The sequence below is a fragment of the Streptomyces sp. NPDC030021 genome (assembly GCF_055574035.1).
Map to the genome: position 1 here is coordinate 158,512 of NZ_JBVIAH010000017.1, position 56,086 is coordinate 214,597.

Here is a 56,086-nt window from a genome sequence, read left to right on the forward strand (position 1 = left end):
TGTCTTTCCTCCCCCCTCCCCCCTCCCCCCCCTCCCCCCCCCCCCCCCCCCCCCCCCCCCCCCCCCCCCCCCCCCCCCCCCCCCCCCCGCTTTCCCGGTCAGGGCCGGTGCCCGCGTGATGTTTCAGACCTGCGCGGAGGGCCTGGTCACACCGAAGACGGCTCCCCAGGGGTCGCGCAGCACCGTTCGCGTCCCCGTCGGCCGCCCCACCAGCTGCGCCCCCGCGGCGAGCGCGTCGGCTTCCGCGGTGACGAGGTCGTGCACACCGACGTACGGCACCCAACCCGCCTGCGCCGTAGGGTCTTCGACGAGCCTGGCCCAGGCGGTGCCGTTCAGATCGAGGGTGAGCTGGCCCTCATCGTCCGCCGCACCTGCCTGGTGTCGGCCGGTACGGAATCCGAACAGGCCACCGTAGAAGCGCTCGGCGGCATCGGCCCGGGGTACCACGAGATCGTGGCCGCACACGGCCCCGGCCTCATCTGCCAGGACGACGCCCTGGGCATGATGTCCTTCCCAGAAGCCGACCGGCGCTCCTTGCGGGTCGACAGCCAGGAACAGCCGTCCGTCCTCGCCGGCCGGAACGGGTCCCATTACGACGGTTCCGCCCCGGTCCTCGACGTCGGCCCGGGTTCGGTCGGCGTCCTTGGTGGCCAGGTAGACGTTCCAGGCGGCCCCGGTCCAGCGGCCGGGGGGAGCCGTCCCCAGGCCGCCGATCAGTTCCCCGTTGAGGCTGGCCAGCCGGTAGTTTCCGCCTTCGTCGACGAACTCCCAGCCGAAGAGGTCGCCGTAGAAGCGTTGGGCGCCGGTCAGATCAGGAGTGATGCAGTCAACCCAGCAGGGGACGCCCGGCTGATAACTGGTACGTCTGGGCACAGCTCTCGCCTTTCCGAGGTCATTCGGTGATCGATGAGTCCGGCGGCCTCGTCGGCGCCGCCGGACTCGGGGAGCTCCAAGCGGAACGAAGGGGCGTCCGCCATCTCCCCGGCGGCCTCGGGCGGCCAGGTCTGCGTCGGAAAGTCCCACGGCTCCAGCCGGGCGCCTTCGTTGCCGCTCCGGCACAGCCGGAAGAGCTCCGGCGGCCCGAGCCTCGCCTGGATGGGCACGATGTCGCCCAGGGCCTCCGGGCGCACCATCAAGACGTCGCCCGTCAGGGGTGAGGTACGTGATGTCCAGGTACCCGGCGCGAGCCCGGCGGCCCGTAGGCCGACGGCCGTGGCACCGCGGAATTCCAACGGAACGTGATAGGGCATGACGTTTCCGTCAGTCCGGTCGGTGATGAGTAGTTGGCCGGAAACGATCCGCCACGAGCGCTGAGCCAGCGCGAGGGCGACACCCTCCCGGTCGGAGTGCGGGCTGCCGATCAATGCGACGGTCATCGACTCTTTGGCCAGCACCACCGCCTGGACCACCGAAAATCGTTCGCGGAGTACGGAGAAAGGCGGCACGGGAGGCGGAACATTGCTCCAGCCACGGAATGCCCGGCGCAACAAGGGAGGTCCATCGTCACGCCGGACCACCAACTCCGCCCAAGCGTCGCCGGATACGGAATGGCCTGGGTGCGGATACCCGAACTCGACCTGGAGCCGGCCTGCGGCTCGGGAGTCGGGCACGACGTGCGGACCGAAGAGGAATTCCAGATCGGATACGTCGCCGGTGGTGGTGGAGACGGAAATCTCGGCACCGAAGAACTCAAGACAGAGGGAATCCATGTCGGCGTTGACGGTTCCTTCCGGTTCAGCGACGAACGGTGGCGGCGGCCATGGCGTCCGGCACCGCGACGAAGGCACACGGCGATCTCACAGCTCCGACGCCCATGCCCAGCCGCCCAGCTGCCGAGCGGCCTCCATCGCCCGACGGCAGATCTCCGAGACGGCCGACGCGGCTGCGCACGGACTCTCCGTCGCGTGGAAAAACACCAGCTCAACGCGACCGGGAGTGCTCCGGACGGTGATGTGCTCGGGACGGTCGGCCGGAGCGGAAGTCCCCTTGAGCCACGCCGTGAGCAACTCCGGGTCGAGTTCGAGTCGGGCATCCCCGTCGATGGCGACCATGGTCACTTCGGTCATTTGCACGTCGGCGGCCTCAGTCCCAGTTGAGGTTCGCGTTGTAGACCGGAGCGAAATCCCAGTTGAGATTCGACGGGTGGACCCGCGCCGCCACTGCCGTTTCCCCGGCGGTCACCGCGGACGCGGTAGCGGCCGGGGAAACGGCGGTGACGGCGGCGGCGAGACAAAGGCAAGCTGCCGCGGCACGCCAAAAGGAAATGGAAGAAGACATGGTGGTACCCCGTTGGTTGTAGCGAAGTGTCTGCACGCCAGGCGCTGGAATCAGGGCCTGTGGTCTGCGCGGTCGGCGGGCATTGCCCCTCCGATGATCACAAGTCTGCGTGAGTTGCTTTGCGACGGGAAGGGGGTAAGCCTGGCAGCAAACGCCGGGTGGCACCTCAGTGCCAAATAGGAATCCTTGAATCTTGAATCAGCGAGTTATTCCGCCCTCACAACCCCTACGGCCCCCTGATTAATCTGTCCGTTTCGTGCCAGATTGCCACGATCAAGCACTTCCTTTGCCCGTAAAAGCACAACTTCTTGGCCTACGGTTTACTTGATCATGGTTGGTGCATTGCGCAGGGTCGGAATGATGACGCGGGCGGTGACTTCAGGCCAATGCAAGGGGGGGGTAGGGCGAGCCATGCTCGAGGTGTTGGGGCTTGACATGCGTACGGAGGCGATTTACCGCCTCATGCTGACCAATCACCGCTGGGGTGTAGCCGAGCTCGCCGAGCAAGTGGGGCTGTCGGAAGCCGAGTTGCGTAAAGCTCTCGACCACTTGGCCGAGCTGAAGCTCTTGACCCACTCGGCCGTCCCCGGCGAAATGGTGCCACTGGACCCGAAGGTCGGCCTGCAGACACTCCTCCAGCGGCAGCGCTTCGAACTGCAGCGGCAGCAGGAGGAGTTCGAGCGGTGCCAGGCCGCCATCACCTGCGTCCTCGACGAGTACGCCGATCTGTACGCCGGCCGCCAACAGCACGCCGAGCACCTCCTCGGCGTCGAGGCCGTTCAGGAACGCATCAAGGACCTCGCCCGCGAGGCCACTTCCGAGTGCCTGACCTTCAACCCCGGTGGCGCACAGTCCGCGTTGAGCCTGGAAGCCAGCAAGCCGCTGGATCGCGATGTCATGTCGCGCGGCGTCATGATGCGGACCGTCTATCTCGACAGCGTGCGCAACGACTCCGTGACGGCGGAGTACGCACGGTGGCTGACCGAATGCGGCGGCCAGGTGCGAACCGTCCCGGCCCTGCCGCTACGGATGCTGCTGATCGACCGGCGCGTGGCCCTGGTCCCGGTGGACCCCGGGAACTCCCGCAAGGGTGCGGTCCAGCTCAGCGGAATCGGCGCCGTCGCCGGACTGGTCGCGCTCTTCGAACAGGTGTGGGCCGGCGCCGCCCCGCTGGGAGCCAGCCCCGAACGCGACGAGCAGGGCCTGAGCCGGCAGGAACAGGAACTGCTGCGCCTCCTGGCCGAGGGACTCACCGACGCCGCCGCGAGCGTGAAGCTCGGCCTCTCCCTGCGCACGGTCCGCCGCATGATGGCCGACCTGATGGAACGCCTCGACGCCCGCAGCCGCTTCGCCGCCGGCCTCCGCTCAGCCGAACGCGGCTGGCTCTGACGCCGACCCAGGCGTCACGATCAGCCGCCCCGGGGCGCCCCGCAACGACTCAAGACCGCCCAGGACCTCGTCGCGGCGCAACAGCCATGACGAGACCGCCATCCGCGTGTGCCTCAGCCCGGCGTCCTGGAGCGGCACCCCAAGCATCGAGTGCCGCGGCGTCCAGGCCCCGGCCGGCGGCGCGACCACGCTCATGCCGACCGCCGACATCCGCGCCCGAACAGGATGGCCTCACGACGGCATCACATGAGGGCGCGAAGATCATCGCGTTCCGCCCCCCATCTCGTCGGGGCATAAGAAAAACCCTAGGTCACGGCGAGTGAGTCCTAGGGTTCTTCTAGAGCCGCCTTCGGGATTCGAACCCGAGACCTACGCATTACGAGTGCGTTGCTCTGGCCAACTGAGCTAAGGCGGCACCGCTGGTCAGACAAGTATTCCCTCGAAGAGGGGCGCTCATCAGCAGCGGCGCCAAGTCTACAGGGTGTGGACGGGTGCCCCGAACCAGGTTTCGCGGGGACGGGACACGGGCCAGTTTTCGGGGCTGTCGCGGCTTACCGGGGCGGCGGTCTCAGCACTTCTTGCCGTCCTGCGGGGCCTTGCCCTCCAGCAGGTAGCGGTTGATCGCGGCGTCGATGCAGCCGCTGCCGCGCCCGTACGCCGTGTGGCCGTCGCCGTCGTAGGTGAGGAGCGTGCCCGATTCGAGCTGGCCGGCCAGCGCCTGGGCCCACTTGTACGGGGTCGCCGGGTCGCGCGTGGTGCCCACCACCACGATCGGCGCGGCGCCCTTCGCGGTCAGCTCCCTCGCCTTGCCCGTGGCCTTCACGGGCCAGTACGTGCAGTTCAGCGCGGCCCAGGCCAGGCCCGCGCCGAAGACCGGGGAGGCCTTCTCGAAGGACGGCAGGGCGGTGTCCACGGCCTCGGGGCCGCTGAAGGCCGGGGGCTGGTCGAGGCAGTTGACGGCGGCGTTCGCGAACATCAGGTTGGCGTACTTGCCGTCCGCCTCACGCTCGTAATAGCTGTCGGCCAGGCTCAGCAGGCCCGATCCGTCGCCGTTCATCGCCGAGCCGAGCGCCTCGCGCAGCTGCGGCCAGGCGCTCTCGTCGTACAGCGCCGCGATCACCCCGGTCGTCGCCAGGGCCTCGCCCAGCGGGCGGTCCGGGTCGCCGCTCGACACGGGCTGGGCGTCGACCTTGCGGAAGAACTCCTTCAGGCGCGCCCCCACCGCGTCCGGGCCGCCCTTGCCGAGCGGGCAGTCGGGCTGCTTCGCGCAGTCCTTGGCGAAGGCGGTGAAGGCCGTGTCGAAGCCCTCCGTCTGGTCCCGGTTCAGTTCGAGCGCGGGCCGGGTGGGGTCCATCGCCCCGTCCAGGACCAGCCGGCCGACCCGGTCCGGGAAGAGGTCCGCGTACGTGGCGCCCAGGAAGGTGCCGTACGAGGCCCCGACGTAGTTGAGCTTCTCGTCCCCGAGCAGCGCGCGCAGCAGGTCCATGTCCCGGGCGGCGTCGACGGTGGAGACGTGCGGCAGGACCCGCCCGGAATTCGTCCGGCAGCCGGCCGCGAACTCCTTGAACGCCGCCACCAGCTCGGCCCGCTCGGCCGGGTCGTCCGGCGTCTGGTCCACCTGTGTGTACTTGTCCATGGCCGGGCCGTTCAGGCACTCGACGGGGCTGCTTCGTTCCACCCCGCGCGGGTCGAAGGACACCATGTCGTACCGGGCCCGGACGGCCGCGGGATAGCCGATGCCGGCGTACGCCTGGAGGTAGCCGATGCCGGAGCCTCCCGGGCCGCCCGGGTTGACCATCAGCGAGCCGAGGCGCTTGCCGGGACCGGTCGCCGTACGGCGCGACACCGCGATGTCGACGTCCTGGCCGGAGCCGGGGTTCGCGTAGTCCAGCGGGGCCTTCATGGTGGAGCACTGGAATCCGGGGACACCGCAGTCGCGCCAGGTCAGCTTCTGCTCGTAGTACGGGCGCAGCGCGGCCGCGTCGGGGGACGGCTGCGCCGCCGCCGTACCGGACCCCGGTGGGGAGAACGCGGCAGCCCCCGGTTCCCCCAGCCCGCCCGAGGTGCACCCGGAGAGCAGCAGCCCGGCGGCTGCGATCACGGTTCCGGTGGTACGCAGTAGGCGACTGGTGTCCATCCCCGGAGCGTACGTCCTGCGGGCGGACGTGAGCAGGCGCGCCGGGACCGGACGGCCGCACGCCTTCCGTGGCACACGCCGGACCCGGCACGGACCGGCCGCCGCCCGGCCCCGGCGACCGGTTCGCCCGTACGGGTGAGTCGGTCAACCGGGTATGGACCACCGCCGGCGGCCCGGACGCGGTCAGCCCGCGCGCAGGGCCATCGTCATCGCCTCGACCGCCAGGAGCGGGGCGACATTGCGGTCGAAGGAGTCCCGGCAGGCGATGATCGCCTCGATCCGGCGCAGGGTCCGCTCGGGGCCCGAGGCGCGGGCGATCCGCTCCAGGTCGGGCCGTATCTCCTCATTGGCGATGGCCACGGACGAGCCGAGCTGCAGGGCCAGGACGTCCCGGTAGAAGCTGGTGAGGTCGGTCAGCGCCAGTTCGAGGGTGTCGCGCTGGGTGCGGGTGCGACGGCGCTTCTGCCGGTCCTCCAGCTCCTTCATCACGCCCGCCGTGCCGCGCGGCATCCGGCTGCCGGCGCCCGTTCCGGCGCCGAGCGCCGTCCTCAGCTCCTCGGTCTCCTTGGTGTCGACCTCCTCCGCGACCTGCTTGGCGTCCTCGGCGGCGGCGTCCACCAGCTCCTGGGCGGCCTTGAGGCAGGCACCGACGTCGTCCACCCGGAGCGGGAGCTTCAGCACCGCGGCCCGGCGCTCCCGGGCCCCCTCGTCGGTGGCCAGCCGACGGGCGCGGTCGACGTGCCCCTGGGTGACCCGGGCGGCGGCCAGGGCCGCCGACGGCTCGATGCCGTCCCGCCGCACCAGCATGTCGGCGACGGCCGCGACCGAGGGGGTGCTGAGGTTGAGGTGGCGGCAGCGGGAGCGGATGGTGGGCAGCACGTCCTCCACGGAGGGCGAGCACAGCAGCCAGACCGTGCGGGGCGCGGGCTCCTCCACGGCCTTGAGGACCGCGTTGGCGGACTTCTCGTTGAGCCGCTCGGCGTCCTCGACCAGGATGACCTGCCAGCGGCCCGTGGCCGGGGACGTGTAGGACTTGCGGACGGTGTCCCGCATGTCGTCGACGAGGATCTGGCTGCCGACCGCGACGACGGTGGAGACGTCCGCGTGGGTGCCGACCATCGTGGTGTGGCAGCCGTCGCAGAACCCGCAGCCGGGCTCACCGCCGAGGGCGCGGTCGGGGCTGGTGCACTGCAGGGCGGCGGCGAAGGCCCGCGCGGCGGTGGTCCGCCCGGATCCGGGCGGACCGGTGAACAGCCACGCGTGGGTCATCCTGGACCCCTCGGGCGGCGCGGTCCCGGCCGTGATGGCCGTGACCAGTGCGTCGGCATCACGGGCGGCGGCGGCCAGCTGTGTCTGGACCCGCTCCTGTCCCACCAGGTCGTCCCATACGGGCATCCCGCCCACCACCTTTCACTCTCCGTGCACCCATTGTGGCGGGCGCCACCGACAATCCCGTCCCGGTCCCGTCCCCGCCGAGGTCAGCGGCGGCGCGGCCGCCGTTCGCCCTCGTCGCCGTCCTCGCCGTCCTCGTCGTCCCGGTGGCGGCCCAGCAGTTCGTCCGCCAGCGTCGGCAGGTCGTCCAGCGGGGTCTCCTCGGCCCAGTCCGGGCGCGGCCGGCGCGGCCGGCCCTCGCCGTCGACGACGGGGATCTCCCGCGTCCGGTCGTTGCCGGAGTCCCGGAAGATGCCCGACGGCACCCGGTCGGCCGGGTTCTCCTCGGGACGCTGGGCCGTCGGCCGCGTGGCGGACCGGGCCCGCCCGCCACCGCTGTCCTGCGCGGGCTGCGGCGCCTGCGGGGCGGCCGGACGTACGGGCGGCAGCACCGCCGTCTCGTCGGTCGCGCGGACCGGCGGCAGCACCGCCGTCTCCGCGGCGGAGGCCGGGTCGATCTTCGGCACCGGGACGGTCTGGGTGACGTCGTCCGGCTGGACGACCCGCTTGACCGGCTTGGCCTCCGGAGCGACCGGGACCACCGGGGTCTCCACCGTCACCGCGTCGTCCGGGTGCGGCTCCGGCTCCGGCTTCTTGGTCATACCGACCTTGGGCGCAGGGGCAGGCGCGGGCGCAGGGGCAGGGGCAGGGGCAGGGGCAGCCGCAGGCGCGGGAGCCGGCGGCGCGACCGCAGCAGCCTCCGCGGCCGCCACAGCCGCGGCAGCCGCAGCCTTCGCCGCCGCCTCGGCCGCCACCAGCCGGCGTGCCTCCTCGGCCTTCAGCAGGGCCTCCTCGGCCCGCCGCTGCTTCTCCAGCCGCCGCTCCTCGGCCTCGGCCCGCAGCCGGGCCTCCTCCTCGGCCTGCCGGCGCAGCCGCTCGGCCTCCGCCGCGCGTGCCTTCTCCTCGGCCTCCAGGCGCAGCCGCTCGGCCTCGGCCCGGGCCCGGGCCTCCTCCTCGGCGCGCAGCCGCTCCTCCTCCGCCCTGCGGGCGGCCTCCGCCTCGGCCCTGATCCGCGCTTCCTCGGCCTCGCGGGCCAGCCGCGCCTCCTCCTCGGCCCGGAGGCGCGCTTCCTCCGCCTTGCGGGCCGCCTCTTCCTCGGCCTTGCGCCGGGCCTCCTCCTCGGCGAGGCGCCGTGCCTCGGCCTGGGCGGCCACCTCGGCCTCCGAGAGCGGAAGCATCCGGTCCAGGCGGTGCCGTACGACGGTGGTCACCGACCCCGGGTCCTGGCCCGCGTCGACCACCAGGTAGCGGCCCGGGTCGGACGCGGCGAGGGTCAGGAACCCGGAACGCACCCGCTGGTGGAACTCCGCCGGCTCCGACTCCAGCCGGTCCGGTGCCTCCGTGAACCGCTCGCGCGCCGCCTCCGGCGATACGTCGAGCAGCACGGTCAGGTTCGGGACGAGCCCGTCGGTGGCCCAGCGCGAGATCCGGGCGATCTCCGTCGGGGAGAGGTCACGGCCGGCGCCCTGGTAGGCCACCGAGGAGTCGATGTAGCGGTCCGAGATGACGACCGCGCCGCGCTCCAGGGCCGGGCGCACCACCGTGTCCACGTGTTCCGCCCGGTCGGCGGCGTACAGCAGTGCCTCGGCGCGGTTCGACAGACCGGCCGAGGAGATGTCGAGCAGGATCGAGCGGAGCCGCTTGCCGACGGGGGTCGCCCCGGGCTCCCGGGTCACCACGACCTCGTGGCCCTTGCCCCGTATCCAGTCGGCCAGCGCCTGGACCTGGGTGGACTTGCCGGCTCCGTCGCCGCCCTCCAGGGCGATGAAGAACCCGGTGGCGGACGCCGCCTGTACGGGCTCCCCGCCGCGCAGCGCCTCGCGCAGGTCCCGCCGCAGGGGTACGCCCCGGCGGTCGTCGGCCTTGGTGAGCACGAGCACGGCGACGGGCAGCAGCAGGGCGCCGACCAGCATCAGGGTGAAGGCTGCGCCGCCGTGTGCGAAGACGACCCCGGCACCGGTCAGCCGGTGCGGCCCGATGGCCGCGGCCAGGAGGGGCGCGGCGACGGCGCCGAGCGCCACGGCCACCCGTACGACCGCCTGGAGGTGCTCGGTGATCCGGGCCCGCCGGAACTCCTCGGTCTCCTGGTCCAGCAGGGTGTGGCCGGTGTTGGCCGCGACGCCCGCGGCGGTGCCGGCGAGCAGCGAGAGGAACAGCACGGTCGCCATGTCCGGGACGAGCCCGGTCAGGAGCAGCGCGAGCCCGGTGACCGCTATGGCGAGGGCCATCAGCCGGCGGCGGGACAGCGCGGGCAGCACCTTGCCGGCCTGGGTGGCGCGGATGCCCGCGGCGGTGCCGCCGACCAGCGCGAGGACGAACAGCGCGAAGGCGGCCGGGCCGCCGCCCAGGTCGAAGGCGTGCAGTACGGACACCGACACGGCGCAGGACACCGCTCCGGCGACCGCGGCGCAGCTCAGGACGAGAAGGGGGATGGCGCCCGTACGGCCCTTGTCGGGCCGGTCGCCCGCCTTGGGGGTGCGCAGGCCCTCCAGCGGCGAACGCGGACGCGGGGTCGCCCCGCCGGGCAGCACCAGCGGCAGCAGCAGCGAGACCGAGGCGGCGAAGAGGCCGGAGGCCACGTACGAGCCGAGGGCGGCCTGGTTCGCGGCGAACCAGTCGATGCCGAGGCCGAGTGCCTTGCCGACCAGGGTCGCGGCGAGCAGCGCGGCCGCAGCGATCGGAAGCGCCGCGAAGGACGTACGCAGGGTCAGCCGGCGCAGCGCGTCCAGGTGGTCCGGGAGCGGCCGTACGGTCGCCCCCTCCGGCGGCGGCGCGGGCAGCAGGGCGGGAGCCGCGCTCTCCTTGGCCAGGGTCCACAGCCGCTCGGCGGCGCCGGAGAGGAAGACGGTGGCCAGCAGCGCGGTCAGCGCGTGGGCCGGGATCCAGTCGAGCCACAGCGGGGCGACGACGAAGAGCCCGAGGCGGACCCCGTCGGCCCCGGTCATGGTCCAGCGGCGGTCCAGCTTGCCGTCGGCGCCCAGCAGCCCGGCCAGCGGGCCGAGGAGGACCGCGCCGAAGAGCAGGGTGGCGAGGATCCGGACCCCGAAGACGGCGGCGACGGCGAGGGCCGCGCCGCGGTACCCGCCGCCGAAGCCCCCTTCCGAGGCCGCTGCCTGGAGGGCCAGCAGCACCAGCACCAGCAGGGCCAGGGCATCACCGATGCCGCTCACCAACTGGGCGCTCCACAGCCGGCGCAGCCTGGGAGTGCGCAGCAGTGCGCGCACCGCACGCTCGCGGGAATCCGCGGCTAGGGCTTCGTCGTAGGTGGGGTTCGCCGGGGCGGTCACGACCGCCGGCTGCTCGGCTCGCGTCATCCGCCCAGCCTATCCGCTGCGCTATGCGGGTGCGGAAGCCTGTGGACAAGGCCGGGTGTGACCCCGGACCCACCTTCCGGGAAGCAGCCCGGCGCCGTTGCCGGGCTCTGCCCCGGACCCCGCGCCTCAAACGCCGGCGAGGCTGAATGCGGCGGGGCGGACGCACAAGAGCCCCACGCTTCGCGTGGGGCTCTTGTCGCGACTACTCGTCCGTGGGGGCCGCGGCGGCCTTCTTGGCCACCGTCTTCTTCGCCACGGTCTTCTTCGCGGCCGTGGTGGTCTTCTTGGCCGCCGTCGTCTTCTTCGCGGCAGCGGCCTTCGTCGCCGTCGCCTTCTTCGCCGGGGCCTTCTTGGCGGGGGCCTTCTTCGCCACCTTCTTGGCCGGGCCCTTCGCCCGCTTCTCCGCGAGCAGCTCGTAGCCCCGCTCCGGCGTGATCGTCTCGACGTCGTCGTCCCGCCGCAGCGTCGCGTTCGTCTCGCCGTCCGTCACGTACGGCCCGAAGCGGCCGTCCTTGACCACGACCGGCTTCTCGCTGACCGGGTCGGTGCCCAGCTCCTTCAGCGGCGGCTTGGCCGCGGCCCGGCCCCGCTGCTTCGGCTGCGCGTAGATCGCCAGGGCCTCGTCCAGCGTGATCGAGAAGAGCTGGTCCTCGGTCTCCAGCGACCGCGAGTCCGTGCCCTTCTTCAGGTACGGGCCGTAGCGGCCGTTCTGGGCCGTGATCTCCACGCCCTCCGCGTCCGCGCCGACCACGCGCGGCAGCGACATCAGCTTGAGCGCCTCGTCGAGGGTGACCGTGTCCAGGCTCATGGACTTGAAGAGCGAGGCCGTCCGCGGCTTGACCGCGTTCTTGCCCGTCTTCGGGGTGCCCTCGGGAAGGATCTCCGTCACGTACGGCCCGTAGCGGCCGTCCTTGGCGACGATCTCGTTGCCGCTGACCGGGTCCTTGCCGAGCTCGAACTCGCCGCTCGGCTTGGCGAACAGCTCCTCCGCGTACTCGACCGTCAGCTCGTCCGGAGCCATGTCGTCCGGGACGTCGGCCCGCTGGTGGCCCTCCGCGTCCTTCTCGCCGCGCTCCACGTACGGCCCGTAGCGGCCGACGCGCAGCACGATGCCCTCGCCGACCGGGAAGGAGGAGATCTCCCGGGCGTCGATCGCGCCGAGGTCCGTGACGAGCTCCTTCAGACCGCCGAGGTGGTCCCCGTCGGCCGGCACGACCTCGGTCGCGTCCTCCGAGCCGAAGTAGAACCGCTTCAGCCACGGCACGGACTGGGCCTCGCCCCGCGCGATGCGGTCGAGGTCGTCCTCCATCTTCGCGGTGAAGTCGTAGTCGACGAGCCGCCCGAAGTGCGTCTCCAGCAGGTTCACCACGGCGAACGACAGGAAGGACGGCACGAGCGCCGTGCCCTTCTTGAAGACGTAGCCGCGGTCGAGGATCGTGCCGATGATCGACGCGTACGTCGACGGACGGCCGATCTCGCGCTCTTCGAGCTCCTTGACCAGCGAGGCCTCGGTGTAGCGGGCCGGCGGCTTGGTCGAGTGCCCGTCCGCCGTGATCTCCTCGGCCGCGAGCGCGTCGCCCTCCGCGACCTGCGGCAGGCGCTTCTCGCGGTCGTCGAGCTCGGCGTTCGGGTCGTCCGCGCCCTCGACGTAGGCCTTCATGAAGCCGTGGAAGGTGATCGTCTTGCCGGAGGCGGTGAACTCGGCGTCGCGTCCGTCCGAGGCACGGCCGCCGATCTTCACGGTGACGCTGTTGCCGACCGCGTCCTTCATCTGGGAGGCGACGGTCCGCTTCCAGATCAGCTCGTACAGGCGGAACTGGTCGCCGGTCAGACCCGTCTCGGCCGGGGTGCGGAAACGATCACCCGAAGGACGGATCGCCTCGTGCGCCTCCTGGGCGTTCTTGACCTTGCCGGCGTAGACACGCGGCTTCTCCGGCAGGTAGTCGGCCCCGTACAGCTGGGTGACCTGCGCCCGCGCCGCCGACACCGCGGTGTCGGACAGCGTGGTGGAGTCGGTACGCATATAGGTGATGAAGCCGTTCTCGTACAGCTTCTGCGCCACCTGCATCGTCGCCTTCGCACCGAAGCCCAGCTTGCGCGAGGCCTCCTGCTGCAGCGTCGTCGTACGGAACGGGGCGTACGGGGACCGGCGGTACGGCTTGGACTCGACCGACCGGACGGCGAACGAGGCATCCGCCAGAGCTGCGGCGAGCGCCCGGGCGCCTCCCTCGTCGAGGTGCAGCACCTCGCTCTTGAGCTGCCCGTTCGAGCCGAAGTCACGGCCCTGCGCGATGCGCTTGCCGTCGACCGTGTTCAGCCGGGCGACCAGCGTGGAGGGGTCGGAGGCGTCACCGGCGCGGCCGGTGGCGAAGGTGCCGGTCAGGTCCCAGTACTCGGCGGAGCGGAAGGCGATGCGCTCGCGCTCCCTCTCGACGACCATGCGCGTGGCCACCGACTGGACGCGGCCCGCCGACAGCTTCGGCATGACCTTCTTCCACAGGACCGGCGAGACCTCGTAGCCGTACAGGCGGTCGAGGATGCGGCGGGTCTCCTGGGCGTCGACCATGCGCTGGTTCAGCTCGCGCGGGTTGGCGACGGCGTCGCGGATCGCGTCCTTGGTGATCTCGTGGAAGACCATCCGGTGGACGGGGACCTTGGGCTTGAGGACTTCCTGCAGGTGCCACGCGATGGCTTCGCCCTCGCGGTCCTCATCGGTGGCGAGGAAGAGTTCGTCGGACTCGGCCAGCAGCTCCTTGAGCTTCCTGACCTGGGACTTCTTGTCCGCGTTGACGACGTAGATCGGCGCGAAGTCGTGCTCGACGTCCACGCCGAGGCGGCGGACCTCACCGGTGTACTTGTCGGGAACCTCGGCCGCGCCGTTCGGGAGGTCGCGGATGTGCCCGACGCTCGCCTCGACGACGTATCCGGGGCCGAGGTAGCCCTTGATCGTCTTCGCCTTGGCTGGGGACTCGACGATGACGAGTCGGCGGCCGCCCTTTGCGGTCTCGCTAGTCGGGGACAACTTGGCTCTTCTCTCCGGTCGGCACTCGGTCGCAGTACGGCGACGCTGCGGAGTGTGACGGTACAACCCGCCCCCGTGTCAAACGGCAGAAGCCCGCAACGGCCACTCGAACGGTAACCCGACAAGTGCCGTTTCTGCCGCCCGGATGCCGCGCCGGGGCGTTCCCGATCACCGGGCAGGGTGGCCGGGGGGCCGTCTGGCCGCGCCTTCGCCACCGGTCCCGGGCCTGCTCCGACCTCGGCTTTCCGGGCCGGATCCGCGGCCGCGTCCCGGTCCGCCCGGGTCCCTCGAACTCGGTGCCGGAGCCGCGCGAGGCGACCCGCTCCCGAGGCCGTCGCCGCCCGCCGGCGAGCCGGACCGAGGGGCGCGGCCGACGAGCCCGGCCGACGCCACGGCCGCGACGGGGCGCGCCTCCGCCACCGGCGCACGGTGGAAGAGCACGCGCCTCGTCAGGCCTGCAGAGCGGCCCCGAACAGCGGGAACACGGCCGCCGCGAAGATCGCCGGACCGTTTTCCGCGCCGCTTCCCCTTGCCCCCGGGCCGCTCACGGGATCCCCCCGGATCCCCCGTGCAGGAGACTGGCAGCCCTGTGGATACGGCGGGCGAACCCCGGGTTACATCCCGGGGCCGACTACTGCGCGGGGCCCGCCACGGGGTCCAGGAAACCCTGCTCGACCAGCAGCCGGATGGCCTCCGGAGTGCGGTCCCGCAGCACGATCGGGTCCTCCTGGACCAGCTGCGCGATCGCGTCCAGGATCCGGCCCGCGCTCAGTGAGCCGTCACACACTCCGGCGAAGCCGGCGCCGACCGTGTCGACCTTGGTGGCGCGCCGCATTCCGCGGTTCTGCCGGAGCACGACATGTTCCGGATCCTCCGCGCCGGGCGCGCCCACCTGCTCCTGGACCACTTCCTCGGCCAGTGCGAAATAGGCCTCCAGCAGGGCCGCGTCGTCGTGCTGCCGCAGGTAGTCCTGGCGCGCGAAGTGGGCCAGGACGGCCTCGCCGAGCGGCTGCTCCACCGTGTGGGGCCACTCCTCGACCACGATCGAGGGCTCGGCCGCGTCCGTCCGGCGCAAGGTGATCCACCCGAAGCCGACGGACTTGGTCCCGCGGTCCTCGAACTCGTCCAGCCAGTCCTCGTACCGCTGCGTGTACTCGGCCGGGTCGGTCCGGTGGTCGCCCGCGTCGCGCAGCCACAGCTCCGCGTACTGCGTCACGTCCTGCACGTCACGCTGCACGATCCAGGCGTCGCAGCCGCGCGGCACCCAGGAGCGCAGCCGGTCGCGCCAGTCCTCGCCCTCCACGTGCTGCCAGTTTCCGAGGAACTGCGCGTACCCGCCCGGGTTGAGCCGCGCGCCGGCCTCCTGCACCAGGGTCCGGCACAGGTCGTCGCCGCCCATACCGCCGTCCCGGTACGTCAGCCGGGCGTCGGGCGAGATCACGAACGGCGGGTTCGACACGATGAGGTCGTACGTGGCCTCGCCTACCGGCTCGAACAGCGACCCGGTGAGCAGCTCGGCCTCCGGGGCCCCGGACAGGGCCAGCGTCAGGCGGGTGAATTCCAGGGCCCTGGGGTTGACGTCGGTGGCGGTGACCCGGGTGGCGTGCCGGGAGGCGTGCAGCGCCTGGATTCCGGATCCGGTGCCGACGTCGAGGGCGGAGCCGACGGGCGTGCGGACGGTGATCCCGGCCAGGGTGGTGGAGGCGCCGCCGACGCCGAGGACCACGGCTGTGCCTGGCTCACGCCCCCGGCTGCCGATCCCGCCGGCCCCGCCGACGGAGCAGCCGAGGTCGGAGACGATGAACCAGTCCTCGCCGTCCGGGCCGCCGTACGGGCGCACGTCGACGGTGGCGTGCACCTCGTCGCCCTCCAGCCGCAGCCAGCCGTCGGCCAGCGCCGCCTCGACGGGCAGCGCCTCCGCGGCGTGCACGTACGGCTCCGGCTGCTGGAGCAGGAACAGCCGGACCAGGCTCGCGAGCGCCCCGTCGCCCGGGCCGCGCGTGGCGCGCAGGGCGGGGACGGTCTCGCTGCGGGCCAGCGCGGCGTAGGCGGGGGCGCCGAGCAGGTCGAGCAGCCCGTCGGCGGTGAAACCGGCGGCGAGCAGGGCGGCGCGGAGCTCGGGGGCGCGATCGGGCTTGGGGAGGCTGGTGGTACTCACGCGTCCATTGTGTCCGCTGGGACCCGTCCTGCCGATCACACCGGGCCCGCAGGTGCGAAAGGGCGGCCGCGGCCCCCTTCCGGGACCCCGGCCGCCCTGAGCGGCGTACCGCGCGGAACAGCGCCCGCGCGGGCCGGCCGTGCTACTGCGAGGACGCCGGTGCCGCCGCGACCTGGCAGCCCTTCTGGCCGTTGATCGCCGGGCCGAGGCCACCCGCCTTGAGCTGGGCGAGCGCGTCCTGACCGCCCTTCGTCACGTCCTTGAGCCCGCCCGCGACCTCCTTGAGGCCGTCGGCGAACTTCGCCTTGTCCTGGGGGTCGAGGGCGTCCGTCTTCGCCTTCAGGTCGGCGTAGCCCGTGGAGGTCGTCTCGAAGCCCTTGGCCGCCGCCTCCTGGGTCGCGGCGCCGTTCTTGACCGGCGGAACGCCCGCCGACCGCAGGGCGGCCGCCATCGCCTTGTACGACTCGGTCATGGTCGCGAACGCCGCCGAGTCGGTCTTCTGGACCTCGTCGGGCTTGCTGCTCTCCGAGGCCACGCGCTTGATCTCGACGTTGGCGGCTTCGATCTTCTCGATCTGGGGCTGCCACTGGTCACAGACCTTCTTGGCCCAGGAGCCGGCCTTCTGGTCGGTCTCGTCCCCGCCGCATCCGGACAGGACGAGCATCAGTGCCGCACCGCCCGACAACGCGGCCGCAATCTTCTTGTTCACCGGATTGGTCCCTTCGAAGGCTCTCGGCCCGGAAGATACACGCCCGCCCTCCGGAGACGCACAAAGGCGGACAGACGGCGCGTGAGTCCGCGCCGCCCATCCGCCTTTCGGGCGTACCCGGCCGGCCCTGCCCGGCCCTGCCCGGCCCTGCCCGTACCGCTGACCGGACCTCGGGTCAGGAGACCGTCGCGGGGTCGGCCGACTGGGCCACCCGCTCGGCGGCTCCGCCCTCGGTCTCGTCGCCGACGGCGATGCCGCGGCGCTTGGAGATGTACACCGCGCCGATGATGACCCCGATCGCCAGGACCGCGACGACGGCCCGCACGACCGGGCTGCTGTCCCCGCCGTAGCTGAACTGCACGACCGCGGGGGCGATCAGCAGCGCGACGAGGTTCATGACCTTGAGCAGCGGGTTGATCGCCGGTCCGGCGGTGTCCTTGAACGGGTCGCCGACCGTGTCGCCGATGACGACCGCGGCGTGGGCCTCACTGCCCTTGCCGCCGTGGTGGCCGTCCTCGACGAGCTTCTTCGCGTTGTCCCACGCGCCACCGGAGTTGGCGAGGAAGACCGCCATCAGGGTGCCCGTGCCGATGGCACCGGCGAGGAAGGAGCCGAGCGCGCCCACGCCGAGGGAGAAGCCCACGGCGATGGGGGTGAGCACGGCGAGCAGGCCGGGCGTGGCGAGCTCGCGCAGCGCGTCCTTGGTGCAGATGTCCACGACGCGCCCGTACTCGGGCTTCTCGGTGTAGTCCATGATCCCGGGGTGCTCGCGGAACTGGCGGCGCACCTCGTAGACGACGGCGCCCGCGGAGCGGGAGACGGCGTTGATGGCGAGGCCGGAGAACAGGAACACGACGGCCGCGCCCAGGATCAGCCCGACGAGGTTGTTGGGCTGTGCGATGTCCAGGCTGAGGTTCATCTCCCCGGCCTTGGCACCGACTTCCTTGACCGCGGTGGCGATCGCGTCGTTGTACGAGCCGAAGAGCGCCGCCGCGGCGAGCACCGCCGTGGCGATGGCGATGCCCTTGGTGATGGCCTTCGTGGTGTTGCCCACGGCGTCCAGGTCGGTCAGTACCTGCGCACCGGCGCCCTCGACGTCGCCGGACATCTCGGCGATGCCCTGGGCGTTGTCGGAGACGGGCCCGAAGGTGTCCATGGCGACGATGACGCCGACGGTGGTGAGCAGGCCGGTGCCGGCCAGGGCCACCGCGAAGAGCGCGAGCAGGATCGACGTACCGCCGAGCAGGAACGCGCCGTAGACGCCGAGGCCGATGAGCAGAGCCGTGTAGACGGCGGACTCCAGGCCCACCGAGATTCCGGCGAGGACGACGGTGGCCGCGCCGGTCAGGGAGGACTTGCCGATGTCCCGGACGGGGCGCCGGGTTGTCTCGGTGAAGTAGCCGGTCAGCTGCTGGATCAGGGCCGCGAGCACGATGCCGATGGCGACGGCGACGAGGGCCAGGATCCGCGGGTCACCGGTGTGGTTGGTAATCGCCGGGTTCTCGACGCCGACGAGCTCCTTGTAGGTGGCCGGCAGGTAGGCGTAGACGGCGATCGCGACCAGTGCCAGGGAGATCACGGCGGAGATGAAGAACCCGCGGTTGATGGCGGTCATGCCGCTGCGGTCGCTGCGGCGCGGGGAGACAGCGAAGATGCCGATCATCGCGGTGATGACGCCGATCGCGGGCACGATCAGCGGGAAGGCGAGGCCCAGGTCGCCGAAGGCGGCCTTGCCGAGGATGAGCGCGGCCACCAGGGTGACGGCGTAGGACTCGAAGAGGTCGGCCGCCATTCCGGCGCAGTCTCCGACGTTGTCGCCCACGTTGTCGGCGATGGTCGCGGCATTGCGCGGGTCGTCCTCCGGAATGCCCTGCTCGACCTTGCCGACCAGGTCGGCGCCGACGTCGGCGGCCTTGGTGAAGATTCCGCCGCCCACGCGCATGAACATCGCGATCAGGGCGGCGCCGAGACCGAAGCCCTCCAGGACCTTGGGGGCGTCGGCGGCGTAGACCAGGACGACGCAGGAGGCGCCGAAGAGGCCGAGGCCGACGGTGAACATGCCGACGACGCCGCCCGTCCGGAAGGCGATCTTCATCGCCTTGTGGGAGACCTCGGTCAGGTCCTTGGCGGGCTCCCCCTCGGCCGGGGTCGCCTCGCGTGCGGCAGCGGCGACACGAACGTTGGCGCGGACCGCCAGGCGCATGCCGATGTAGCCGGTGGCGGCCGAGAAGATGGCGCCCACGAGGAAGAAGGCGGAGCGCCCGCCCCGCTGCGTCCAGTCGTCGGCGGGGAGCAGGAAGAGCAGGAAGAAGACCACGACGGCGAAGACGCCGAGGGTGCGCAGCTGCCGGCCGAGATAGGCGTTGGCGCCTTCCTGGACGGCTGCGGCGATCTTCTTCATGCTGTCGGTTCCCTCGTCGGCGGCGAGGACCTGGCGGACCAGGATCTGCGCGACGACGAGTGCGGCCAGTGCCACGGCCGCAATGACGATCACGATGAGCCGATTGTCATCGGTGAGTACTGCGGCTGCCAGATCTGTGGTGCGATCCGGCGCGATAGGGGTGAAGAGCCCCGTCATTCGTCCTCCTTGACGTGATGAGCTCAAGATGTGGACGGATTGTAGGGAGCGCGCCCCGATCAAAACAGTGCGCAGGAAACGTAATTGGCGTGCTCTCGCTCCTCAGCAATAGATCGCGTCACTCCATTACCCTCGAAAGTGGTAATGGGACAAAGGCATTGACGCCTCATCATTGATCTAGGGAAATGAAAAAGGCCCTGCTCAGCAGGGCCTTGATAAAGATCGGAAGATACGAAGGACTGCGCGCGGCGCGGATCGCGGTGGATCTCAGGGAAGCTCTGAGACCCCGGAGACGGGCCAGCTCATCCGGATGGTCCCGCCCGATTCACCGCTGCTCACCTCGACGTCGTCGACGAGCCCGCTGATCACCGCGAGACCCATCTCGTCCTCGGTCTCGCCCTCGGACTCCAGGACGGCGGTGATGCCGGACACCGCGTCGGAGGCGCTGCCGGACGGCCCGGGGACCTCGTCGCCGACCTCGATGGAGAACACCTTGTCCTCCTCGATCAGCACCACCCGGACGGGCGCGGTCAGTCCGTTGCTCCGATGGAGTCCGACGGCACGCGAACAGGCCTCACCCACGGCGAGGCGGACCTCGTCGAGGACGGCTTCCTCCACGCCGACCCGGCGCGCCACGGCGGCCGCGACCAGGCGGGCCGTCCGGACGTGTTCGGGCTGGGCGCTGAAGCGCAGTTCAACGGTGGCCATGCGCATCCCCCTCGGACTACGGGCGTGCCTTGACAGGGGCCCCGGCCAACCGTGGCCCGGTACCCCCGCTCTCCTTGTCGGCTCCCTGCCGCCCGGAGGCTGCAGGGAGCCGCGCGGAACCGTCAGTCGGTGGCGTTGACGGCGTCTTCCACCGTGGTGTGGATCGGAAACACCTTGGTCAGACCGGTGATCCGGAAGATCTTCAGGATGCGCTCCTGGTTGCACACCAGACGGAGCGAGCCCTCGTGCGCACGGACGCGCTTGAGGCCTCCCACGAGCACACCGAGGCCGGTGGAGTCGAGGAAGTCCACCCGCTCCATGTCGACAACCAGGTGGTAGCTGCCGTCGTTCACCAACTCGACCAACTGCTCGCGCAGCTTGGGCGCGGTATACACATCAATCTCGCCACCGACCTCCACGACCGTACGGTCGCCGACAGTGCGAGTCGACAGGGACAGGTCCACGGATCCTCCAGCACCTTGCTATCGAGCGGCGCCCCCTCACCCGAAGGTAGGCGAGGGATTGGCTGCCGCGATGGCATTCAATCACTTACCGGCAGGCGCGCACGACGCCTTCGGACCATTGTCCCGCACGCCGGTGACACACTCGGTTCCGATGGCCAACACATCTGGTCCCGGACGGCCCACGGCACCCGCGGACCCACGACCCACCCCCGACGCGGTCCTGGACCGCCTGTCACGGGGGCCTTCCCGTGCTGCGTGCATCACCCATACGGAGCACTTGCCCCCTCGGGCGGGTCGTCATGCAGTCTGGCCGGACCGCATCCGAACAGACGTCGTAGCCGCAATCGGATCGGCCGGAATCGACCATCCGTGGGAACACCAGGCCGCGGCGGCCGAGCTCGCCCTCGACGGAACGTCCGTGGTCGTGGCCACCGGAACCGCCTCGGGCAAGTCCCTCGCCTACCTCGCGCCCGTGCTCTCCGCCCTCGCGGACGGTGCCGAGGCCCCGAACGGCCGGGGCGCGACCGCCCTGTACCTGGCCCCCACCAAGGCCCTGGCGGCCGACCAGCGCCGCGCCGTGCGGGAACTGGCCGCCCCGCTGGGCAACGCCGTACTCCCCGCGGTCTACGACGGGGACACGCCCGTCGAGGAACGCGAGTGGGTGCGGCAGTACGCGAACTACGTCCTGACCAACCCCGACATGCTGCACCGCGGGATCCTCCCCGCCCACCCGCGCTGGTCCTCCTTCCTGCGGGCCCTGCGCTACGTCGTGATCGACGAGTGCCACACCTACCGCGGGGTCTTCGGCTCCCATGTGGCACAGGTGCTGCGCCGGCTGCGGCGGCTGTGCGCCCGCTACGGCGCGGAACCCGTCTTCCTGCTGGCCTCCGCCACCGCGAGCGACCCGGCGGCGGCCGCGTCCCGGCTGACCGGCGTACGGGTGATCGAGATCACCGACGACGCCTCACCGCGGGGCGAGGTGGTCTTCGCCCTCTGGGAGCCGCCGCTGCTCACCGAGCTGCGCGGCGAGAAGGGCGCGCCCGTACGCCGTACGGCCACCGCCGAGACGGCCGACCTGCTGACCGACCTGGTGCTCCAGGGGGTCCGTACGGTCGCCTTCGTCCGCTCCCGGCGCGGCGCCGAACTGATCTCCGTGATCACCCAGGAACGGCTCGCATCGGTCGACCGCTCACTGGTCCGCCGGGTCGCCGCCTACCGGGGCGGCTACCTCCCCGAGGAGCGCCGGGCCCTGGAGCGGGCCCTGCACTCCGGCGAGCTGCTCGGGCTGGCCGCCACGACGGCCCTGGAGCTGGGTGTGGACGTCTCCGGCCTGGACGCCGTCCTGATCACCGGCTACCCGGGCACCCGGGCCGCCCTGTGGCAGCAGGCGGGCCGCGCGGGGCGCTCGGGCCAGGGCGCCCTGGCCGTGCTGATCGCCCGGGACGACCCGCTGGACACCTACCTCGTCCACCACCCGGAGGCGCTGTTCCAGCGGCCGGTGGAGGCCACCGTCCTGGACCCCGACAACCCGTACGTCCTCGCCCCCCACCTGTGCGCGGCGGCGGCGGAGCTGCCGCTGACCGACGCGGACCTGGAACTCTTCGGCCCGGCGACCGAGGACCTCCTTCCTCAGCTCGAAGCGGCGAAGCTGCTGCGCCGACGGGCGACCGCCTGGCACTGGACCCGCCGGGAGCGGGCCTCGGACCTGACCGACATCCGGGGCGGCGGCGGCCGCCCGGTGCAGATCGTCGAGGCCTCGACCGGCCGGCTGCTGGGTACGGTCGACGAGTCGGCGGCCCACACCGCCGTCCACGAGGGGGCCGTCCACCTCCACCAGGGCCGCACGTATCTCGTGAAGCACCTGGACCTGGAGGATTCGGTGGCCCTAGTGGAGCAGGCGGACCCGCCGTTCTCCACCACGGCCCGTGACACCACCTCCATCTCCATCCTGGAGACCGAGACCGAGATCCCGTGGGGCTCGGCCCGGCTCTGCTTCGGCTCCGTCGAGGTCACCAACCAGGTCGTCTCCTATCTGCGCCGCAAGCTGATCACCGGCGAGGTGCTGGGCGAAACCAAGCTCGACCTGCCGCCCCGCACCCTGCGCACCCGGGCCGTGTGGTGGACGGTGACCGAGGACCAGCTCGACGAGGCCCGGATCAACCCGGAGATCCTGGGCGGCGCCCTGCACGCCGCCGAGCACGCCTCCATCGGCATGCTTCCGCTGTTCGCCACCTGCGACCGCTGGGACATCGGCGGCGTCTCCGTGCCGCTGCATCCCGACACCCTCCTCCCCACGGTCTTCGTCTACGACGGCCATCCCGGCGGCGCCGGCTTCGCGGAGCGCGCCTTCGGCACCGCGCGCGCCTGGCTGACGGCGACCCGCGACGCGATCGCGGCCTGCGAGTGCGAGGCCGGCTGCCCTTCCTGCATCCAGTCCCCCAAGTGCGGCAACGGCAACGAGCCCCTGCACAAGCGCGGCGCCATCCGCCTCCTCACCCGCCTCCTCTCCGAATCCCCGGCCGCCCCGGCCGCCCCGGCCACGCCACCCGCCGCACCCTCCGAGGCCTGACAGGACCCGACGCGGCCTGACGGGACCCCACGCGGCCCCGGACCCGGGGCCTCAGCCCCGCGGCCCGGGCGGGCCTGCCCGGGCCTGGACCGTCGCCGTGAACGGGCCCGCCGCGACCCGCGCGGTGACCTCGGCGACCTCGCCCCCGAGCAGGCACCCGCCGAGCGCCGCGCCCTGCGCCCGGGCCACCCGCAGGGCCGCCGCGCACGCCGTCTCCTGCCCGTGGGCCCAAGTGGCCGCCGCCGCGAGCGCCGCCAGGTCGGCGGCCGCCGCCGCCCGGTGGCGGGCCACGACGGCCTGGCCGAGCAGCAGCACCCCGCCGAACACCGCACCCAGCACCGTCGCCACCAGCGCCGCCCAGACCGTGGCCGAACCCCGGTCCCGGTTCACGGCGGCGGCCCCACGCTGTCCTCCGCCAGGGCCACCGCCTGCGCCCCGAGCCGTACCGGCAGCCCGCCCGGCCCGGGCGCCTTCGCCGCCACCCGGACCCGCCAGAGGTCGCCCTCCCGCTCCAGCTCCACCCGCGCCCCCGGTGGGGCGGCAGCCCGGGCCGCCGCCTCGGCCACCTCCCCCGGCTCCGACCTGGCCGCCGCCCGGGCTCCGGCCCGGGCCGCGTCCACACACCGGATCTGGGCGGCCGCCGCCATCAGGGACCACACCAGCAGCGCCGCGAACAGCACCAGCGCCGGAATCACCAGGGCGGCCTCCGCCGTCACATATCCCCGGTCCGACTTTCCCCGGGCGCTCCGTGACCCACCCTCAGAACGGCACATCGAGCGCCTTTCCGATGGTCGACTGAAGGGCCGTGGCGACGGCTTCGCTCGTCACCACCTTGTAGAGGACTGCCGCGAATGCGCAGGCCGCGATCGTGCCCATCGCGTATTCCGACGTGGACATCCCCTGGTCGCCCCCGCGCGCCCGCAACGCCGTCCGCACACGAAACCAGATGATCCTCATGACAACCTCCTGTGTATTTCCTCTGTTGATACGTGCGGTCAATGCGACTTCAGGTGTTCGAGAGAAGTCCCGAGGCCATACCGATCACCACCGGCGCGACCCCGATCGCGAGAAAAGCGGGGAGAAAACACAACCCCACCGGTGCGGTGACGAGGACCGCCGCCCGCTGCGCCCGCGCTCCCGCCGTGCGGGCCCGGTCCTCCCGCAGTCCGGACGCGAGCCGGGAGACCGGCTCCGCCGCGGGCGCCCCCGTCCGCGCGGCCCGTTCCAGGCAGTCCGCGAGCGGCCGGGCACCCGGTATCTCCGCCAACCTCCCCCACCCGGCGCCCGGTTCGCCGCCGAGCCGCAGCTCCGCCCCGGCCCTCGCCAGCCGGTCGCCCACCGGGCCACCCAGCGACTCGCCCACCACCTCGGCGGCCTCCACCGGGCCCGCCCCGGCCGCCAGACATGCGGCCAACAGATCTGCAGCTAACGGCAACTGACGCTCCGCCTCCCGTGGATCCACTCCGGCCAGCGGCCGCGCCCTGGCCTGCCACCGCCGCACACCGAACGCGGCCAGGCCACCGACCGCCACACCCGTCACCCCGCCTACGAGCACCCAGCCCGCCAGCAGCGCCCCGGCCGGCCCGGCCCACGCGGCCACCACACCCCTCAGGGCGGAGCCGAACACCGGGGCGCGGAGCCCCGGTCCGGCTCCCAGCAGGGCCGCGGTCCTGCGTCCGGCCGCCCGCTTCCGGACCCGCGCCGCCACCTCCGACACCAGCCACAGCGCGACCACGGCCAGGCAGACGGCGATCCCCAGCCTGTGGACGACGAAGCCGCCCATCACCGCTCCCCCGCCCGGACGATCCGCCGGCACCACAGCAGCCCGAGCGACTCCAGCACCCCGCCGGCCAGCAGGCAGCCCCACCCCATCGGTGTGTGCAGCAGCACCCGCAGCGGATCCGCGCCCAGCCCGGTGCCGATCAGCAGTCCCACCAGCGGCAGCAGGGCGAGCACCAGCACCGTCGACCGGGCCCCTGCCAACTGGGCCCGCAGCGACTCCTGCCGGTCCCGCTCGGCCCGCAGGGCCCCCTCCAGCCGTTCCAGGCCGGCGGCCAGTCCCGCACCGCCGTCCACCGACACCCGCCAGCAGGCCGCCATCCCGGCCAGCCCTTCCGCCCCGGGCTCCCGCGCCGCCTGGCGCAAGGCACCGGGCACGTCCCCGCCGAAGGCCGCGGCGGCCAGCACGCCCGTCTCCGCCGCACCCGGCCCGCCGGGGCCGACGGCCGTCCTGCGCATCGCGGCCGTCAGCGCCTGCCCGGGCTGAGCTCCCGCCCGCAGCTCACCCACCACCGCCCCGCACAGGGCCACCACCTCGGCGGCCCGCGCCGCCCGGGCCCGCTCGCGCGCCCGTACCCGCAGCCACCGGCGCACCAGCGGCACCGCAGCCGCCCCCGCCAGCAACGGGATCACCGACCCGCCGAGCGCCGCGACCACCAGCCCCGCCGCGAGGCAGACCCACTCCCGCCACCGCGCCGCCCGCACCCGTACGGCGATCAGCAGCCGCTCCCGGCGCAGCGGACCGACCGGAACCACCGGGCCGCCCGCGGCGAGCACCGCCTGGGCCCGCCGGGACACCCGGTCGCCGCCGGCCAGCCCCCAGGCGGCCGCCCCCGCACACAGCACCCCGGCGAACAGCGGCACCGGCAGCCCCGCTCCCGCGCTCACCGGACGCCTCGCAGCAGCGGGCGAAGCCGTTCCCAGCCGCGCTCCCGTACGAAGCCCCGAGCGGCCCAGCGCAGCGCCGGTACGGTGACCACCAGTCCGGCGGCGTCGCGCTCCAGCACGTGCACCTCGGCCAGCCGGCGCCGTCCCTCCCGGTCCCGGACCAGATGGAGCACCAGGGTCAGCGCCGCGGCCAACTGGCTGTGCAGGGCGGCCCGGTCGAGCCCGGCGGCCGTCCCGAGCGCCTCCAGCCGGGCGGGGACATGGGCGGCGGCGTTGGCGTGGACCGTCCCGCAGCCCCCCTCGTGCCCGGTGTTCAGGGCGGCGAGCAGGTCCGCCACCTCGGCGCCCCGCACCTCGCCCACCACCAGCCGGTCGGGCCGCATCCGCAGCGCCTGGCGGACCAGGTCCGCCAGGGTGACCAGACCCGCCCCCTCCTGGTTGGCCGGACGGGTCTCCAGCCGCACCACGTGCGGATGGTCGGGGCGAAGCTCGGCCGAGTCCTCGGCCAGCACGATCCGCTCGCCGGGACCGACCAGCCCCAACAGGGCGCTGAGCAGGGTGGTCTTGCCCGTTCCGGTGCCGCCGGAGACGAGGAACGACAGCCGGGCCTCGACCATGTCCCTGAGCAGTCGGTGCCCGCCCGGCGGCAGAGTCCCCGCGGTGACGAGCTCCTCCAGCGTGAACGCCCGCGGCCGCACCACCCGCAGCGAGAGGCAGGCCGAGCCGACCGAGACCGGGGGCAGCACGGCATGCAGCCGGGTGCCGTCGGGCATCCGGGCGTCCACCCAGGGCCGGGCGTCGTCCAGGCGCCGCCCCGCGACGGCGGCCAGCCGCTGGGCGAGCCTGCGTACGGCCTCGGCGTCGGCAAAGGTCACTCCGGTCAGCTCCAGCCCGCCACCGCGGTCCACCCACACCCGGTCGGGGGCCGCCACCAGCACATCGGTGACCTCCGGATCGGCGAGCAGTGCTTCCAGCGGTCCTGCGCCGACCAGCTCGGACCGTAACTCGGCAGCCACGCCGAGCACTTCGGCGTCCCCGAGCAGCCTGCCCTGGGCCCGCAGGGCCGCAGCCACCCGCGCCGGGGTCGGTTCCGCCCCGCTCTCGGCGAGCCGCCGGCGCACCGCGTCCAGGAGCACCGCGCTCATGCCGGCACCCCCTGGGCGGAGCCGAGTGCGCGTTGCCAGAAGCCGTCGCAGAAGCGGGCCAGTGCGCCCTTCCCCTGCGTCCCCGGTGGTTCGCCCTCGGCCACCCGCCCCGGGAGTCCCACCTCGACCGGCACCTCGCCGGCCAGCGGCGCCCCCAACAGGTCGGCCACGGACTCCGGATCGAGGCCGCCCGGGCAACGTCCTCGTACGACGACCCGCACGTCCCGGGCCACCATCCGCACCCCGGCCGCCACCCGGCCGGCGGCGGCCACCGACCGCAACTCGCCCGGCACCACCATCAGCACGAGATCGAGCTGAGCCAGCACCTCGGCCACGGGTTCGTCGACCCGCCGCGGGAGGTCGACCACCACCACGCCGCCCCGGCGGCGCGCGGCGGCCACCACGGACCGGATCGCGGCGGGCGGCACCACCACCCGGTCACCGCGGTCCCAGCTGAGCACGCGAAGGTCGTGCAGCTCGGGCAGGGACTCCTCCAGCGCTCCGGCGCCGACCCGGCCCCGCGAGGCCGCGAAGTCCGGCCAGCGCAGCCCTTCGGCGCTCTCGCCCCCGAGCAGGACGTCCATGCCGCCGCCCAGCGGGTCGCCGTCGATGAGGATGGTCCGCTCCCCGGCGCGGGCGGCCCGCACGGCGAGCGCGCAGGCGAGGGTGGAGGCTCCGGCGCCGCCGCTGCCGCCGATCACCCCCACGGCGAGGGCGGGCCGCCCGGCCCCCTCCACGACATCGGCGATGCGGTCGACGAGCCGGCTCTCGGCGTCCGGGAGCCGCAGCACCTCCTCGGCGCCGATCTCCACCGCCCGCTGCCACACGTGGGGGTCGTCCAGGTCCCGGCCGACGAGGAACACCCCGGCCCTGCGCGGTGCCCCGCGCACCTGTCGGGCGGCGTCGTCGCCCACCAGCACGAGCGGTGCGGATTCCCATCCCGCGCGCCCCGCCTCCCCGCCGGCCCCGACGGCCCCGCCCTGCTCGGGAACCGCGTGCCGCACATGCGGTTCGGCACCCGCCGCGGCACACAGCCTCAGCAGATCGTCGAGCAGCAGCGGGTCCTCGGTGATGATCAGCGGCCGCCCGCCGCCGGGTGCGGATCCGGCCATGGATCCGGCTCCGAGGCCCGCCCCGACCCCTGTCCCCCTTCCGCCGACCACGGACTCCGGCGATTCACACGACTTCGATCGCGCCACGATCTCCGCCCCCTTCTCACTGCAAATGCTTCCGCCACGGACTTCGCGGCTGGAATCACCGTGCAGCGATCAGGAAAAACAAGTGGATCTTGTTGGATAACTGTGGACAACCCATCGGCTGTGAATAACCCGGTCACCCTCTCAGGTGAGTTCCGGAGCGCGGCGGAACCACTACGCACCGTCACGAGTCTGATGTGGTGAGGGCCTTCGCCGCGTCGGCCCCGCGCAAGAGGAAGGGCCGGAGGATGGTCACTTGGGGCCGAAGGCAGGGACGCGAACCGCGTCCGGACATGCGACGACCCCCGCCGGGGGGGAGAGCGGGGGTCGTCCCCACGGTCCGACTCGGGGGGGGAGGAGCCAGACCGGGTTAGCACGGTCGCGAACGATCCGTGACTTCCATGGTGTACCCGAGAGCCTTCTCAGGCAAACCCACGCGCCACACCTTACGCCGAATGGTGGGCGCATATGCTCGGGGCGTGGAAAATCAGCCCTTGCCGCACTCCTCGCCTCGTACCGCAGCCTTCTTCGACCTGGACAAGACGGTCATTGCGAAGTCGAGCACCTTGACGTTCAGCAAGTCCTTCTACCAAGGCGGCCTGATCAACCGGCGAGCCGTGTTGCGCACCGCGTACACGCAGTTCATCTTCCTGGCCGGCGGCGCCGACCACGATCAGATGGAACGGATGCGGGAGTACCTGTCCGCCCTCTGCAAGGGGTGGAACGTGCAGCAGGTGCGGGAGATCGTCGCCGAGACCCTGCACGACCTCATCGACCCGATCATCTACGACGAGGCCGCGTCCCTGATCGAGGCCCACCACACCGCGGGCCGCGACGTGGTGATCGTGTCCACCTCCGGCGCGGAAGTCGTCGAGCCCATCGGGGAGATGCTCGGCGCGGACCGGGTCGTCGCCACCCGCATGGTCGTGGGTGAGGACGGTTGCTTCACCGGAGAGATCGAGTACTACGCCTACGGGCCCACCAAGGCGGAGGCCGTACGCGAACTCGCGGAGTCCGAGGGGTACGACCTCACCCGCTGCTACGCCTACAGCGACTCGGCCACCGACATCCCGATGCTCGAAGCGGTCGGACACCCGCACGCCGTCAACCCCGACCGGGCACTGCGGCGGGAAGCCGTGGCGCGCGAGTGGCCGGTCCTGGTCTTCAACCGGCCCGTACGACTGAAGCAGCGCCTTCCCGGGCTGTCCATGCCGACCCGGCCCGCCCTGGTCGCCGCGGCGGCCGTGGGCGCGGCAGCCGCCACGGCCGGGCTGGTCTGGTACGCGAGCCGGCGCCGCGCCAATGCACTGGCCGCGGCCCGCTCCGCCTGAATGTCCTGACCTGCACGGATAAGGCATGTCCGGTTCGCCCTCGGTCGTCCCGGAAAGTAAAAAGTGGAGCCAGGGGTTTCGCATGGCTCCGAAGCGGAGTACAAATAAAGCAACGGCCCGCGAGACCAAAGAACATCCGAGAGGATCATCTTTAAAACGCAGTAAGGCCCACGGACCGAAGCATGAGCGCCGAGCACCCACGCGACGTCGACCCGTCGATTACGGGCCAGCCGCACCAGGTAACGGGCAAAGACCCCGACCTGATGGGCAACTTTCGAGGACGCTTGGTAACTGGGCGTAAATGCCAGCGGCGACACCAAAGCAAGACGGTGTCGCCGCAACCCATGTCGGGGGTCCGAAAGCCTCGGACACGGGGCCGAACGGGTGAACGGGTAGAACAGATGGAACGGGCGGAACGGGCGGCTCAGGCCGCGCCGCGCTGCAGGGCTTCGCAGACCGCCGTCGACTCACGGACACCCAGCTCGACCGCCCGGCCGCAGTGCGCGATCCAGGCGGACATGCCCTCCGCGGTGCCGGAGACGTAGCCCTCGAAAGCGGCCAGGTAGGCGTCGGACCCCTGCTCCGCGTGACCGACCTCCGCCGGACAGATGGCCTTCGGGTCCAGACCGCTGTTGATCAGGACGATCCGCTCGGCCGCCCTCGCGACCAGCCCGTTGTACGAGGCGAACGGACGCAGCGCCAGCAGTTCGCCGTGCACCACCGCGGCCGTGACCAGGGCCGGGGCGGAGCCGCCCGCGATGATCAGGCGGGACAGCCCGTCGAGGCGGCCCGCCACCTCCTCGGCGCTCGGCAGCGGAAGCCCGACCAGGGGTTCGGTCACCGGCTCGCCCGCCAGCCGGGGGCGGCCCACCACATCGCCGTCCGCCGTGGACCCGCACGCCACCAGATGCAGTCGCGCCAGGACCCGCAGCGGCGACTGCCGCCAGATGCTCAGCAGCTGGCCGGCCTCCGCCGTGAGCCGCAGCGCCGCGCCCACCGTCAGCGCTTCCGGCTCCGACCCGAAGTCGGTCCGACGGCGCACCTCCTCCAGCGCCCAGTCCGCACCGGACAGCGCCGCGCTCCCGCGGGCACCGCGCAGGGCGGCCTCCGAGGTGATCTCACCGCTGCGGCGACGCATCACCCGGTGCCCGTAGACGCGGTCCACGGCCTTGCGTACGGAATCCACGGACTCGGCGACACCAGGCAGCCCGGCCAGGGGGACCAGCGGGTCAGAAGCGCTACTCATAAGTAGGGAGCCTACGCACTGCGCACCCATAGCACCGACCCCTCCTTGGAGTGGTCTTCTTCACTCACCTTGACAACACAGTGCTATCGAACCGCTACGCTTGGTGAACATGAAGATCGCTTTCGTAGGGAAGGGCGGCAGCGGCAAGACGACCCTGTCCTCCCTCTTCATCCGCCACCTCGCCGCCAATGAGGCCCCTGTCGTCGCGGTGGACGCCGACATCAACCAGCACCTGGGCGCCGCGCTCGGGCTCACCGAGCAGGAGGCCGCCGAACTGCCCGCCCTCGGCGCGCACCTGCCCCTGATCAAGGAGTACCTGCGGGGCTCCAATCCGCGCATCGCGTCCGCCGACACGATGATCAAGACGACCCCGCCCGGCCGCGGCTCGCGCCTGCTGCGCGTCACCGAGGACAACCCGGTGTACGAGGCCTGCGCGCGCACGCTCCTGCTCGACGGGGAGCCCGTACGGCTCATGGCCACCGGGCCGTTCACCGAGGCCGACCTGGGCGTGGCCTGCTACCACTCCAAGGTCGGAGCGGTCGAGCTCTGCCTCAACCACCTGGTCGACGGCCCTGACGAGTACGTGGTCGTCGACATGACGGCAGGCTCGGACTCCTTCGCCTCCGGCATGTTCACCCGCTTCGACGTGACCTTCCTGGTCGCCGAACCGACCCGCAAGGGCGTCTCCGTCTACCGCCAGTACAAGGAGTACGCGCGGGACTTCGGGGTCGCGCTCAAGGTCATCGGGAACAAGGTGCAGGGACCCGAGGACATCGAGTTCCTCCAGGACGAGGTGGGCGAGGACCTGCTGGTCACCGTCGGGCACTCCGATTGGGTGCGGGCCATGGAGAAGGGCCGGCCGGCCCCCTTCGAGCTGCTGGAGGCGTCCAACCGGTTCGCCCTGCAGGAGCTCCAGGACGCCGCCGACGACTCGTACGCGCACCGCGACTGGGCCCGGTACACGGAACAGATGGTGAGCTTCCACCTCAAGAACGCGGAGAGCTGGGGCAACGCCAAGACCGGTGTCGACCTGGCGGACCAGGTCGACACCGGTTTCGTCCTGCGCGAGGGGGCCGAGACGCTCGTCAGCCCTCGTCCGCACTCCCCCCGGCCGGCTCCGCAGCCGGCTTGACGCCCGCGGGGGCGGCCGGCGCCGTCGGCGGCCCCGCGGTCAGGAACTTCGCCCAGCCCTCCTTCGGAGCCTCGCCGACGTCGAGGGTGCGCATCCACTCCAGGGCCTTCGGGTCCTGCGCGTCCAGCCAGTCCGCCAGCTCCCGGAACGGGACGCAGCGGACCTCCTTCTGGCTGCACATGGTCTTGATGGACTCCTCGACGGCGCGCATGTAGGTGCCGCCGTTCCAGGACTCGAAGTGGTTGCCGATGATCAGCGGCGCGCGGTTGCCCTGGTAGACGCGGTCGAAGGCCTCCCGCAGGCCGTCGCGCATCTGGTCACCCCAGTACGCGTGCTGGGAGGGGTCACCCTGTGAGGTCGTCCCGGACTGGTTGACCATGTAGTTGTAGTCCATGCTCAGGGTGTCGAAGGCGCGCCCCGGCATGGGCACCAGCTGGAGCGGGATGTCCCAGAGCCCGTCGGTCCTCTTGGGCCAGATCTGCTTGCTGATGCCGCTGGAGTCGTAGCGGAAGCCCATGTCCTTCGCCGCCAGCATGAAGTTCTTCTGGCCCTCCAGGCAAGGCGTGCGGGCGCCGATGAGCTCCTTGTCGTAGTTGAAGGGGAGCGCTTCCTGGTCCTTCAGGCCGGAGTTGGTCTTCCAGTTCTTGACGAAGGACTTGGCCTGGTTGATCTCGCTCTTCCACTCCTCCACGGACCAGGTGCCGACACCGCCGTCGGGGCCGCAGAAGTGCCCGTTGAAGTGGGTGCCGATCTCGTTGCCCTCCAGCCAGGCCGAGCGGACCTGGGTGGCCGTGTCCTTGATGCCCTGGAGGTCGCCGAAGCCGATGTCGGAGCGGCCGGGCTCATGCTGGGGCGCCGTATAGAGGGAACGTTTCTCCTCTGGGAGCATGTACACGCCGCTGAGGAAGTACGTCATGCGGGCGTTGTACTTCTTGCCGACCTCGCGGAAGTGCGAGAAGAGCTTCTGGCTGTCCTCGCCGGCCCCGTCCCACGAGAACACCACGAACTGCGGCGGCTTTTCGCCGGGCTTGAGCTTCTGCGGCTTCTGCACGTTCGGCTGCATGCCGGTGTACACGGTCGAACCGTCACCGATGGGCCGGTTGACGCTGCCCGGAGCCTCCGCGGCGGCGGCCCCCTTCAGTGCGTTCGGGGCCCCGGGCGCCGGGGACTTGGCGGGTTCCGAGGTGCTGCACCCGGCGGCTCCCAGGACCAGCGCCGTGGCGACCAGGCCGCCGGCGATCTTCTTCGTGGCGGCGATCATCCGCCCCACCTCTCCCTCGCAGTTCCATCGCAGGACTTCCGCGCCGCAACGTCCCATACGGTCCGCTCTGGAGAAAGTATGACAAGCCGTACAAAATGCTTAATCACCCTTGAGTGCTAATTTGTACGCCATTTGCCCGTATTATTCACCGCTCACCTTTACTCTCCATTACCATCCATTTACCGAGTGTTGAGACTCCCGCCGCTTCATCCCTCCCCCCGAGGAGACGGGAACCCATGACAGCCACCTCCCCCTCACGCACCACCCAAGAGATCCGCAAGGACCTCCCCGCAGATCTCTCCGCCTCCATCGCCGTCTTCCTGATCGCCCTGCCCCTCTCGCTCGGCATCGCCCTGGCCACCGGCGCCCCGCTCCAGGCGGGGCTCGTCGCCGCAGCAGTCGGCGGGATCGTCGCCGGGCGGCTCGGTGGCGCTCCGCTCCAGGTGAGCGGCCCGGCCGCCGGACTCACCGTGGTCACCGCCGAGTTGATCCAGCACTACGGATGGCGCACCACCTGCGCCATCACCGTGCTCGCCGGCCTCTGCCAGCTCGGCCTCGCCGCCCTGCGCACCGCCCGCTCGGCGCTCATGGTCAGCCCGGCCATCGTGCACGGCATGCTCGCGGGCATCGGCGTGACCATCGCACTGGCCCAGCTGCACATCGTGCTCGGCGGCACACCGCAGAGCAACGCCGTGGCCAACGTCCTCGGGCTGCCGGGCCAGTTGGCCGATCTGCACCCGGTCGCGCTGGGCATCAGCGTGCTGACCCTGATCGTCCTGCTCGGCTGGCCCCGGCTGCCCGGACGGGTGGGCCGCGCCCTGCGCAAGGTGCCGGCGACCCTCGCCGCCGTCGCCACGGCCACCGCCTTCGCCACGCTGGCCGGGCTCAGCCTGCCGCGGGTGGACCTGCCGTCCTGGCGCAGCCACGCCCTGCCCGAACTGCCCGAGGGGCCGGTCCTCGGTCTGATCGCCGCGGTACTGACCATCACCCTGGTCGGCAGCGTGGAATCGCTGCTCTCCGCCGTCGCGACCGACAAGCTGATCGCCTCCGAGCGGCGTACGGGCAACCGCCCGCCGCGTGCCGACCTCAACCGGGAGCTGCGCGGCCAGGGCGCGGCGAACATCGTCTCCGGCGCGCTGGGCGGGCTGCCCGTCACGGGGGTGGCGGTCCGCAGCGTGGCGAACGTCAAGTCCGGTGCGGTCAGCCGGAAGTCGTCCATGCTGCACGGACTGTGGGTACTGCTCGCGGCCGGGCTGCTGGTCCCGGTCCTCGACCTGATCCCGCTCGCCGCGCTGGCCGCCCTGGTGATGGCGGTCGGCGTGCAGATGGTCAACATCACGCACCTGCGCAGTGTCACCCGGCACCGGGAGATCCTGGTCTACGGCACGACCATCGTCGCCGTGGTGCTCGGCGGGGTCCTGGAGGGCGTGGCCATCGGTATCGCGGTGGCCGTCGCGCTGGCCCTGTACCGGCTCACCCGGACCCGGATCACCGTGGAGCGACTGGACAGCGGGGCCCACCGGGTGCGGGCCCGAGGGCAGTTGACCTTCCTCGCGGTGCCCCGGCTGAGCCGGGTGCTGAACCAGATCCCGCACGACGGGCACGCGGTGGTCGAGCTGGACGGCTCGTTCATGGACCACGCGGCCTACGAGACGCTGCACGACTGGCAGGACTCCCATCTGGCGCACGGGGGCTCGCTGGAGGTCACCGGCCGCGCCGGATCGTCTGCGCGGCTGCCCGAAGCCGTGACCGGAGCCACGGCCGGAACCGCGCCCGACGACGGGCCCGCCGGCGCAAGCCACCACGCGGACCGGTCCCGCCGCGCGCCGCAGCGCGGCGGGCACCAGTGCTGCCGCCCCTGGACGCCCTGGCAGAACCACTGCGACCACCGCCCCGCGGGTACCCGTACGATCACCGCCGCGGACGCGGCCAAGGCAGCCGCGGCGGCCACCGAGGCGAAGACGGAGGCCGCCGACGGGCAGGCCGGCTCGCCCACGCCCCGGCGGCGCGGCGCGGGCCAACTGGCCAGTGGGATCGGCGCCTTCCAGCGCGACACCGCACCCCACGTACGGGAGGAGCTGGCCCGGCTGGCCCGCGAGGGGCAGCGGCCCTCCCAGCTCTTCCTCACCTGCGCGGACTCCCGCCTGGTGACCAGCATGATCACGGCCAGTGGGCCGGGCGACCTGTTCACGGTCCGCAATGTCGGCAATCTGGTCCCGCTGCCCGGCGCGGAGTCCACCGACGACTCCGTCGCCGCGGCCATCGAGTACGCCGTGGACGTACTGCAGGTGGACAGCATCACGGTGTGCGGGCACTCGGGCTGCGGCGCCATGCAGGCGCTGCTCTCCTCCACGCCCGGTGCCCCGATGACCCCGCTGCGGCGCTGGCTGAAGCACGGGCTGCCCAGCCTGGAGCGGATGGCCAGCCGCCACCACGCCTGGGCCCGGATCTCGGGCCGGCTCCCGGCGGACGCGGTCGAGCAGCTGTGCCTGACCAACGTGGTCCAGCAGCTGGAGCATCTGCGGGCCCACGAATCGGTGGCCAGGCGGCTCGCCGAGGGCACCCTGGAGCTGCACGGGATGTACTTCCACGTGGGCGAGGCGCAGGCGTACCTCCTCTCCGAGGGCCAGGACTTCTTCGACTGCCGGGTCTTCGACAGCGTGGGCCAGCACGCCTGAACCGATACCCTCCCGTATTCGTGCACTCGTTTGGCCCCTTCCCGCCCCCTGCAGCGGGGAGGGGCCATTCGCACTCCGTTCTCGCGCGGACCAGGTCGTGATATAGGTCTAAACCAATTCTCGGCTACCCCTTGTCACCTGGGCCGCTGACTGATGAGCTATGCCCGGGGACACAACGGACACCCTGGGAAAGGGAGATGTCGTGAGCAATGAGAGCCTGGCCAATCTGCTCAAGGAGGAGCGGCGGTTCGCACCGCCCGCCGATCTGGCCGCCGCCGCCAATGTGACCGAGGCTGCGTACGCACAGGCCGACGCGGACCGGCTGGGCTTCTGGGCCGAGCAGGCCCGGCGGCTGACCTGGGCCACCGAGCCGACCGAGACGCTCGACTGGTCGAACCCGCCCTTCGCGAAGTGGTTCGCGGACGGCAAGCTGAACGTCGCGTACAACTGCGTGGACCGACACGTCGAGGCCGGCAACGGCGACCGCGTCGCCATCCACTTCGAGGGCGAGCCCGGCGACAGCCGCGCGATCACCTACGCCGAGCTCAAGGACGAGGTCTCCAAGGCCGCCAACGCCCTGACCGAGCTGGGTGTCGAGGCCGGCGACCGGGTCGCCGTCTACCTGCCGATGATCCCCGAGGCGGTCGTCGCGATGCTCGCGTGCGCCCGCGTCGGCGCCGCGCACTCCGTGGTCTTCGGCGGTTTCTCCGCCGACGCCGTCGCCTCCCGCATCCAGGACGCCGACGCCAAGCTGGTCATCACCGCCGACGGCGGCTACCGCCGCGGCAAGCCCACCGCCCTGAAGCCCGCCATCGACGAGGCCGTCACCAAGTGTCCGCAGGTCGAGCACGTGCTCGTCGTGCGCCGCACCGGTCAGGACACCGCCTTCACCGAGGGCCGCGACGTCTGGTGGCACGACGTGGTCGGCCGGCAGTCCGCCGAGCACACCCCGCAGCCCTTCGACGCCGAGCACCCGCTCTTCATCCTCTACACCTCGGGGACCACGGGTAAGCCCAAGGGCATCCTGCACACCTCCGGCGGCTACCTCACGCAGGCCGCGTACACCCACCACGCGGTCTTCGACCTGAAGCCGGAGACCGACGTCTACTGGTGCACCGCCGACATCGGCTGGGTGACCGGGCACTCCTACATCGTCTACGGGCCGCTCGCGAACGGCGCAACCCAGGTGATGTACGAGGGCACCCCCGACACCCCGCATCAGGGCCGGTTCTGGGAGGTCGTCCAGAAGTACGGGGTGACCATCCTCTACACGGCGCCCACGGCCATCCGTACGTTCATGAAGTGGGGCGACGACATCCCCGCGAAGTTCGACCTGTCGAGCCTGCGCGTGCTGGGCTCCGTCGGCGAGCCGATCAACCCCGAGGCCTGGATCTGGTACCGCAAGCACATCGGCGGCGACCGCTGCCCGATCGTGGACACCTGGTGGCAGACCGAGACCGGCGCGATGATGATCTCCCCGCTGCCGGGCGTCACCGCCACCAAGCCGGGCTCCGCACAGCGCGCCCTGCCCGGAATCTCCGCCACCGTCGTGGACGACGAGGCGCACGAGGTCCCGAACGGCGGGGGTGGCTACCTGGTCCTCACCGAGCCGTGGCCGTCGATGCTGCGCACCATCTGGGGCGACGACCAGCGGTTCATCGACACCTACTGGTCGCGTTTCGAGGGCAAGTACTTCGCGGGCGACGGCGCCAAGAAGGACGACGACGGCGACATCTGGCTGCTCGGCCGGGTGGACGACGTGATGCTGGTGTCCGGCCACAACATCTCGACCACCGAGGTCGAGTCGGCCCTCGTCTCGCACCCCTCGGTCGCCGAGGCGGCCGTGGTCGGCGCCAACGACGAGACCACCGGTCAGGCCATCGTCGCCTTCGTCATCCTGCGCGGCAGCGCCTCCGAGACCGAGAACCTGGTCGCGGACCTGCGCAACCACGTGGGCAGCACGCTGGGCCCGATCGCCAAGCCGAAGCGGATCCTGCCGGTCCAGGAACTGCCGAAGACCCGCTCGGGCAAGATCATGCGCCGTCTGCTGCGCGACGTGGCGGAGAACCGCGCGGTCGGTGACGTCACCACGCTCGCCGACTCCTCGGTCATGGACCTGATCCAGAGCAAGCTCCCGGCCGCCGGCAGCGAGGACTGAGCCACGGGCCGAGGCCCACCGCTCAGGACAGACCGAAACACACGGAACACACGGGACACACCGAAAGGGGCACCCGGCGCGGCGCGCCGGGTGCCCCTTTCGCACTTAAAGTGATGATCACCGGATACGTCCTCGCGTACACCCTGTAAAATATTGAAAGCGTAAAAAGATCACAGGGTGCGCCGGGAAGTCTGGTCGGCAATGAGCTTCGCCATGCCGTCCAACCGCCCCCCGGAGGTGTCCCCTCGTGGCCGCGCCCAGCCCCACCGACCACAAGAGCCCCAAGCTGCTCGGCCGCCTCTCATTGCCCGAGCTCCGCTTCGTCGGCGATGCCCTGCGCACCGAGACCGTCGGCGGCGTATTGCTGCTCGTGGCCGCGATCGCCGCCCTCCTGTGGGCGAACATCCCCGCCATCTCGGAGAGCTACGCCGAGGTCCGGTCCTTCCACATCGGCCCCGCCTCCCTCGGCCTGGACCTCTCGCTCCAGCACTGGGCGGCCGACGGACTCCTCGCCATCTTCTTCTTCGTCGCCGGCATCGAGCTCAAGCGCGAGCTCGTCGCGGGCGATCTGCGCGATGCCAGAGCGGCCGCGCTCCCGGTGATCGCCGCCCTGTGCGGCATGGCCGTACCCGCACTGGTCTACGTACTCGTCAACATCGTGGGCAACGGCTCCACGGACGGCTGGGCCGTCCCGACCGCCACCGACATCGCCTTCGCGCTCGCCGTCCTCGCCGTCATCGGCACCTCGCTGCCGTCGGCCCTGCGCGCCTTCCTGCTGACCCTCGCGGTCGTCGACGACCTCTTCGCCATCCTGATCATCGCGGTGTTCTTCACCAGCGAGATCGACTTCCTCGCGCTCGGCGGCGCGTTCGTGGGCCTCGCCCTCTTCTGGTTCCTGCTCCGCCGGGGTGTCCACGGCTGGTACGTCTACGTTCCCCTCGCCCTGGTCATCTGGGGCCTGATGTACAACAGCGGTGTCCACGCCACCATCGCCGGCGTCGCCATGGGCCTGATGCTGCGCTGCACCTGCCAGGACGGCGAGCGGCAGTCCCCCGGCGAGCACATCGAGCACCTGGTCCGGCCGATTTCGGCCGGTCTCGCCGTACCCCTCTTCGCCCTCTTCTCCGCCGGTGTCTCCCTCTCCGACAAGGCCATTGCCCAGGTCTTCACCCGGCCCGAGACCCTCGGCGTGGTGCTCGGCCTCGTCATCGGCAAGACGGTGGGCATCTTCGGCGGCACCTGGCTGGCCGCCCGCTTCACCAAGGCCGAGCTCAACGAGGACCTCGCCTGGCCGGACGTGCTCGCCGTGGCCTCGCTCGCCGGCATCGGCTTCACGGTCTCCCTCCTGATCGGCGAACTCGCCTTCACCGACGACCCGGTCCTCACCGACGAGGTCAAGGCGGCCGTCCTGATCGGCTCCCTGATCGCCGCCGTGGTCGCGTCCGTCATGCTCAAGCTCCGCAACCGCACGTACCGGGCGCTCATCGAGGCCGAGGAGCGCGACGAGGACCACGACGGCATCCCGGACATCTACGAGGAGCACAACCCCGCGTACCACCTGCGGATGGCCAAGATCTACGAGGACCGGGCCGCGGAACACCGCCGCAAGGCCGAGAAGGAGTCCGCCACCTCGCTCCAAACCGCGGCCGGGTCCACCACCGACGGCGACCGTCCGGCATGATCTGACAGACGACGCAGGACAGACAGCCGTGCCGACCGGCAGCAGACGACAGAGGGAGAGAGCGATGAGCGCAGTGGACCAAGAGGCGCAGGGAGCCGAGCTCACACTCGGCCAGCTGGTCGCCTCGGCCACCGCCGAGATGTCCGCGCTGGTGCACGACGAGATCGCCCTCGCCAAGGCGGAGATCCGCGAGGACGTCAAGCGCGTGGGCAGCGGATCCGCCTCCATCGCCGCCGCAGGAGTGTTCGCGGTCTTCTCCCTCCCGGTGCTGACCTTCGCCGCGGCATACGGGATCCACAACCTCGGGCTCGGGCTCGCGTGGTCCTTCCTCATCGTCGGCAGCGCGTTCCTGCTGATCGCTGGCGTGCTCACGCTGATCGCCGTACGGAAGTTCAAGAAGGTCAAGCCGCCGGAGAAGTCCATCGCCTCCGTCAAGCAGACCGCCGCGCTGGTCGGGACCGTCAAGCCGCACCCCCGGCCGGTGAGTGACAAGGCTGTGGGTGTGGCACGCTCGTCCTCATGACAGCGCCCACGCCGGACTCCAGCGTTCCTCCCACGGCTGCCACGGCGGTACGGCTCGACCTCCCCGGCGGGCAGGCGGTGACGCACCGGGACGTCGCCGCGAACGGCGCCCGCTTCCACGTCGCCGAGCTCGGTGACGGGCCGCTGGTGCTGCTGCTCCACGGCTTCCCGCAGTTCTGGTGGACCTGGCGGCACCAGATGACCGCGCTCGCCGACGCCGGGTACCGGGCGGTCGCGATGGACCTGCGCGGGGTGGGCGGCAGCGACCGCACCCCGCGCGGCTACGACCCCGCGAACCTGGCGCTCGACATCACCGGAGTCGTACGGTCCCTCGGCGAGCCGGACGCCGCGCTCGTCGGGCACGACCTGGGCGGGTACCTCGCCTGGACGGCGGCCGTGATGCGGCCCAAGCTGGTGCGCCGGCTCGTGGTCTCCTCCATGCCGCATCCGCGCCGCTGGCGCTCGGCGATGCTGTCGGACTTCGGGCAGACCCGGGCGAGTTCACACATCTGGGGCTTCCAGCGGCCGTTCGTTCCCGAGCGGCAGCTCGTCGCCGACGGCGGGGCGCTCGTAGGGGAGCTGATCCGGGACTGGTCGGGTCCGCGGCCGCCCGAGGACGAGGATCTGGCCGTGTACCGGCGGGCCATGTGCATCCCGTCCACCGCGCACTGCTCGATCGAGCCGTACCGCTGGATGATGCGGTCGATGGCGCGGCCCGACGGGATCCAGTTCAACCGGCGGATGAAGCGTCCGGTGCGGGTGCCGACGCTGCATCTGCACGGCTCGCTCGACCCCGTGATGCGTACGCGCAGCGCGGCCGGTTCCGGGGAGTACGTCGAAGCCCCGTACAGGTGGCGGCTGTTCGACGGGCTCGGGCACTTCCCGCACGAGGAGGACCCGGTCGCCTTCTCGTCAGAGCTGGTGAACTGGCTCAAGGACCCCGAGCCGGACCGCTGACGCGACGGCCGGCCGCCCGCCGCCGGACGGGCCGCCGGACGGGCCGCGGAACGGACACGTACCCGGCGACCGCCCTCTGAAGAGGCGGGAGTTCGATCGTGCGCTTGTCTTACGAGCATTCAATTGCCTGGCGCATAGGCCAATTGGCCGCCCCTGACGGGATTACGGACCTTGGGCCACGGGCAGAGCTCGGAGTATGAGCTGGACGCACGACTACGGTGACACCGCGCACGAACGCCGCTCGGCAGCTACGCCGGGCACCCACGAGAGGGCCGGCCGGCACGGCCACGACCCCCGCCTCGGGATTCCGCTCATCCTGCGCCGACGGGCCCGCTGGGTCTCCGCGCGCCTGCGCCATCCACGGACGTAGGGACCCGGCGGGAGCGGCGTCTCAGAGCGCGCAGCCCTGGCTGTCGACCCGGCGTACGGCGTCCTTGCCGACCCGGATGTCGTCGCGGATCTCGTCCACCGTCAGCACATAACCGGTGTTGGGGTCGTCGAGGGACTTCGCGAAGACGACTCCGTACACCCTGCCGTCGGGCGTCAGCAGCGGACCGCCGGAGTTGCCCTGGCGGACCGTCGCGTACAGCGAGTAGACGTCCCGTCGGACCGTACCCCGGTGGTAGATGTCCGGGCCGTTGGCGTTGATCCGCCCGCGGACACGGGCCGACCTGACGTCGTACCCGCCGTTCTCCGGGAAGCCGGCGACGATCGCGTCGTTGCCGCTCGCCGCGTCCTTCTCGGAGAACTCCAGCACCGGGGCCTTCAGCTTCGGCACGTCCAGGACGGCGATGTCGCGCGCCCAGTCGTAGAGCACGACCTTGGCGTCGTACAGCCTGCCCTCGCCGCCGATCTGCACGGTCGGCTCGCTGACCCCGCCGACGACATGCGCGTTGGTCATCACCTTGCCGGGCGCGAAGACGAAGCCCGTGCCCTCCAGCACCTTGCTGCAGCTGGGCGCGGTACCGACGACCTTCACGATCGAGCGCTTCGCCAGCTCGGCGACGGGGCTGCTGGCGAGCGTCGGATCGGGCGCCTTCACCTCGGTGATGGGCTCGTTGGAGAACGGGCTGAACACCTGGGGGAAGCCGTTGCGCGCGAGGGTGGAGCTGAAGTCCGAGAACCAGGTGTCCGCCTGGTCGGGCAGCACCCGCGACACGCCGAGGAGGACCTTGGAGTTACGGACCTCCTTGCCCACGCTGGGCAGGGCGGTCTGGGCCACCAGCAGCCCGATCAGCCATGCCACGAGCAGCATCGCGACCACGTTGACCAGGGCACCGCCGGTCGCGTCGAGCGCGCGCGCCGGCGACCAGGTGATCTTGCGGCGGAGTCTGCTCCCGAGATGGGTGGTCAGGGCCTGGCCGATCGAGGCGAAGATGATGATCACGACCACGGAGATCACGACGACCGTGGTGGACACCTGGGTGCCGTTGTCCGTCACCCGGTCCCAGATCAGCGGGAGCAGGGACACGGCGAGGAGACCACCGCCGAGGAAGCCGATCACCGACAGGATGCCGACGACGAACCCCTGGCGATAGCCGACGATCGCGAACCATACGGCGGCGAGCAGCAACAGGATGTCCAGCACGTTCACGTGGGCCACCGTCTCATGCGCGCCAGTCGAGTGGGACCTGCCGTGAGCGGTCCCACGGACGCTCCCAGCCCGCGAAGTGCAGGATCCGATCGATCACCCCGGCGGTGAAACCCCAGACCAGAGCCGATTCGACGGTGAATCCCGGCCCCAGGTGGCCGCTCGGATGAACGGTCATGACCCGGTGTTCGGGATCCGTGAGATCGGCCACGGGAACCGTGAAGACCCGCGCCGTCTCGGCGAGGTCCACGGCTCCGACCGGGCTGGGGTCGCGCCACCAGCCGAGCACCGGGGTCACGACGAACTCGCTGACCGGGATGTAGAGCCGGGGCAGCACGCCGAAGAGCTGCACACCGGAAGGATCAAGTCCGGTTTCCTCCTCGGCCTCGCGCAGCGCGGCACGCAGGGGGCCGGTGGTGTGCGGATCGCCGTCCTCCGGATCCAGCGCGCCGCCGGGGAAGGACGGCTGGCCCGCGTGCGAGCGCAGGGTGCCGGCGCGCTCCATCAGGAGCAGCTCGGGGCCGCGGGCGCCCTCCCCGAAGAGGACGAGCACGGCGGACTGCCGCCCGCGACCGTCCTCGGGCGGCAGGAACCGGCTCAGCTGCCCCGGCTGGACGGACCGGGCCGCCTCGACGACGGGGTCGAGCCATACGGGCAGGCCGTCGGTGGTGACGGCCGGGCCGCCGCCCTCGCGGGCTCCCACCGTGGTTCCGGTCTCGTCCCGTGTACCGCGCGTCATAGGCACCTCTGTCCGCGTCGTCCTGTCCAGCGCCGTCTCCCACACCACAAACGCGGTCCGGGTACCGAATCGTTCCTAACTCCCCGAGTCCACAGGTCTTCACGCCCCCACGCACCCGCGTCCCCACCCCCCGCACCGCCGCCTCCGGGCACCCGCTACGGCGCCGCCACGGCCCCGCCCAGCGGCGGGGCCGGGAGGCCCGGGTAGTCCGGGGGCGGGGTCAGCCGCTGGCCCGGCTGGCCGCCCTTCTCGTACTTGAGCAGCTTCTTCGCCTTCTCCGGGTCGGTCTCGCCCTCCCCGTACGCCGGGCAGAGCGGGGCGATCGGGCAGGCCCCGCAGGCGGGCTTGCGCGAGTGGCAGATCCGGCGGCCGTGGAAGACGACCCGGTGCGAGAGCATCGTCCACTCGCTCTTCGGGAAGATCGCACAGATCTCCGCCTCGACCTTCTCCGGGTCCTCCTGCTCGGTCAGCTTCCAGCGGCGCACCAGCCGGCCGAAATGGGTGTCCACCGTGATCCCCGGGACACCGAACGCATTGCCGAGGACCACGTTCGCGGTCTTGCGGCCCACTCCGGGCAGCGTCACCAGGTCCTCGATCCGGCCCGGCACCTCCCCGCCGAAGTTGTCCCGCAGGGCCTGCGAGAGGCCGAGCAGGGACCTCGACTTGGCCCGGAAGAACCCGGTCGGCCGGATCAGCTCCTCCAGATCCTCGGGGGCGGCCGCGGCCATGTCCTCGGGGGTCGGGTAGGCCGCGAAGAGGGCCGGGGTCGTCTGGTTCACCCGAAGGTCGGTGGTCTGCGCGGACAGCACCGTCGCGACGAGCAGCTCGAAGGGATTGCGGAAGTCGAGCTCCGGATGGGCGTACGGATAGATCTCGGCCAGCTCGCGGTTGATGCGCCGCGCCCTGCGCACCATGGCCAGGTGCGATTCCGGCTTGGCCGGCTTCGGTTTCTTGGCCGAAACTTTGCCCTGTGGGGTGGCCGCGACCCTCGCGGGCGTCTTCACTGGGACATGTTCGCCCACGGCAGAATTTGGGGGCTCCGTCACTCCGGCGGACCCCTTGGCCTGTGCTCTCACCGGCTTATTGGACACCCGGCCAGCCTAAGGCCGACCGCTGACACCCGCCCGGACCTCAGGTAACACCACTCCGATTGGCCTCTCGCCGCACAGCACGCCCGTCCGTCCGGCATCCTTGTGATTGATCGCACTGTTTGAGCCGTCCGGCAAAATGGGGAGCACGGTCCCCTGAGCTGGTCGACATAGGAGAGAGACTCGTGGACGACGTTCTGCGGCGCGCCCCGCTCTTCGCGGCGCTCGATGACGAGCAGGCCGCGGAGCTCCGCGCCTCCATGGGCGAGGTGACCCTCGCACGCGGTGACGCCCTGTTCCACGAGGGCGACCCCGGCGACCGGCTGTATGTCGTGACCGAGGGCAAGGTGAAGCTCCACCGCACCTCCCCCGACGGCCGCGAGAACATGCTGGCCGTCCTCGGCCCCGGCGAGCTGATCGGCGAGCTGTCGCTCTTCGACCCGGGCCCGCGCACCGCCACCGCCACCGCGCTGACCGAGGTCAAGCTCCTCGGCCTCGGCCACGGTGACCTCCAGCCTTGGCTCAACGCCCGGCCCGAGGTCGCGACCGCGCTGCTGCGCGCCGTCGCCCGCCGTCTGCGCAAGACCAACGACCAGATGTCCGACCTGGTCTTCTCCGACGTTCCCGGCCGTGTGGCGCGGGCGCTCCTCGACCTGTCGCGCCGCTTCGGCGTGCAGTCGGAGGAGGGCATCCACGTGGTGCACGACCTCACGCAGGAGGAGCTGGCCCAGCTCGTCGGCGCCTCGCGCGAGACCGTGAACAAGGCCCTGGCCGACTTCGCGGGCCGCGGCTGGCTGCGCCTGGAGGCGCGTGCGGTCATCCTGCTCGACGTGGAGCGCCTCGCGAAGCGCTCCCGCTGACGCCGGCCACAGCCGTTCGAAGGGGTCCTGCCCGACCGGGCAGGGCCCCTTGGCGTTTCCCGGGCGCGACAAGCACCCGCGGAGCCCGGTCCGGCCGACGCACGGCGTTCGGTCCGCCGCCCCGGGCGGGCGGCCGGGCACAGTGGAGCCATGGGGCACAGAGGGCTGGACGCGTACGGGTACTTCGAGCGGGAGGGGTCCCTCGGGCGGGTGCAGAGCGGGTTCAAGGGCGTCGTGGCGGCCGCGCGGGCCCGGACCGCCGAGGCGTACGGCCGACGGCTGCACAGCGCGTACCTCTACGGGTCCGTGCCGCGGGGGACGGCCCGGCCCGGGCGGTCGGACCTGGACCTGCTGCTCGTACTGCACCACGAGCCCTCCGACGAGGACCGGGACACCGCCGAGGTGCTCGCCCGCGGGCTCGACGAGGACTTCCCGGAGGTCGACGGGGTCGGCATCCTGCTCTGGGACAAGGTCGCCGTGCTGAGCGAGGCGGAACGATTCGACCTGGGCTGGTTCCTCGCCTGCCTGTGCACCCCGCTGCTCGGCGCGGACCTGGCCGAGCACCTGCCGCGCTACCGCCCGGACAGCCTGCTCGCCCGCGAGACCAACGGCGACCTGGCCGACCTGCTGCCCGGGTGGCGGACGCGGGTGCGGGAGGCGTCCACCCCGGAGGAGTACCGGAAGCTGAGCCGCCGCTTCTCCCGGCACCTGGTGCGCACCGCCTTCACGCTGGTCATGCCGCGGTGGGGCGGCTGGACCAGCGACCTCGGCGAGTCCGCGGAGATCTTCGGCATGTACTACCCGGAACGCGCGGCGCAGCTGGAGGCCGCGGCCGCCGTCGCACTGGATCCCGTCGCGGACCCGGAGGTCCTGCGCGGTTACGTCGAGGACCTCGGGCCGTGGCTGGCGGACGAGTACACGGCCCGGCACGGCACGAAGACGCCGCGCCAGGGCTGAACGCCGGGGGCGGCGGCCCCAGCGGCTCCGGCGGCCCCGGGACGGCTCGGGCGGCCCGCGCCCGCTCAGGCCTTCTCGGCCTCGGCAAGGGCGTCGACGGCCAGCTTGGCCTCTGCCAGGCCCGCGCCGGTGATCCGGCGGTACTCCTTGATCGCCGAGATCTGCCGGTCGGCCCTCAGATGGGCCCGTACCTCGTCCATCCCGGCCGGCTCCGGCTCCTCGATGCCGAAGTGGTCCAGCACCAGGGCCAGGCGGCGCTCCATGCGGTCCGCCTTGTTCTGGAGGCTCTGCACCCGGAGGGTCACCGTCGAGGTGATCCATCCGGCCGTCGCAACCAGCATGACCAGTAGGAACACGGTGTTCATTCAGGCCCTCCCGGGATCAGTCCGTGATCTTGAAGGTACTCCAGCTGCGCCCGGACGGACCATTCCGCGGCCGGCCACAGGGAGCGGTCCACGTCCGCGTAGACCTGGGCGACGACCGCCTCCGGGGTCAGGCAGCCGTTCTCGACGGCGGTCTCGACCTGGGCGAGGCGGTGCGCGCGGTGGGCCAGGTAGTACTCGACGGCGCCCTGCGCGTCCTCCAGGACCGGCCCGTGGCCCGGCAGGACGGTGTGCACCCCGTCGTCCACGGTGAGCGAGCGCAGGCGGCGCAGGGAGTCCAGGTAGTCGCCGAGGCGGCCGTCGGGGTGGGCGACGACGGTGGTGCCGCGGCCCAGGATGGTGTCGCCGGTCAGCACGGCCCGGTCGGCGGGCAGGTGGAAGCAGAGCGAGTCGCTGGTGTGGCCCGGGGTCGGCACCACGCGCAGCTCCAGCCCGCCCGTCCGGATCACGTCCCCGGCGGCCAGGCCCTCGTCGCCGAGGCGCAGGGCCGGATCCAGGGCGCGGACCTTCGTACGGGTGAGCTCGGCGAAGCGGCCTGCGCCCTCGGCGTGGTCCGGGTGGCCGTGGGTGAGCAGGGTGAGGGCGATCCGCTTGCCCGCCTGCTCGGCGGTGGCGATGACCGCCCGCAGGTGTATGTCGTCCAGTGGGCCGGGATCGATCACGACGGCGAGGTCGGATCCGGGCTCGGACACCAGCCAGGTGTTGGTGCCGTCGAGGGTCATCGCGGAGGCGTTGGGAGCCAGGACGTTCACCGCGCGGGCGGTCGCGGGCCCGGAGGTGACCACTCCGCGGGGCTGTCCGGGCAGTGCGGCGGCGTCGGTCATGCGGGGCCTCCGGGACCAGCGGGATCGGCGGGACCTGCAGGATCGGCGGGACCTGCGGGACGTCCGGGGCGGACGCGCTTGGTGAACTCGTCGTGCCCCGGCCAGCTGAGCACCAGCTCGCCGTCCTCCAGCGTGGCCTGGGCCAGCACCGGGGCGAGGTCCTGCTCGGCCGCGGCGGCGAGCGCGCCCCCGGCGCTCCCGTAGGGCTCCAGCGACCGCAGCGTGGAGATGGTCGGCGGCATCATCAGCAGCTCGCCCTTGTCGTATCCGGCGGCCGCGTCGGCCGGGCGGATCCACACGGTCCGGTCGGCCTCGGTGGAGGCGTTGCGGGTGCGCTGGCCCTCGGGGAGGGCGGCGACGAAGAACCAGGTGTCGTAACGGCGCGGCTCGAACTCGGGGGTGATCCAGCGCGCCCAGGCCCCGAGCAGGTCGGAACGCAGCCGCAGGCCGCGGCGGTCGAGGAACTCCGCGAAGGACAGCTCCCGCGCCACCAGCGCCTGCCGGTCGGCCTCCCAGTCGTCGCCGGTGGTGTCACCGACGATCTCGTCCGGGGTCTGTCCGGCGAGCAGGACGCCCGCCTCCTCGAAGGTCTCCCGTACGGCGCCGCAGACGATGGCCTGGGCGGTGAGGGGGTCGGTCCCGAGCCGGGCCGCCCAGTTCTCCCGGGAGGGCCCCGCCCAGCCGACCTGGTGCTCCTCGTCGCGGGGATCGACCCCGCCGCCCGGATAGGCGTACGCGCCCCCGGCGAAGGCCATGGAGGCTCGCCTGCGCAGCATGTGCACGGCGGGACCGTCGGGGGTGTCGCGCAGGAGCATCACGGTGGCGGCGCGCCGCGGCTCCACCGGGACGAGCGAGCCGTCCGCGAGCGCGCGGATGCGGTCGGGCCACTCCGGCGGGTACCACTGGCCTCCGGCGGGGGGCTGCTGCTGACCATGCTGACCATTCGGCATGGCCGGATGCTACGGCCATCCGGCTCGATGTTCGAGGGTCACCCGTCCCGGTGGCCGACACGGGCGGCCGGCCCGGGTGGCCGGCACGGGCGATCCGGCCGCCCGGAGGCACCACGCGGGACGGGCCGGGAATCGCGCGGTGCGCGACCCGGCCCGTCCCGGCGGAAGCGAGAGGTCAGGCTCCGGCGACCAGTTCCACCTGGATCTCGACCTCGACCGGCGCGTCCAGCGGCAGGACCGCCACGCCGACCGCGCTGCGGGCGTGGACGCCCTTCTCGCCGAGGACCTCGCCCAGCAGCTCGCTCGCACCGTTCAGCACGCCCGGCTGGGCCGTGAAGTCGGGGGCGGAGGCGATGAAGCCGACGACCTTCACGACACGCGCGATCTTGTCGAGGTCACCGACGACGGACTTGACGGCGGCCAGGGCGTTCAGCGCGCAGATCGCCGCCAGCTCCTTGGCCTGCTCCGCCGAGACCTCGGCGCCGACCTTGCCGGTGATCGGCATGCTGCCCTTGACCATCGGGAGCTGACCCGCGGTGAAGACGTACGAGCCCGACCGCACGGCGGGCTGGTACGCGGCCAGCGGCGGGACGACGCCCGGGAGCGTCAGGCCGAGCTCGGCCAGCTTCGCCTCTACAGCGCTCATGCCTTCTCCCGCTTGAGGTAGGCCACGAGCTGCTCGGGGTTGTTCGGGCCGGGCACGACCTGGACGAGCTCCCAGCCGTCCTCGCCCCAGGTGTCCAGGATCTGCTTGGTGGCGTGAACCAGCAGCGGGACCGTCGCATATTCGAACTTCTTGGTCATGGGAGCGAGGGTAGTGCCTGTCGTGCGGGGCGCATGCCGCCCCCGGAACCGACGGCCGGACACCTCACCCGGGCAGGCGCCGGACCACCCCGGCACGGACCCGGGCACGGACCCCGACCGGACCCCGACCGGATCCGGACCGGGCCCATCCGGCACGGACGTAACGGAGCTCACCCCCGAACACTCCGGCAGAACCACCCGGCACCACCGGAGTCGAACCCGAGGAATTAGGCTCGGACGCTGTGAGCAGGCTCCAGGTGGTCAGCGGCAAGGGCGGCACCGGCAAGACCACGGTCGCCGCAGCACTCGCGCTTGCCCTCGCACGCGAGGGCGGCCGGACTCTTCTGGTGGAGGTCGAGGGCAGGCAGGGGCTCGCGCAGCTCTTCGGCGCCGAGGCACTCCCCTACGAGGAACGGAAGATCGCCGTGGCGCCCGGCGGGGGCGGTGAGGTCTACGCGCTCGCCATCGACGCCGAACGGGCGCTGCTGGACTACCTCCAGATGTTCTACAAGCTCGGCTCGGCCGGCCGCGCGCTCAAGAAGCTCGGCGCCATCGACTTCGCGACGACCATCGCTCCCGGGCTGCGCGACGTGCTGCTGACCGGCAAGGCGTGCGAGGCGGTGCGGCGCAAGGACAGGACCGGCCGGTACGTCTACGACCACGTGATCATGGACGCGCCGCCGACCGGGCGGATCACCCGGTTCCTGAACGTCAACGACGAGGTGGCGGGCCTGGCCCGGTTCGGGCCGATCCACAACCAGGCCCAGGCCGTCATGAAGGTCCTCAAGTCCCCCGAGACCGCCGTGCACCTGGTCACCCTCCTGGAGGAGATGCCCGTCCAGGAGACCGCGGACGGCATCGAGGAACTGCGCCGGGCCGGACTGCCCGTCGGGCGGGTCGTCGTCAACATGGTCCGGCCGCACCACCTGGACGAGGACACCCTGCGCACCGCGGCCGGCGACCACCGCGCCGAGGTGGCGAAGTCGCTGTCCCGGGCGGGCCTCGGCGGCGCGCGGCGCGGCGGGCTGGCCGAGCGGCTGGTGGACCCGCTGCTCACCCAGGCGGCCGAGCACGCGAGCCGGGTGGAGCTGGAGCGCGCGCAGCGCGCCGCACTGGCGGGGCTGGACCTGCCGACGTACGAACTGCCCCTGCTCGGCGCGGGGATGGATCTGGCCGGGCTGTACGCGCTGGCCAAGGAATTGCGGAAGCAGTCGGTGGCCGAATGAGCGAGGGGGTGGACACCGTGAGCATGGACACTCCGCCGCGGCTGGCGGTCGACCGGCTGTTGGACGACCGGGAGACCCGGATCATCGTGTGCTGCGGCGCGGGCGGGGTCGGCAAGACCACCACGGCCGCGGCGCTCGGCGTACGGGCGGCCGGGCGCGGGCGCAAGGCCGTCGTGCTCACCATCGACCCGGCGCGGCGGCTCGCGCAGTCGATGGGGATCGACTCGCTGGACAACACCCCGCGGAAGGTGGAGACCGTAGGCGCGGGGGACGGCGAACTGCACGCCATGATGCTGGACATGAAGCGGACCTTCGACGAGATCGTCGAGGCGCACGCGGACGGCGAGCGGGCCAAGGCCATCCTCGCCAACCCCTTCTACCAGTCGCTGTCGGCCGGCTTCGCGGGCACGCAGGAGTACATGGCGATGGAGAAGCTGGGGCAGCTGCGGGCCCGGGACGACTGGGACCTGATCATCGTCGACACCCCGCCGAGCCGGTCCGCGCTGGACTTCCTGGACGCGCCGAAGCGGCTCGGGTCCTTCCTGGACGGGAAGTTCATCCGGGTGCTGATGGCTCCGGCGAAGGTGGGCGGCCGAGCCGGGATGAAGTTCCTGAATGTCGGCATGTCGATGATGACCGGCACCCTCAGCAAGCTGATGGGGGCCTCGCTGCTGAAGGACGTCCAGACCTTCGTGGCCGCGATGGACACGATGTTCGGCGGCTTCCGCACGCGCGCGGACGCGACCTTCCGGCTGCTCCAGGCTCCCGGCACGGCCTTCCTGGTGGTCGCCGCGCCCGAGGCGGACGCCCTGCGCGAGGCGGCGTACTTCGTGGAACGGCTGGCCGCGGAGAGCATGCCGCTGGCCGGTCTGGTACTGAACCGGGTGCACGGCAGTGGCGCCGACCAGCTGTCCGCCGAGCGGGCGTTGGCCGCCGCAGAGAATCTTGAAGAAGGCGGCATTGTCGATCAGGAGTCCGGGAAAGCTGGACTTCGTGACTCGGGCGCGGAACCCAAGGGAACCGCGGAGACCGCCGGGTCCGCCGAGACTGCGCAGACCGCACACGGCACACGGACCACCCAGACCGCGAACCCTCCCGAGACAGGCTCCCCCGGCACCGAAGGCGATACCGCGGTCGTCGACCGGATCACGGCAGGCCTGCTGCGCCTGCACGCGGAACGAATGCAGGTGATCGCGCGTGAGCAGCGCACACGCGATCGCTTCACCTCACTCCACCCCGAGGTGGCGGTGGCGGAGGTGGCTGCCCTGCCCGGCGATGTGCACGACCTCGCCGGGCTACGGGCCATCGGAGAACGACTCGCGGCCGGGGTACCGGCCGGAGCGTAGGCGTTCGTACGTCGTGGCGGCCGTGTGATCTACCCGGCTGCCGCGTATGTCTCGTACGACACGTCGATCTCCGCGTCTGCATCCATGGTGAGGATGCCCGTACTGCGCTCGTACTCCGTGCGTGCGGTTTCAAGCAGCCGTCGCCACGAGGTGACGGTGGGACGCCGGCGCAGCAGCGCACGCCGTTCCCGCTCGGTCATTCCGCCCCATACGCCGAACTCGACACGGTTGTCGAGCGCGTCGGCCAGGCACTCGGTCCGCACCGGACATCCGGTGCACACCGCCTTGGCCCTGTTCTGTGCCGCTCCTTGAACGAATAGTTCATCCGGATCGGTAGTGCGGCAGGCTGCCTGCGCACTCCAGTCGGTAACCCAGCCCATCCCGGCGCCGTCCTCTCCCGAATCGAGGCTCCCCCACGGCGGTAGCGGCATATTCACCGCTGCCAGTTGAGGACGTTACGGAAGGCGGGCACAGTGCAACACCCCCGACGGGCCCAATCTTGAATGGTCCGAACGGACTATGGGTAAGCGGCAGATCACCCGACGGAGTGATCCGGCGACATGCCCGACCATTGCGGCAATTCGGGTGCAATCGTCGGTTCTACTTCAGCAGAGGGGCAAGATTCGGACATGTGTCCACCCCATTCGGGAAGGGTGAAAATCAAGCCGAGGGGTTGATGTCGCACCACACTGCTGTGACAGTTGGGGACAGCTTAGGCCAAGGCATTCGCGTGTGTCCGGCGAATGAGAACGTAGGCTGCCCCCTATGGGAAAGAAGCGCTCGGGCGGCGGGCTCACGGGGAGCCAGCAGGCCGCCAAGTTCCTCGGAGTGTCCGTCCTCTCCGGGGTTGTACTGGCCGGCATGGCGATTCCGGCCGTAGGCGCCCTGGGCCTGGCGGCCAAGGGGACGGTCGAGGGATTCGATGAGATCCCGGCCAATCTCAAGACCCCGCCGCTGAGCCAGCGGACCACGATTCTGGACGCCGAGGGTGGCTTGATCGCCACCGTCTATTCGCGCGACCGTCAGGTGGTCCCGCTCACGGCGATCTCCCCGTACATGCAGAAGGCGATCGTCGCCATCGAGGACTCGCGTTTCTACGAGCACGGCGCGGTCGACCTCAAGGGCATCCTGCGCGCGGTCAACCGCAACGCGCAGGAAGGCGGCGCCGCACAGGGCGCCTCCACCCTCACCCAGCAGTACGTGAAGAACGTGTTCGTCGAAGAGGCCGGCGACGACGAGACCAAGGTGCGCGAGGCCCAGGAGAAGAGCCTCGGCCGCAAGATCCGCGAGCTGAAGTACTCGATCCAGGTCGAGGAGGAGCTCGGGAAGAAGAAGATCCTCGAGAACTACCTCAACATCACCTACTTCGGGCAGCAGGCGTACGGAATCGAATCCGCCGCCCAGCGCTACTTCAGCAAGCCGGCCAAGGACCTGGCGCTGGAGGAGTCCGCGCTGCTCGCGGGCGTCGTGCAGTCGCCGAGCCGGTACGACCCGGTGAACGACGCGCAGGAGGCGACGAAGCGCCGCAACATCGTCCTGCAGCGGATGGCCGACACCAAGGACGTCTCGCAGGCGGAGGCCGACGCGGCGAAGGCGAAGCCGGTCACCCTCAAGGTGACCAAGCCGAAGAACGGCTGCATCACCGCCGTCAAGGGCGCGGGCTTCTTCTGCGACTACGTGCGCAACTCGTTCCTGACCGACACGGCCTTCGGCAAGACGCGCGAGGACCGGGCGAAGGTCTGGAACCAGGGTGGCCTGACGGTACGCACCACCCTGGACCCGCAGTCGCAGGACGCGGCCAACGAGTCGATCAAGGACCACGTCTACCAGGAGGACTCGATCGCGACGGCTGTGACCATGGTCCAGCCGGGCACCGGCCGGGTGCTGGCGATGGGTCAGTCCAAGCCGTACGGCTTCGGGAAGAACGAGACGCAGATCAACTACTCCGTGGACAAGCGGATGGGCGGCTCGAACTTCGGCTTCCAGGTCGGCTCGACCTTCAAGCCGTTCATCGCGGCGGCCGCCATAGAGCGGGGCATGCCGGCGACCAAGGTGTACCAGGCGCCGAACAAGATCGACTATCCGACGCCGATCTCCAAGTGCGACGGCACGCAGTGGCTGAACCTGCCGATCGACGGCAAGATTCAGACGGCGAAGAACGAGACCGAGGACGAGATCGGGCCGTACGCGCTGCGGACGGCGATGGAGAAGTCCATCAACACGTACTTCGTCGAGATGATCGGCGAGATCGGCCTCTGCCCGGTGACGGAGATGACGCAGAAGCTCGGCGTGGTCCCGGCCGACGGCTCCAAGATCCCCGAGGCCCCGTCGATCGCGCTGGGCTCCGCCGAGCTCTCCCCGCTGACGATGGCCAACGCGTACGCGACCTTCGCCAACCGCGGTGTCTACTGCACGCCCGTCGCCATCGAGTCGATCACCGACGCGCACGGCAAGGCACTCGCCGTGCCCAAGTCCAAGTGCGACCGGGCGATGTCCACCGAGACGGCCGACACCATCAACACCCTGCTGCGCGGAGTGGTCGACTCCGGTACCGGTGAGCGCGCCGGTCTGAGCGACCGCGACAGCGCCGGCAAGACCGGTACGACGGACTCCCGCTACAACGCCTGGTTCGTCGGCTACACGCCGAACGTCTCCGGCGCGGTGTGGGTCGGCTCGGGCGGCGCGAAGAAGATCACGATGGAGAACATCGTGATCGGCGGCAAGCCCTTCGAGAAGGTCTTCGGTGGCGGTCTGCCCGGCCCCATCTGGAAGGACGCGGTCAGCGGCGCCCTCTCCGGCCGCGAGTCGGGGAACTTCGTCACGGTCGGCATCCCGGAGCCGACCGTCCCCTCCGGCGGCCCGCGCGGCAACAAGCCGCCCACGACCCCGACCCGGCCCGGCAAGCCCGGCGGTGACGGCAAGCCCGGCGGCCGGCCCGGCGGTCAGAACGGCGGAAACAACGGAGGTGCCACGGGCGCCACGGGCGACGTCGAGCCGCAGCCCCCGTTCCCCGGGATCTCGATCGACCCGAACACCGGCGGCGTGATCGGCGGCCGCGACTGACCGGTGGCGGTCAGCGGGTCAGCGGGTCAGCTATCGCCGCACGGCACGACATGCGAAAGGGGGAGGGCCCCGGCCGACCGGCCGGGGCCCTCCCCCTTTGCGCTTCGCGGTCCTACGAGAGCTGCTGCTTGACGACGGCGGCGACCCGCCCGCCATCCGCCAGCCCGGCGACCTTCGGGTTCACGATCTTCATGACGGCACCCATGGCACGCGGCCCCTCGGCGCCCGCGGCCTTGGCCTCCGCGACGGCCTGCGCCACGATCGCGACGAGCTCGTCGTCGCTGAGCTGCTTGGGCAGGTACGTGTCGAGGAACTCGCCCTCCGCGGTCTCGCGCGCGGCCTGCTCGGGACGGCCGCCCTGGGCGAAGGCCTCCGCGGCCTCGCGGCGCTTCTTCGCCTCCTTGGCGATCACCTTGAGGACTTCCTCGTCGGAGAGCACACGTGCCTCCTTGCCCGCGACCTCCTCCTTGGTGATGGCGGAGAGGGTCAGGCGCAGCGTGGACGAGTGGAGCTCGTCGCGCGCCCTGATGGCGGTCGTGAGGTCTTCCTGGAGCTTGGCCTTGAGCGTGGTCATGCAGGTGAGTCTGCCAGGTGCGGGGGCAGTGGCGCTCACTGGTTTTCCCGGTCTGCGACGATGGGTCCATGCGTGCGCGTTACGGAGTACCCCTGAAGGCGGCTGCCGGAATCGCTGCGGTGGGGGCCGCGGGTGTGGCCTATGCCGCCGGTTTCGAGGCGCGGTCCTTCCGCCTGCGCCGGGTCACGGTGCCTGTCCTTCCCCAGGGGATGCGCCCGCTGCGCGTGCTCCAGGTCTCCGACATCCACATGGTCGGCGGACAGCGCAAGAAACGTGCCTGGCTGCAGTCCCTGGCCGGCCTGCGCCCCGACTTCGTCGTGAACACCGGCGACAACCTCTCCGACACCGAAGGCATCCCCGAGCTGCTCGACGCGCTCGGCCCCCTGATGTCCTTCCCGGGTGTGTACGTCTTCGGGTCGAACGACTACTACGGGCCGCGGCTGCGCAACCCCGGGCGCTACCTGCTGGAGAAGGCGCAGGGCCGGCACGGGCTGAACGGCAACAAGCCGGTCGTCGGCGCCGTCCACAACCCGTGGGAGGAAATGCGGGACGCCTTCGACGCGGCCGGCTGGCTGAACCTCACCAACACCCGGGCGCGGCTGAAGCTGGACGGCCTGGAACTGGCCTTCACCGGGCTCGACGACCCGCACATCAAGCGGGACCGCTACGCGAGCGTCGCCGGCGGCCCGGAGGCGGACGCGGACTTCTCGATGGCGGTGGTGCACGCCCCGTACCTGCGCGTCCTGGAGTCCTTCACGGCCGACCGGTACCCGCTGATCCTCGCGGGCCACACCCACGGCGGGCAGCTGTGCATCCCCTTCTACGGGGCGCTCGTCACCAACTGCGACCTGGACACGGAGCGGGTGAAGGGGCTCTCCACGCACGAGGCGGAGGGCAATCGCGCGTACCTGCACGTCTCGGCCGGCTGCGGCACCAACCGGTTCACCCCGG

The 56,086-nt window shown here is 71.6% G+C and carries 48 protein-coding genes and 1 tRNA gene (1 of these 49 cut by a window edge); 16 read left to right on the forward strand and 33 right to left on the reverse strand.

Annotated features, from left to right (window positions below; all coding sequences use genetic code 11):
- Positions 1 to 123: 123 nt before the first annotated feature.
- From ACZ4YL_RS29630 to ACZ4YL_RS29645, 4 genes are all read right to left on the reverse strand, one after another.
- Complete coding sequence (locus tag ACZ4YL_RS29630; protein WP_468120790.1) at positions 124 to 873, reverse strand: VOC family protein; 750 nt, start codon at positions 871 to 873, stop codon at positions 124 to 126.
- Positions 807 to 1,709: a hypothetical protein gene (locus ACZ4YL_RS29635; protein ID WP_468120791.1), complete on the reverse strand. Its 903-nt coding sequence runs from the start codon at positions 1,707 to 1,709 to the stop codon at positions 807 to 809. The genes ACZ4YL_RS29630 and ACZ4YL_RS29635 overlap by 67 nt, the downstream gene beginning before the upstream one ends.
- An 87-nt stretch (positions 1,710 to 1,796) precedes the next feature.
- Positions 1,797 to 2,066, reverse strand: a complete 270-nt coding sequence (locus tag ACZ4YL_RS29640; RefSeq protein ID WP_266382316.1) for a hypothetical protein — start codon at positions 2,064 to 2,066, stop codon at positions 1,797 to 1,799.
- A gap of 16 nt (positions 2,067 to 2,082) precedes the next feature.
- The gene (locus ACZ4YL_RS29645) at positions 2,083 to 2,277 is read right to left on the reverse strand and encodes a hypothetical protein (protein ID WP_468120793.1); all 195 of its coding nucleotides are present in this window, start codon (positions 2,275 to 2,277) and stop codon (positions 2,083 to 2,085) included.
- Between the two features lie 435 nt (positions 2,278 to 2,712).
- Here ACZ4YL_RS29645 and ACZ4YL_RS29650 point away from each other — a divergent pair, with 435 nt between their 5' ends.
- A complete protein-coding gene (locus tag ACZ4YL_RS29650) occupies positions 2,713 to 3,666 on the forward strand; it encodes a LuxR C-terminal-related transcriptional regulator (RefSeq protein ID WP_468120795.1) in 954 nt (317 codons plus the stop codon).
- Positions 3,667 to 4,007: 341 nt separating this feature from the next.
- Here ACZ4YL_RS29650 and ACZ4YL_RS29655 read toward each other — a convergent pair.
- The 10 genes from ACZ4YL_RS29655 to bldG form a co-directional block, all read right to left on the reverse strand.
- Positions 4,008 to 4,081, reverse strand: a tRNA-Thr gene (locus ACZ4YL_RS29655).
- Positions 4,082 to 4,234: 153 nt separating this feature from the next.
- Positions 4,235 to 5,803, reverse strand: a complete 1,569-nt coding sequence (locus ACZ4YL_RS29660; protein WP_468120796.1) for an alpha/beta hydrolase — start codon at positions 5,801 to 5,803, stop codon at positions 4,235 to 4,237.
- A 183-nt stretch (positions 5,804 to 5,986) separates the two neighbouring features.
- The gene (locus tag ACZ4YL_RS29665; RefSeq protein ID WP_468120798.1) at positions 5,987 to 7,198 is read right to left on the reverse strand and encodes a DNA polymerase III subunit delta'; all 1,212 of its coding nucleotides are present in this window, start codon (positions 7,196 to 7,198) and stop codon (positions 5,987 to 5,989) included.
- 83 nt (positions 7,199 to 7,281) lie between these two features.
- Positions 7,282 to 10,548, reverse strand: coding sequence for a dTMP kinase (gene tmk / locus ACZ4YL_RS29670; protein WP_468120800.1), 3,267 nt, complete (start codon positions 10,546 to 10,548; stop codon positions 7,282 to 7,284).
- A 202-nt stretch (positions 10,549 to 10,750) separates the two neighbouring features.
- Complete coding sequence (gene topA, locus ACZ4YL_RS29675) at positions 10,751 to 13,570, reverse strand: type I DNA topoisomerase (protein ID WP_468120802.1); 2,820 nt, start codon at positions 13,568 to 13,570, stop codon at positions 10,751 to 10,753.
- A gap of 631 nt (positions 13,571 to 14,201) precedes the next feature.
- Positions 14,202 to 15,728 (reverse strand): DUF7059 domain-containing protein, encoded by a 1,527-nt coding sequence (locus ACZ4YL_RS29680; protein ID WP_468120803.1) that lies wholly within the window; start codon positions 15,726 to 15,728, stop codon positions 14,202 to 14,204.
- A gap of 142 nt (positions 15,729 to 15,870) precedes the next feature.
- Entirely contained in the window at positions 15,871 to 16,437 is a 567-nt protein-coding gene (locus ACZ4YL_RS29685) for a small secreted protein (RefSeq protein ID WP_468120804.1), read from the reverse strand.
- A 175-nt stretch (positions 16,438 to 16,612) separates the two neighbouring features.
- Positions 16,613 to 19,015: a sodium-translocating pyrophosphatase gene (locus ACZ4YL_RS29690; protein ID WP_468120805.1), complete on the reverse strand. Its 2,403-nt coding sequence runs from the start codon at positions 19,013 to 19,015 to the stop codon at positions 16,613 to 16,615.
- Positions 19,016 to 19,282: 267 nt separating this feature from the next.
- The gene (locus tag ACZ4YL_RS29695; RefSeq protein WP_468120807.1) at positions 19,283 to 19,723 is read right to left on the reverse strand and encodes an ATP-binding protein; all 441 of its coding nucleotides are present in this window, start codon (positions 19,721 to 19,723) and stop codon (positions 19,283 to 19,285) included.
- Between the two features lie 122 nt (positions 19,724 to 19,845).
- Positions 19,846 to 20,187 carry an anti-sigma factor antagonist BldG gene (bldG, locus tag ACZ4YL_RS29700; protein ID WP_008743037.1) on the reverse strand — a complete coding sequence of 114 codons (342 nt, stop codon included), beginning with the start codon at positions 20,185 to 20,187 and terminating at the stop codon, positions 19,846 to 19,848.
- A 70-nt stretch (positions 20,188 to 20,257) separates the two neighbouring features.
- Here bldG and ACZ4YL_RS29705 point away from each other — a divergent pair, with 70 nt between their 5' ends.
- Complete coding sequence (locus ACZ4YL_RS29705) at positions 20,258 to 22,756, forward strand: DEAD/DEAH box helicase (RefSeq protein ID WP_468120809.1); 2,499 nt, start codon at positions 20,258 to 20,260, stop codon at positions 22,754 to 22,756.
- Between the two features lie 51 nt (positions 22,757 to 22,807).
- On the opposite strand, the gene ACZ4YL_RS29710 is transcribed toward ACZ4YL_RS29705, so the two are convergent.
- From ACZ4YL_RS29710 to ssd, 7 genes are read right to left on the reverse strand one after another with little or no spacing between them, the layout of a single operon-like run.
- Positions 22,808 to 23,146 (reverse strand): Rv3654c family TadE-like protein, encoded by a 339-nt coding sequence (locus ACZ4YL_RS29710; RefSeq protein ID WP_468120811.1) that lies wholly within the window; start codon positions 23,144 to 23,146, stop codon positions 22,808 to 22,810.
- Entirely contained in the window at positions 23,143 to 23,529 is a 387-nt protein-coding gene (locus ACZ4YL_RS29715) for a TadE family type IV pilus minor pilin (RefSeq protein WP_468120813.1), read from the reverse strand. The genes ACZ4YL_RS29710 and ACZ4YL_RS29715 overlap by 4 nt, the downstream gene beginning before the upstream one ends.
- Positions 23,516 to 23,713, reverse strand: coding sequence for a DUF4244 domain-containing protein (locus ACZ4YL_RS29720; RefSeq protein ID WP_468120815.1), 198 nt, complete (start codon positions 23,711 to 23,713; stop codon positions 23,516 to 23,518). The genes ACZ4YL_RS29715 and ACZ4YL_RS29720 overlap by 14 nt, the downstream gene beginning before the upstream one ends.
- 49 nt (positions 23,714 to 23,762) lie before the next feature.
- The gene (locus tag ACZ4YL_RS29725) at positions 23,763 to 24,539 is read right to left on the reverse strand and encodes a type II secretion system F family protein (protein WP_468120817.1); all 777 of its coding nucleotides are present in this window, start codon (positions 24,537 to 24,539) and stop codon (positions 23,763 to 23,765) included.
- Positions 24,539 to 25,423, reverse strand: a complete 885-nt coding sequence (locus ACZ4YL_RS29730) for a type II secretion system F family protein (protein WP_468120818.1) — start codon at positions 25,421 to 25,423, stop codon at positions 24,539 to 24,541. Before ACZ4YL_RS29730 ends, ACZ4YL_RS29725 begins: the two co-directional genes overlap by 1 nt.
- Positions 25,420 to 26,568, reverse strand: a complete 1,149-nt coding sequence (locus ACZ4YL_RS29735) for a TadA family conjugal transfer-associated ATPase (RefSeq protein WP_468120820.1) — start codon at positions 26,566 to 26,568, stop codon at positions 25,420 to 25,422. Before ACZ4YL_RS29735 ends, ACZ4YL_RS29730 begins: the two co-directional genes overlap by 4 nt.
- Positions 26,565 to 27,680, reverse strand: coding sequence for a septum site-determining protein Ssd (ssd, locus tag ACZ4YL_RS29740; protein WP_468120822.1), 1,116 nt, complete (start codon positions 27,678 to 27,680; stop codon positions 26,565 to 26,567). The genes ACZ4YL_RS29735 and ssd overlap by 4 nt, the downstream gene beginning before the upstream one ends.
- Before the next feature lie 539 nt (positions 27,681 to 28,219).
- On the opposite strand from ssd, the gene ACZ4YL_RS29745 reads away from it, so the two are divergent.
- Positions 28,220 to 29,095: an HAD family hydrolase gene (locus tag ACZ4YL_RS29745; protein WP_351147987.1), complete on the forward strand. Its 876-nt coding sequence runs from the start codon at positions 28,220 to 28,222 to the stop codon at positions 29,093 to 29,095.
- A gap of 424 nt (positions 29,096 to 29,519) precedes the next feature.
- On the opposite strand, the gene ACZ4YL_RS29750 is transcribed toward ACZ4YL_RS29745, so the two are convergent.
- Positions 29,520 to 30,341 (reverse strand): Fic family protein, encoded by an 822-nt coding sequence (locus tag ACZ4YL_RS29750; RefSeq protein WP_468120824.1) that lies wholly within the window; start codon positions 30,339 to 30,341, stop codon positions 29,520 to 29,522.
- 109 nt (positions 30,342 to 30,450) lie between these two features.
- Here ACZ4YL_RS29750 and ACZ4YL_RS29755 point away from each other — a divergent pair, with 109 nt between their 5' ends.
- A complete protein-coding gene (locus ACZ4YL_RS29755) occupies positions 30,451 to 31,473 on the forward strand; it encodes an ATP-binding protein (RefSeq protein ID WP_468120826.1) in 1,023 nt (340 codons plus the stop codon).
- On the opposite strand, the gene ACZ4YL_RS29760 is transcribed toward ACZ4YL_RS29755, so the two are convergent.
- On the reverse strand, positions 31,427 to 32,734 hold the full coding sequence (locus ACZ4YL_RS29760; RefSeq protein ID WP_468120828.1) for a polysaccharide deacetylase family protein: 1,308 nt from the start codon (positions 32,732 to 32,734) through the stop codon (positions 31,427 to 31,429). The two genes, ACZ4YL_RS29755 and ACZ4YL_RS29760, sit on opposite strands and share 47 nt — an antisense overlap.
- A 236-nt stretch (positions 32,735 to 32,970) precedes the next feature.
- On the opposite strand from ACZ4YL_RS29760, the gene ACZ4YL_RS29765 reads away from it, so the two are divergent.
- From ACZ4YL_RS29765 to ACZ4YL_RS29790, 6 genes are all read left to right on the forward strand, one after another.
- On the forward strand, positions 32,971 to 35,412 hold the full coding sequence (locus tag ACZ4YL_RS29765; protein ID WP_468120830.1) for a SulP family inorganic anion transporter: 2,442 nt from the start codon (positions 32,971 to 32,973) through the stop codon (positions 35,410 to 35,412).
- A 160-nt stretch (positions 35,413 to 35,572) separates the two neighbouring features.
- Complete coding sequence (gene acs, locus ACZ4YL_RS29770; RefSeq protein ID WP_468120832.1) at positions 35,573 to 37,570, forward strand: acetate--CoA ligase; 1,998 nt, start codon at positions 35,573 to 35,575, stop codon at positions 37,568 to 37,570.
- A 247-nt stretch (positions 37,571 to 37,817) separates the two neighbouring features.
- Positions 37,818 to 39,251, forward strand: a complete 1,434-nt coding sequence (gene nhaA / locus ACZ4YL_RS29775) for a Na+/H+ antiporter NhaA (RefSeq protein WP_468120834.1) — start codon at positions 37,818 to 37,820, stop codon at positions 39,249 to 39,251.
- Positions 39,252 to 39,315: 64 nt separating this feature from the next.
- A complete protein-coding gene (locus ACZ4YL_RS29780; protein ID WP_030010122.1) occupies positions 39,316 to 39,774 on the forward strand; it encodes a phage holin family protein in 459 nt (152 codons plus the stop codon).
- Positions 39,771 to 40,730: an alpha/beta fold hydrolase gene (locus ACZ4YL_RS29785; protein WP_030010121.1), complete on the forward strand. Its 960-nt coding sequence runs from the start codon at positions 39,771 to 39,773 to the stop codon at positions 40,728 to 40,730. Before ACZ4YL_RS29780 ends, ACZ4YL_RS29785 begins: the two co-directional genes overlap by 4 nt.
- A 196-nt stretch (positions 40,731 to 40,926) precedes the next feature.
- Complete coding sequence (locus ACZ4YL_RS29790) at positions 40,927 to 41,100, forward strand: hypothetical protein (protein ID WP_189743888.1); 174 nt, start codon at positions 40,927 to 40,929, stop codon at positions 41,098 to 41,100.
- A gap of 21 nt (positions 41,101 to 41,121) precedes the next feature.
- Here ACZ4YL_RS29790 and ACZ4YL_RS29795 read toward each other — a convergent pair whose 3' ends face one another.
- From ACZ4YL_RS29795 to nth, 3 genes are all read right to left on the reverse strand, one after another.
- A complete protein-coding gene (locus ACZ4YL_RS29795; protein ID WP_468120837.1) occupies positions 41,122 to 42,324 on the reverse strand; it encodes a MarP family serine protease in 1,203 nt (400 codons plus the stop codon).
- Between the two features lie 13 nt (positions 42,325 to 42,337).
- Positions 42,338 to 43,060: an NUDIX hydrolase gene (locus ACZ4YL_RS29800; RefSeq protein WP_468120838.1), complete on the reverse strand. Its 723-nt coding sequence runs from the start codon at positions 43,058 to 43,060 to the stop codon at positions 42,338 to 42,340.
- A 155-nt stretch (positions 43,061 to 43,215) separates the two neighbouring features.
- A complete protein-coding gene (gene nth, locus ACZ4YL_RS29805) occupies positions 43,216 to 44,064 on the reverse strand; it encodes an endonuclease III (protein ID WP_468120840.1) in 849 nt (282 codons plus the stop codon).
- Between the two features lie 269 nt (positions 44,065 to 44,333).
- On the opposite strand from nth, the gene ACZ4YL_RS29810 reads away from it, so the two are divergent.
- Both ACZ4YL_RS29810 and ACZ4YL_RS29815 read left to right on the forward strand, forming a co-directional pair.
- Positions 44,334 to 45,008, forward strand: coding sequence for a Crp/Fnr family transcriptional regulator (locus ACZ4YL_RS29810; protein WP_003981529.1), 675 nt, complete (start codon positions 44,334 to 44,336; stop codon positions 45,006 to 45,008).
- 150 nt (positions 45,009 to 45,158) lie between these two features.
- Positions 45,159 to 45,965: a nucleotidyltransferase domain-containing protein gene (locus ACZ4YL_RS29815; protein WP_468120841.1), complete on the forward strand. Its 807-nt coding sequence runs from the start codon at positions 45,159 to 45,161 to the stop codon at positions 45,963 to 45,965.
- Between the two features lie 65 nt (positions 45,966 to 46,030).
- Here the strand turns inward: ACZ4YL_RS29815 and ACZ4YL_RS29820 are convergent, their stop codons facing one another.
- The 5 genes from ACZ4YL_RS29820 to ACZ4YL_RS29840 form a co-directional block, all read right to left on the reverse strand.
- Positions 46,031 to 46,330 carry a hypothetical protein gene (locus ACZ4YL_RS29820; protein ID WP_351147957.1) on the reverse strand — a complete coding sequence of 100 codons (300 nt, stop codon included), beginning with the start codon at positions 46,328 to 46,330 and terminating at the stop codon, positions 46,031 to 46,033.
- Positions 46,327 to 47,172, reverse strand: coding sequence for an MBL fold metallo-hydrolase (locus ACZ4YL_RS29825; protein ID WP_030726710.1), 846 nt, complete (start codon positions 47,170 to 47,172; stop codon positions 46,327 to 46,329). Before ACZ4YL_RS29825 ends, ACZ4YL_RS29820 begins: the two co-directional genes overlap by 4 nt.
- Positions 47,169 to 48,122: an NUDIX hydrolase gene (locus ACZ4YL_RS29830; RefSeq protein WP_468120843.1), complete on the reverse strand. Its 954-nt coding sequence runs from the start codon at positions 48,120 to 48,122 to the stop codon at positions 47,169 to 47,171. The genes ACZ4YL_RS29825 and ACZ4YL_RS29830 overlap by 4 nt, the downstream gene beginning before the upstream one ends.
- Positions 48,123 to 48,297: 175 nt before the next feature.
- The gene (locus ACZ4YL_RS29835; RefSeq protein WP_030726704.1) at positions 48,298 to 48,768 is read right to left on the reverse strand and encodes a RidA family protein; all 471 of its coding nucleotides are present in this window, start codon (positions 48,766 to 48,768) and stop codon (positions 48,298 to 48,300) included.
- On the reverse strand, positions 48,765 to 48,926 hold the full coding sequence (locus ACZ4YL_RS29840) for a DUF4177 domain-containing protein (protein WP_007264966.1): 162 nt from the start codon (positions 48,924 to 48,926) through the stop codon (positions 48,765 to 48,767). Before ACZ4YL_RS29840 ends, ACZ4YL_RS29835 begins: the two co-directional genes overlap by 4 nt.
- A gap of 242 nt (positions 48,927 to 49,168) precedes the next feature.
- Between ACZ4YL_RS29840 and bagA the strand changes: the two genes are divergently transcribed.
- Positions 49,169 to 50,152 (forward strand): ATPase BagA, encoded by a 984-nt coding sequence (bagA, locus tag ACZ4YL_RS29845; RefSeq protein WP_468120845.1) that lies wholly within the window; start codon positions 49,169 to 49,171, stop codon positions 50,150 to 50,152.
- Between the two features lie 23 nt (positions 50,153 to 50,175).
- Positions 50,176 to 51,498, forward strand: coding sequence for an ATPase BagB (gene bagB / locus ACZ4YL_RS29850; RefSeq protein WP_468120869.1), 1,323 nt, complete (start codon positions 50,176 to 50,178; stop codon positions 51,496 to 51,498).
- A gap of 29 nt (positions 51,499 to 51,527) precedes the next feature.
- Here bagB and ACZ4YL_RS29855 read toward each other — a convergent pair whose 3' ends face one another.
- On the reverse strand, positions 51,528 to 51,878 hold the full coding sequence (locus ACZ4YL_RS29855; protein ID WP_030009547.1) for a WhiB family transcriptional regulator: 351 nt from the start codon (positions 51,876 to 51,878) through the stop codon (positions 51,528 to 51,530).
- 385 nt (positions 51,879 to 52,263) lie between these two features.
- Between ACZ4YL_RS29855 and ACZ4YL_RS29860 the strand changes: the two genes are divergently transcribed.
- Positions 52,264 to 54,561: a transglycosylase domain-containing protein gene (locus ACZ4YL_RS29860; RefSeq protein ID WP_468120847.1), complete on the forward strand. Its 2,298-nt coding sequence runs from the start codon at positions 52,264 to 52,266 to the stop codon at positions 54,559 to 54,561.
- 112 nt (positions 54,562 to 54,673) lie between these two features.
- Here the strand turns inward: ACZ4YL_RS29860 and ACZ4YL_RS29865 are convergent, their stop codons facing one another.
- A complete protein-coding gene (locus ACZ4YL_RS29865) occupies positions 54,674 to 55,135 on the reverse strand; it encodes a GatB/YqeY domain-containing protein (RefSeq protein WP_468120849.1) in 462 nt (153 codons plus the stop codon).
- 68 nt (positions 55,136 to 55,203) lie between these two features.
- Between ACZ4YL_RS29865 and ACZ4YL_RS29870 the strand changes: the two genes are divergently transcribed.
- A protein-coding gene (locus ACZ4YL_RS29870; RefSeq protein ID WP_468120850.1) for a metallophosphoesterase crosses the window boundary here: on the forward strand, positions 55,204 to 56,086 show its 5' portion. It continues 56 nt past the right edge of the window; only the first 883 of its 939 coding nucleotides appear in the window; it begins with the start codon at positions 55,204 to 55,206; its stop codon lies beyond the right edge, outside the window.

What these genes read in the sequence shown, in the direction of transcription:
- ACZ4YL_RS29635 (WP_468120791.1), bottom strand. Translation starts at nt 1,709, where the DNA reads ATGGATTCCCTCTGTCTTGAGTTCTTCGGTGCCGAGATTTCCGTCTCC.
- ACZ4YL_RS29640 (WP_266382316.1), bottom strand. Translation starts at nt 2,066, where the DNA reads ATGACCGAAGTGACCATGGTCGCCATCGACGGGGATGCCCGACTCGAA.
- ACZ4YL_RS29645 (WP_468120793.1), bottom strand. Translation starts at nt 2,277, where the DNA reads ATGTCTTCTTCCATTTCCTTTTGGCGTGCCGCGGCAGCTTGCCTTTGT.
- ACZ4YL_RS29650 (WP_468120795.1), top strand. Translation starts at nt 2,713, where the DNA reads ATGCGTACGGAGGCGATTTACCGCCTCATGCTGACCAATCACCGCTGG.
- ACZ4YL_RS29660 (WP_468120796.1), bottom strand. Translation starts at nt 5,803, where the DNA reads ATGGACACCAGTCGCCTACTGCGTACCACCGGAACCGTGATCGCAGCC.
- ACZ4YL_RS29665 (WP_468120798.1), bottom strand. Translation starts at nt 7,198, where the DNA reads ATGCCCGTATGGGACGACCTGGTGGGACAGGAGCGGGTCCAGACACAG.
- tmk (WP_468120800.1), bottom strand. Translation starts at nt 10,548, where the DNA reads ATGACGCGAGCCGAGCAGCCGGCGGTCGTGACCGCCCCGGCGAACCCC.
- ACZ4YL_RS29690 (WP_468120805.1), bottom strand. Translation starts at nt 19,015, where the DNA reads ATGACGGGGCTCTTCACCCCTATCGCGCCGGATCGCACCACAGATCTG.
- ACZ4YL_RS29695 (WP_468120807.1), bottom strand. Translation starts at nt 19,723, where the DNA reads ATGGCCACCGTTGAACTGCGCTTCAGCGCCCAGCCCGAACACGTCCGG.
- ACZ4YL_RS29705 (WP_468120809.1), top strand. Translation starts at nt 20,258, where the DNA reads ATGGCATTCAATCACTTACCGGCAGGCGCGCACGACGCCTTCGGACCA.
- ACZ4YL_RS29715 (WP_468120813.1), bottom strand. Translation starts at nt 23,529, where the DNA reads ATGTGCCGTTCTGAGGGTGGGTCACGGAGCGCCCGGGGAAAGTCGGAC.
- ACZ4YL_RS29720 (WP_468120815.1), bottom strand. Translation starts at nt 23,713, where the DNA reads ATGAGGATCATCTGGTTTCGTGTGCGGACGGCGTTGCGGGCGCGCGGG.
- ACZ4YL_RS29725 (WP_468120817.1), bottom strand. Translation starts at nt 24,539, where the DNA reads ATGGGCGGCTTCGTCGTCCACAGGCTGGGGATCGCCGTCTGCCTGGCC.
- ACZ4YL_RS29735 (WP_468120820.1), bottom strand. Translation starts at nt 26,568, where the DNA reads ATGAGCGCGGTGCTCCTGGACGCGGTGCGCCGGCGGCTCGCCGAGAGC.
- ssd (WP_468120822.1), bottom strand. Translation starts at nt 27,680, where the DNA reads ATGGCCGGATCCGCACCCGGCGGCGGGCGGCCGCTGATCATCACCGAG.
- ACZ4YL_RS29745 (WP_351147987.1), top strand. Translation starts at nt 28,220, where the DNA reads ATGGTGGGCGCATATGCTCGGGGCGTGGAAAATCAGCCCTTGCCGCAC.
- ACZ4YL_RS29750 (WP_468120824.1), bottom strand. Translation starts at nt 30,341, where the DNA reads ATGAGTAGCGCTTCTGACCCGCTGGTCCCCCTGGCCGGGCTGCCTGGT.
- ACZ4YL_RS29755 (WP_468120826.1), top strand. Translation starts at nt 30,451, where the DNA reads ATGAAGATCGCTTTCGTAGGGAAGGGCGGCAGCGGCAAGACGACCCTG.
- ACZ4YL_RS29760 (WP_468120828.1), bottom strand. Translation starts at nt 32,734, where the DNA reads ATGATCGCCGCCACGAAGAAGATCGCCGGCGGCCTGGTCGCCACGGCG.
- ACZ4YL_RS29765 (WP_468120830.1), top strand. Translation starts at nt 32,971, where the DNA reads ATGACAGCCACCTCCCCCTCACGCACCACCCAAGAGATCCGCAAGGAC.
- acs (WP_468120832.1), top strand. Translation starts at nt 35,573, where the DNA reads ATGCCCGGGGACACAACGGACACCCTGGGAAAGGGAGATGTCGTGAGC.
- ACZ4YL_RS29780 (WP_030010122.1), top strand. Translation starts at nt 39,316, where the DNA reads ATGAGCGCAGTGGACCAAGAGGCGCAGGGAGCCGAGCTCACACTCGGC.
- ACZ4YL_RS29785 (WP_030010121.1), top strand. Translation starts at nt 39,771, where the DNA reads ATGACAGCGCCCACGCCGGACTCCAGCGTTCCTCCCACGGCTGCCACG.
- ACZ4YL_RS29790 (WP_189743888.1), top strand. Translation starts at nt 40,927, where the DNA reads ATGAGCTGGACGCACGACTACGGTGACACCGCGCACGAACGCCGCTCG.
- ACZ4YL_RS29800 (WP_468120838.1), bottom strand. Translation starts at nt 43,060, where the DNA reads ATGACGCGCGGTACACGGGACGAGACCGGAACCACGGTGGGAGCCCGC.
- ACZ4YL_RS29815 (WP_468120841.1), top strand. Translation starts at nt 45,159, where the DNA reads ATGGGGCACAGAGGGCTGGACGCGTACGGGTACTTCGAGCGGGAGGGG.
- ACZ4YL_RS29820 (WP_351147957.1), bottom strand. Translation starts at nt 46,330, where the DNA reads ATGAACACCGTGTTCCTACTGGTCATGCTGGTTGCGACGGCCGGATGG.
- ACZ4YL_RS29825 (WP_030726710.1), bottom strand. Translation starts at nt 47,172, where the DNA reads ATGACCGACGCCGCCGCACTGCCCGGACAGCCCCGCGGAGTGGTCACC.
- ACZ4YL_RS29830 (WP_468120843.1), bottom strand. Translation starts at nt 48,122, where the DNA reads ATGCCGAATGGTCAGCATGGTCAGCAGCAGCCCCCCGCCGGAGGCCAG.
- ACZ4YL_RS29835 (WP_030726704.1), bottom strand. Translation starts at nt 48,768, where the DNA reads ATGAGCGCTGTAGAGGCGAAGCTGGCCGAGCTCGGCCTGACGCTCCCG.
- ACZ4YL_RS29840 (WP_007264966.1), bottom strand. Translation starts at nt 48,926, where the DNA reads ATGACCAAGAAGTTCGAATATGCGACGGTCCCGCTGCTGGTTCACGCC.
- bagB (WP_468120869.1), top strand. Translation starts at nt 50,176, where the DNA reads ATGGACACTCCGCCGCGGCTGGCGGTCGACCGGCTGTTGGACGACCGG.
- ACZ4YL_RS29855 (WP_030009547.1), bottom strand. Translation starts at nt 51,878, where the DNA reads ATGGGCTGGGTTACCGACTGGAGTGCGCAGGCAGCCTGCCGCACTACC.
- ACZ4YL_RS29860 (WP_468120847.1), top strand. Translation starts at nt 52,264, where the DNA reads ATGGGAAAGAAGCGCTCGGGCGGCGGGCTCACGGGGAGCCAGCAGGCC.
- ACZ4YL_RS29865 (WP_468120849.1), bottom strand. Translation starts at nt 55,135, where the DNA reads ATGACCACGCTCAAGGCCAAGCTCCAGGAAGACCTCACGACCGCCATC.